The 57,671-nt window shown below is 66.9% G+C and carries 43 protein-coding genes and 1 pseudogene (1 of these 44 running past the window's edge); 35 read left to right on the top strand and 9 right to left on the bottom strand.

What is annotated here, in order from left to right; genetic code table 11:
- Positions 1-1,908 carry the 3' portion of an insulinase family protein gene (locus tag WC815_02850; protein ID MFA5907693.1) on the top strand. It extends 939 nt beyond the left edge of the window, so only the last 1,908 of its 2,847 coding nucleotides appear in the window; its start codon lies beyond the left edge, outside the window; the stop codon is at positions 1,906-1,908.
- A gap of 100 nt (positions 1,909-2,008) precedes the next feature.
- Here WC815_02850 and WC815_02845 read toward each other — a convergent pair whose 3' ends face one another.
- Positions 2,009-3,400 carry a hypothetical protein gene (locus tag WC815_02845; protein MFA5907692.1) on the bottom strand — a complete coding sequence of 464 codons (1,392 nt, stop codon included), beginning with the start codon at positions 3,398-3,400 and terminating at the stop codon, positions 2,009-2,011.
- A 190-nt stretch (positions 3,401-3,590) separates the two neighbouring features.
- On the opposite strand from WC815_02845, the gene ettA reads away from it, so the two are divergent.
- From ettA to WC815_02755, 18 genes and pseudogenes are all read left to right on the top strand, one after another.
- Positions 3,591-5,270, top strand: coding sequence for an energy-dependent translational throttle protein EttA (gene ettA, locus WC815_02840; protein MFA5907691.1), 1,680 nt, complete (start codon positions 3,591-3,593; stop codon positions 5,268-5,270).
- A 51-nt stretch (positions 5,271-5,321) separates the two neighbouring features.
- Positions 5,322-5,816, top strand: a complete 495-nt coding sequence (locus WC815_02835) for a DinB family protein (protein MFA5907690.1) — start codon at positions 5,322-5,324, stop codon at positions 5,814-5,816.
- A 1-nt stretch (position 5,817) separates the two neighbouring features.
- Positions 5,818-6,918 carry an amidohydrolase family protein gene (locus WC815_02830; protein ID MFA5907689.1) on the top strand — a complete coding sequence of 367 codons (1,101 nt, stop codon included), beginning with the start codon at positions 5,818-5,820 and terminating at the stop codon, positions 6,916-6,918.
- Positions 6,902-8,707, top strand: a complete 1,806-nt coding sequence (locus WC815_02825; GenBank protein MFA5907688.1) for a UbiD family decarboxylase — start codon at positions 6,902-6,904, stop codon at positions 8,705-8,707. The genes WC815_02830 and WC815_02825 overlap by 17 nt, the downstream gene beginning before the upstream one ends.
- Positions 8,708-8,729: 22 nt before the next feature.
- Positions 8,730-9,113 carry a Co2+/Mg2+ efflux protein ApaG gene (gene apaG / locus WC815_02820; GenBank protein MFA5907687.1) on the top strand — a complete coding sequence of 128 codons (384 nt, stop codon included), beginning with the start codon at positions 8,730-8,732 and terminating at the stop codon, positions 9,111-9,113.
- Between the two features lie 35 nt (positions 9,114-9,148).
- The gene (locus tag WC815_02815) at positions 9,149-11,080 is read left to right on the top strand and encodes an ABC transporter ATP-binding protein (protein ID MFA5907686.1); all 1,932 of its coding nucleotides are present in this window, start codon (positions 9,149-9,151) and stop codon (positions 11,078-11,080) included.
- Positions 11,081-11,167: 87 nt separating this feature from the next.
- A complete protein-coding gene (locus tag WC815_02810) occupies positions 11,168-11,863 on the top strand; it encodes a DUF533 domain-containing protein (protein ID MFA5907685.1) in 696 nt (231 codons plus the stop codon).
- A gap of 72 nt (positions 11,864-11,935) precedes the next feature.
- A pseudogene (locus WC815_02805) lies at positions 11,936-12,088 on the top strand (DUF4339 domain-containing protein).
- A 75-nt stretch (positions 12,089-12,163) separates the two neighbouring features.
- Entirely contained in the window at positions 12,164-12,988 is an 825-nt protein-coding gene (locus WC815_02800) for a TIGR00266 family protein (GenBank protein MFA5907684.1), read from the top strand.
- A gap of 136 nt (positions 12,989-13,124) precedes the next feature.
- Complete coding sequence (locus WC815_02795) at positions 13,125-13,970, top strand: MBL fold metallo-hydrolase (protein MFA5907683.1); 846 nt, start codon at positions 13,125-13,127, stop codon at positions 13,968-13,970.
- A complete protein-coding gene (locus WC815_02790; GenBank protein MFA5907682.1) occupies positions 13,970-14,395 on the top strand; it encodes a DUF6526 family protein in 426 nt (141 codons plus the stop codon). Before WC815_02795 ends, WC815_02790 begins: the two co-directional genes overlap by 1 nt.
- A 10-nt stretch (positions 14,396-14,405) precedes the next feature.
- A complete protein-coding gene (locus WC815_02785; GenBank protein ID MFA5907681.1) occupies positions 14,406-14,639 on the top strand; it encodes a hypothetical protein in 234 nt (77 codons plus the stop codon).
- A 55-nt stretch (positions 14,640-14,694) separates the two neighbouring features.
- Positions 14,695-16,569, top strand: a complete 1,875-nt coding sequence (locus WC815_02780) for a PAS domain S-box protein (protein ID MFA5907680.1) — start codon at positions 14,695-14,697, stop codon at positions 16,567-16,569.
- Entirely contained in the window at positions 16,569-17,588 is a 1,020-nt protein-coding gene (locus WC815_02775; protein MFA5907679.1) for an NAD-dependent epimerase/dehydratase family protein, read from the top strand. The genes WC815_02780 and WC815_02775 overlap by 1 nt, the downstream gene beginning before the upstream one ends.
- An 82-nt stretch (positions 17,589-17,670) precedes the next feature.
- Positions 17,671-18,900: a hypothetical protein gene (locus WC815_02770; GenBank protein ID MFA5907678.1), complete on the top strand. Its 1,230-nt coding sequence runs from the start codon at positions 17,671-17,673 to the stop codon at positions 18,898-18,900.
- 6 nt (positions 18,901-18,906) lie between these two features.
- Positions 18,907-19,890 carry an NAD(P)H-quinone oxidoreductase gene (locus WC815_02765; GenBank protein ID MFA5907677.1) on the top strand — a complete coding sequence of 328 codons (984 nt, stop codon included), beginning with the start codon at positions 18,907-18,909 and terminating at the stop codon, positions 19,888-19,890.
- Positions 19,891-19,963: 73 nt separating this feature from the next.
- Complete coding sequence (locus WC815_02760) at positions 19,964-21,097, top strand: MFS transporter (protein MFA5907676.1); 1,134 nt, start codon at positions 19,964-19,966, stop codon at positions 21,095-21,097.
- Positions 21,064-22,047: an aldo/keto reductase gene (locus WC815_02755; protein ID MFA5907675.1), complete on the top strand. Its 984-nt coding sequence runs from the start codon at positions 21,064-21,066 to the stop codon at positions 22,045-22,047. Before WC815_02760 ends, WC815_02755 begins: the two co-directional genes overlap by 34 nt.
- 52 nt (positions 22,048-22,099) lie before the next feature.
- On the opposite strand, the gene WC815_02750 is transcribed toward WC815_02755, so the two are convergent.
- The 3 genes from WC815_02750 to WC815_02740 are packed head-to-tail and all read right to left on the bottom strand — an operon-like array spanning position 22,100 to position 25,775.
- The gene (locus tag WC815_02750; GenBank protein MFA5907674.1) at positions 22,100-23,311 is read right to left on the bottom strand and encodes an ABC transporter permease; all 1,212 of its coding nucleotides are present in this window, start codon (positions 23,309-23,311) and stop codon (positions 22,100-22,102) included.
- A gap of 3 nt (positions 23,312-23,314) precedes the next feature.
- A complete protein-coding gene (locus WC815_02745) occupies positions 23,315-24,079 on the bottom strand; it encodes an ABC transporter ATP-binding protein (GenBank protein MFA5907673.1) in 765 nt (254 codons plus the stop codon).
- Between the two features lie 16 nt (positions 24,080-24,095).
- Complete coding sequence (locus WC815_02740; GenBank protein ID MFA5907672.1) at positions 24,096-25,775, bottom strand: efflux RND transporter periplasmic adaptor subunit; 1,680 nt, start codon at positions 25,773-25,775, stop codon at positions 24,096-24,098.
- A 153-nt stretch (positions 25,776-25,928) separates the two neighbouring features.
- On the opposite strand from WC815_02740, the gene WC815_02735 reads away from it, so the two are divergent.
- From WC815_02735 to WC815_02710, 6 genes are all read left to right on the top strand, one after another.
- A complete protein-coding gene (locus WC815_02735; protein ID MFA5907671.1) occupies positions 25,929-26,285 on the top strand; it encodes a PadR family transcriptional regulator in 357 nt (118 codons plus the stop codon).
- 2 nt (positions 26,286-26,287) lie between these two features.
- A complete protein-coding gene (locus WC815_02730) occupies positions 26,288-28,939 on the top strand; it encodes an ADOP family duplicated permease (GenBank protein MFA5907670.1) in 2,652 nt (883 codons plus the stop codon).
- Positions 28,936-30,846 carry a PQQ-binding-like beta-propeller repeat protein gene (locus WC815_02725; protein MFA5907669.1) on the top strand — a complete coding sequence of 637 codons (1,911 nt, stop codon included), beginning with the start codon at positions 28,936-28,938 and terminating at the stop codon, positions 30,844-30,846. The genes WC815_02730 and WC815_02725 overlap by 4 nt, the downstream gene beginning before the upstream one ends.
- A 319-nt stretch (positions 30,847-31,165) precedes the next feature.
- On the top strand, positions 31,166-31,498 hold the full coding sequence (locus WC815_02720; GenBank protein ID MFA5907668.1) for a DUF5615 family PIN-like protein: 333 nt from the start codon (positions 31,166-31,168) through the stop codon (positions 31,496-31,498).
- A gap of 337 nt (positions 31,499-31,835) precedes the next feature.
- Positions 31,836-32,171, top strand: coding sequence for a PadR family transcriptional regulator (locus WC815_02715; protein MFA5907667.1), 336 nt, complete (start codon positions 31,836-31,838; stop codon positions 32,169-32,171).
- A 7-nt stretch (positions 32,172-32,178) separates the two neighbouring features.
- Positions 32,179-34,854 carry an ADOP family duplicated permease gene (locus WC815_02710; protein MFA5907666.1) on the top strand — a complete coding sequence of 892 codons (2,676 nt, stop codon included), beginning with the start codon at positions 32,179-32,181 and terminating at the stop codon, positions 34,852-34,854.
- A gap of 74 nt (positions 34,855-34,928) precedes the next feature.
- Here the strand turns inward: WC815_02710 and metH are convergent, their stop codons facing one another.
- Positions 34,929-38,621: a methionine synthase gene (gene metH, locus WC815_02705; protein MFA5907665.1), complete on the bottom strand. Its 3,693-nt coding sequence runs from the start codon at positions 38,619-38,621 to the stop codon at positions 34,929-34,931.
- Positions 38,618-39,574, bottom strand: a complete 957-nt coding sequence (locus WC815_02700) for a metalloregulator ArsR/SmtB family transcription factor (protein MFA5907664.1) — start codon at positions 39,572-39,574, stop codon at positions 38,618-38,620. Before WC815_02700 ends, metH begins: the two co-directional genes overlap by 4 nt.
- 262 nt (positions 39,575-39,836) lie before the next feature.
- Here WC815_02700 and WC815_02695 point away from each other — a divergent pair, with 262 nt between their 5' ends.
- The 4 genes from WC815_02695 to WC815_02680 all read left to right on the top strand — a co-directional run bounded on the left by WC815_02695 (position 39,837) and on the right by WC815_02680 (position 46,051).
- The gene (locus tag WC815_02695) at positions 39,837-42,713 is read left to right on the top strand and encodes a DUF349 domain-containing protein (GenBank protein MFA5907663.1); all 2,877 of its coding nucleotides are present in this window, start codon (positions 39,837-39,839) and stop codon (positions 42,711-42,713) included.
- A gap of 77 nt (positions 42,714-42,790) precedes the next feature.
- Entirely contained in the window at positions 42,791-44,989 is a 2,199-nt protein-coding gene (locus WC815_02690) for a penicillin acylase family protein (GenBank protein ID MFA5907662.1), read from the top strand.
- A 1-nt stretch (position 44,990) separates the two neighbouring features.
- Positions 44,991-45,461 carry a DUF3224 domain-containing protein gene (locus WC815_02685; protein ID MFA5907661.1) on the top strand — a complete coding sequence of 157 codons (471 nt, stop codon included), beginning with the start codon at positions 44,991-44,993 and terminating at the stop codon, positions 45,459-45,461.
- Entirely contained in the window at positions 45,458-46,051 is a 594-nt protein-coding gene (locus tag WC815_02680) for a GNAT family N-acetyltransferase (GenBank protein ID MFA5907660.1), read from the top strand. Before WC815_02685 ends, WC815_02680 begins: the two co-directional genes overlap by 4 nt.
- A gap of 50 nt (positions 46,052-46,101) precedes the next feature.
- Here the strand turns inward: WC815_02680 and speA are convergent, their stop codons facing one another.
- On the bottom strand, positions 46,102-48,069 hold the full coding sequence (speA, locus tag WC815_02675; protein ID MFA5907659.1) for a biosynthetic arginine decarboxylase: 1,968 nt from the start codon (positions 48,067-48,069) through the stop codon (positions 46,102-46,104).
- A 120-nt stretch (positions 48,070-48,189) separates the two neighbouring features.
- Here speA and WC815_02670 point away from each other — a divergent pair, with 120 nt between their 5' ends.
- Genes WC815_02670 through thrC form a run of 3 tightly spaced genes read left to right on the top strand, consistent with a single transcriptional unit; the run spans position 48,190 to position 50,758 of the window.
- Positions 48,190-48,567, top strand: a complete 378-nt coding sequence (locus WC815_02670; protein ID MFA5907658.1) for a hotdog domain-containing protein — start codon at positions 48,190-48,192, stop codon at positions 48,565-48,567.
- Positions 48,564-49,490 (top strand): homoserine kinase, encoded by a 927-nt coding sequence (locus tag WC815_02665; protein MFA5907657.1) that lies wholly within the window; start codon positions 48,564-48,566, stop codon positions 49,488-49,490. Before WC815_02670 ends, WC815_02665 begins: the two co-directional genes overlap by 4 nt.
- Entirely contained in the window at positions 49,487-50,758 is a 1,272-nt protein-coding gene (thrC, locus tag WC815_02660) for a threonine synthase (protein MFA5907656.1), read from the top strand. The genes WC815_02665 and thrC overlap by 4 nt, the downstream gene beginning before the upstream one ends.
- Here thrC and WC815_02655 read toward each other — a convergent pair.
- Positions 50,742-51,434, bottom strand: a complete 693-nt coding sequence (locus WC815_02655) for a response regulator (GenBank protein ID MFA5907655.1) — start codon at positions 51,432-51,434, stop codon at positions 50,742-50,744. The two genes, thrC and WC815_02655, sit on opposite strands and share 17 nt — an antisense overlap.
- Positions 51,435-51,478: 44 nt before the next feature.
- On the opposite strand from WC815_02655, the gene pepF reads away from it, so the two are divergent.
- Together pepF and WC815_02645 are read left to right on the top strand one after the other, a co-directional pair.
- The gene (pepF, locus tag WC815_02650; protein ID MFA5907654.1) at positions 51,479-53,320 is read left to right on the top strand and encodes an oligoendopeptidase F; all 1,842 of its coding nucleotides are present in this window, start codon (positions 51,479-51,481) and stop codon (positions 53,318-53,320) included.
- 171 nt (positions 53,321-53,491) lie between these two features.
- Positions 53,492-55,309: a response regulator gene (locus WC815_02645; GenBank protein MFA5907653.1), complete on the top strand. Its 1,818-nt coding sequence runs from the start codon at positions 53,492-53,494 to the stop codon at positions 55,307-55,309.
- Between the two features lie 3 nt (positions 55,310-55,312).
- Here WC815_02645 and WC815_02640 read toward each other — a convergent pair whose 3' ends face one another.
- Positions 55,313-56,626: a PQQ-binding-like beta-propeller repeat protein gene (locus tag WC815_02640; protein MFA5907652.1), complete on the bottom strand. Its 1,314-nt coding sequence runs from the start codon at positions 56,624-56,626 to the stop codon at positions 55,313-55,315.
- 74 nt (positions 56,627-56,700) lie between these two features.
- On the opposite strand from WC815_02640, the gene WC815_02635 reads away from it, so the two are divergent.
- Complete coding sequence (locus tag WC815_02635) at positions 56,701-57,657, top strand: metalloregulator ArsR/SmtB family transcription factor (GenBank protein MFA5907651.1); 957 nt, start codon at positions 56,701-56,703, stop codon at positions 57,655-57,657.
- Positions 57,658-57,671: the final 14 nt, after the last annotated feature.

Genomic DNA, 57,671 nt, shown 5'->3' with positions numbered 1-57,671 from the left:
CGAGGCTACCGCAAGTCGCTGGTGGAGCAGTTGGTGTCGCAGATGCTCAACCTTCGCCTGGCTGAGATCTCGCGCCGGCCCAACGCGCCGTTCCTGGGGGCCCAGGCCGGTGGCAGCAACATCGGCCGCACGTTGGAGCTGTTCGAGATCGAAGCGGCCGTGCCTGAGGGACAGATCACCGAGGGCCTCGCGGCGCTCATGCTCGAAGCCAAGCGCCTGCAGCAATACGGCTTCTCGGACGATGAGCTGAACCGCGCCAAGGCGGCGCTGCTCGCGGGCTACGAGCGCGCCTACAAGGAACGCGGCACTTCGGAGAGCCCGGGCTACGCCAACGAGTACGTCCGGCACTTTCTCGAACAGGAACCCATTCCCGGCATCGAATTCGAGTACCAGATCGCGTCCACGTATCTGCCGACGGTGACGGCGGCGGAAGCCTCGGCGCTGGCCAAGGGGCTGATCACCGACGAGAACCGCGTCGTGCTCGGCGTCGCGCCGGAGAAGAAAGACACGCCGCCACCGACCGCCGACATGTTGAAGGCCGCCATTGCCCGCGCCAGCGCGGCGCCGGTCGAGCGGTGGGCCGACGCCACGTCGGGACGCGCGCTGGTCGAGAAGGTCCCGCCCGCCGGCAAGGTCGCCTCGCGCCGGACGGTGCCGGAAATCGGCGCCACCGTGCTGACGCTGTCAAACGGCGTCGAGGTGTGGCTCAAGCCCACCGACTTCAAGAACGATCAGATCATGTTCACGGCCTACGCGCCCGGCGGCGTCTCGCTCGCCAGCCCCGCCGACTTCAAGAGCGCCAGCCTCGCCACCGCCATGGTCGGTGTCGGTGGGCTCGGCGGCCTCAGCCCGGTTGACCTGAGCAAGATGCTGTCGGGAAAGATCGCGCAGGCCTCCCCGAGCATTTCGGAATACACGCAGGGCGTCAGCGGCTCCGCCACGCCGCGTGACCTCGAGACGGCCCTGCAGCTCAACTACCTGTCGCACACCGCGCCCAACATGACGCCCGACGTGCTGGAGCTGATCAAGCGCCGGCTCGCCGGGTCGCTGCAGAACCGCGACCAGAACCCGCGGGCGGTGTTCGGCGAAAAGGTCGAGCAGGTCAACTCGTCAAACCACTACAGCGCCGCGGCGCTGACGATGGCCGACATTCCGGCGCTCAACCTCGACACCATGAAGACGTTTTACAGCGCGCGCTTCGCCAACGCCGCCGACTTCACTTACTTCTTCGTCGGCGCGTTCACCGTGGACGAGATCACGCCGCTGCTCGAGAAGTGGGTGGCGACGCTGCCGTCGCAGGGCAAGAAGACCTCCGCGTTCCGCGACATGGGCGTCAAGTTCCCGGCCGGCGTCGTCAAGGAAGAGGTGAGGAAGGGGAAGGAGCCGGCAAGCCAGACCGTGCTGTCGTTCTTCGCCGACCCCGGCTTCGACGAGTTCGAGATGCACCGCGCCCGGGCCGCCTCGCAGGTGTTAAGCATTCGCCTCCGCGAGATCCTGCGTGAAGAGCTCGGCGGCACCTACGGCGTCTCGGTCGGCTTCAATAATTCACCGCCCCTCAAGGGCTACGGCGCCATGGTGATCCAGTTTGGCAGCTCGCCGGAGAACCTGGACAAGCTGGTGACCGCCTCGCTGAAAGAGATCGAGCGCCTCAAGGCCGAAGGTCCCTCCGTGGACGACGTGAACAAGGTGAAGGAGCTGGAGCGGCGGGACCTCGAGACCAACGCCAAGCAGAACGCCTACTGGATGGGCTCCATGCAGACGGTCCACATGTTCGGCTGGGACCCGGGCCGCATCAACAAGCGCCTCGAACGCACCGAATCGCTGACGCCGGACATCATCAAGACGATGTTCCAGAAGTACTTCCCGATGGATCGCTACACGCTGGTCACATTGAAGCCGGAGGCATGAGGCCCCGGGCCGAGGGGGACGTTCCTCCAGCAGCCCTACACGGTGGGCGAGCATCGCGCCGTGATGATCGAAGGCCCCAGCCGCGAGGCCATTCGCAAGATCAGAATGCCCAAGTACTTACCTGACCGCTCTTGTCGAGTTTACGGATCAAGTGCTCGTCCAGCAGGTACAGCGTGCCGTCGGGCGCGAAGCTCATGTCCCTGATGTAGCGGAACAGCGCCCGGTCGGCCGGGCCGTCTTTCGGCTCGGCGTCGCCTCCACCCTTGTAGCTCCCGCCGGTCACGGATGTCACCGTCGCGCCGGCTTCGTCCAGGCGCAACACCGCGACCACGCCCGGCGTGCCCATGATTCGGCTGCCGATGTGGATGCGCCCCTCGGGATCCACGGCCAGCGACCAGACGCCGTCGAGATGGTGCCTGGCCGGGCTCTTGGCGACCTTGGTGGCGTAGAGCACTCGCCTGAACTCGCCGCTGGGTTTGATCCGCCATACCGTGGTGTAGAGGTTGTGGACGGGTGTCGCTACCGAGAGCGTGTTGGAGGTGACGAGCTCGCCGTGCACGGGATCCCAGGCGAGCTTGTCCAGCCCGACGCGATCTTCGCCGGGCGTCGTCTTCGCGCAGGCCTGTTCCGGAGTAATCACGGTGGTGACCTGTCCGGCGGGCGTGATGCGTCGCAGGGAGCAGCCGCTCTGGTCGACGACCCAGATGTTGCCCTCGGGATCCGCCACGATGCCCGAGGCCTTGTTAAAGCGCGCGAGGTCGGCCGGGCCGTCGGCCTGGCCCCTGACTTGCGACGCCTGCCCGCTTTCCTCGCACGAGAAGGGCGCGCCGGCGAGGCGCCGCACGTTGCCATCGGCGCCGATCTTCACCACCGCATACTCAATCGCCTTCAGCAGGCCGCCGCCGGCGGCCGTCGCGAAATTCTCCGGATCGAGATGCGTGCGGCTGTACGGTGCCTCGCACTTGGTGGCCGGTGTCTTGCCATAGGTATTGGTGCTGCGGGTGTGCAAGGGCGTGATCGCGCCGTCGGGGGCGATGCGCCAATACCCGGTCCCGAGCGCGTGCATATCCTGGTCGAGCTCGACCCGTCCGCCGACGATCAGGCCGCCGTCTTCGGTAGCCTTCAACGCCACGGCTTGCGCGAAGAAGATCCTGTCGAGCGCCAGGTAGGGATTGGTGATGGTCAGCTGATCCCCTGGGCCCCTGGCAAACTTGCTTCCGACGACCGGCTGCAGATTGGCGCGCCGCGGACCGTCAGCCGCGCGCGTCGTCGCCTGCGCCGGCACGTAGGCCTTCTCCGCATCGCTGAACCGCTGGTTGTCTGCAACCGGAGCAGGGCTGGCGGCGCCGGGCGCGGGTGCCGGCGCGCTGGGTGGCGGCGTGCCGGGCGCCGGTGGCGTGGGCGCAGGCGGGACCGCCGACTTGATTCGGTTCTTGAGGCGGTCGGCCAGGCTCTGGCCACCCTCATCGAGCGGATCCGCCATGGCAGTCACGGCGACTGCGCACACGCACACGATCAGTAAAGCCCTGGCCGTCATGTCGCCCTCCCGGATAGCGGTTGCCGTGCCGCCATTGTCCCTCGACACCTCACCACACGGCCAGCTTCCGACCGCCGGCTCCCGCCTTCGCCACGGCCACGGCGGGCAAGCCCGGTTCCCGGGTCGTATATAGTCAGTAGTTCCGATGGCACCTCAGTTCGTTTACACGATGAAGGGGCTCGGGAAGGTCTATCCTCCCGACGCTCAAGTCCTCAAAGACATCTGGCTCTCGTTCCTGCCCGGCGCCAAGATCGGCGTGCTCGGCCTGAACGGCGCGGGAAAGTCCACGCTGCTGAAGATCATGGCCGGCGTCGAGACGAATTTTACCGGCGAGGCCTTCGTCGGGCAGGGCGTCAGCGTCGGCTACCTGGCGCAGGAGCCGGCCCTCAATCCCGACAAGACCGTCAGGGGCAACGTCGAAGAAGGCGCCGCCGAGGTCAAGGCGCTGCTCGATCGCTACGACGCCGTCAACGCCAGGCTCGGCGAAGAGATGACGCCCGAAGAGATGGACAAGGTCATGGACGAGCAGTCGAAGCTCCAGGACCGCATTGACGCCACCAACGCGTGGGACCTCGACTCGCGCCTCGACCTGGCGATGGACGCGCTGCGCCTGCCGCCCCCCGATGCCGACGTCACGACGCTGTCGGGCGGCGAGCGCCGCCGCGTCGCGCTGTGCCGCCTGCTGTTGTTGTCGCCCGACCTGCTGCTGCTCGACGAGCCGACCAACCACCTCGACGCCGAGTCGGTGGCGTGGCTCGAGCGCTTCCTGAAGGACTACCCCGGTACCGTCGTCGCGGTCACTCACGATCGTTACTTCCTCGACAACGTCGCCGGCTGGATTCTCGAGCTCGATCGCGGCAGCGGCATTCCCTACGAGGGCAACTACACCGGCTGGCTCGAGCAGAAGTCGAACCGGCTGCAGCAGGAAGAGAAGGCCGAGAGCAAGCGCCAGCGTTCGCTCCAGCGCGAGCTGGACTGGATCCGCATGTCGCCGCGCGCGCGCCAGGCCAAGGGCAAGGCCCGCCTCAACCACTACGAGCAGCTGCTCGCCGAAGACACCGCGCAGAAGGTGGACTCGGTCGAAATCTACATTCCGCCCGGCCCGCGGCTCGGCGACATCGTAGTCGAGGCGCGCGGGCTGAAGAAGGCCTACGGCGACACCGTGTTGTTCGACGACCTCACCTTCACCCTTCCGCCCGCCGGCATTGTCGGCGTGATCGGCCCGAACGGCGCCGGCAAGACCACCCTGTTCCGCCTGATCACGGGGCAGGAGCAGCCGGATGGCGGCACGCTCCGCCTCGGCCAGACGGTGCAGGTCGGCTACGTCGATCAGTCACGCGACGCGCTCGACCCCAACAAGTCGGTGTTCGACGAGGTCACCGACGGCCTCGACGAGCTGACGATGGGCAAGAAGACGGTGGCGTCGCGAGCCTACGTGTCGTGGTTCAACTTCAAGGGCGGACAACAGCAGCGCAAGGTCGGCACGCTGTCGGGCGGCGAGCGCAACCGCGTGCATCTCGCCAAGCTGCTGCGCAAGGGCAGCAACCTGCTGCTGCTCGATGAGCCGACCAACGACCTCGACGTCGACACGCTGCGCGCGCTGGAAGAAGCGCTGCTCAACTACGCCGGTTGCGCGGTGGTGATCAGCCACGACCGCTGGTTCCTCGATCGCATTGCCACGCACATCCTGGCCTTCGAGGGCGACAGCCAGACGGTGTGGTACGAAGGCAACTACCAGGACTACGAGGCCGATCGCCATCGCCGCCTCGGCGCGCAGGCCGACCAGCCGCATCGCATCAAGTACAGGAAATTGACCCGGGGTTGAACGTAGTCGTGTAGGGCCGCCCTTTAGGGCGGCCGAATAAGGAGAGCGACGATGAACGCAGATCACGCGAAATTTCTGGCCACCACGCTCGGGCAGAACCTGCAGGGCGAGTGGATGCACACCTACAAGGTGATTTCGGCCATTCCCGAAGGCAAGAAAGACTACAAGCCGGAGGCGCACTCGCGCACCGCGTGGGAGATCGCGACCCACCTGGCGACCGCCGACGTCGGCTTCCTGCACGCCGTTGCCGCCAACAACTTCAGCGTCTTTCCGCCGGCCTGTCCGGCGTCAACCGTCGCCGAGCTCGCCGACTGGTACAAGCACGAATTCCCGAAGGCCCTGGAAAAGGTCCTCACGCTCGACGGCAACCACCTCACGCAGATCGTCGAGGCCTGGGGCATGAAGCTGCCCTCGGTGACCTACATGATGTTCTGCAACAACCACATGATTCACCACCGCGGCCAGCTGAGCACCTACCTGCGGCCGATGGGCGGCAAGGTACCGGCCATCTATGGCGAGAGCTACGACGAGAAGTACTCGGGTTGAGTTGACGCGCGCGATTGTCGTGGCGTGGGCGCTGACCATCAGCGCCTGCGCCGCGCCGTCTGCTGAGACGGTGCTTCTGAACGGCAAGATCTTCACTGCCAATCCAGCACAGCCCTGGGCCACGGCGCTCGCCATTCGCGGCGAGCGGATTGTCGCCATTGGCGGCGACGCCGCGGTCGAGGCCGGGGCGGGGCCGTCCACCCATCGCCTTGACCTTGCCGGCCGAGTGGTCGTGCCCGGCTTGAACGACGCGCACCTGGCCTTGACGGATGCGACAGCCGCGAGCGTCCGCCTGCTGGGCGCCCAGGCGTTGGCCAACGGCGTGACCTCGATCCAGGTGTTTTCGGTCTCGCCGGTCGCCGGCACCGTGCGCGCCTTTCTCGAGGCCGGCCTGCCGTTGCGGGTGCGAATCCTGCGCATGCCTCAACCGGACGCGACCGGGGGCAATCGCGACAGCCGGCCGTTCTTCCCGCCGCAGCCCACGCCACGACTCGACGTGCGCGGCATGGGCTTCGCGCTTGGCGCCGAAGACGACGAACGGATGCGGCAAGCGGTGGGGTGGGCCTATGGCAGCGAGGACCCGCTGGCCATCGCCAGCCGTGACGCGCAGGCGACCGGTGCCTATGTGGACGCACTCGAACGCCACGGCGCCGCGGATGTGTGGAAGGTGAAACGGCCGCGCCTGGAGCAGTTGGTCGCGGTTGATCCTGGCCTGCTGGCGCGCCTGCCGAAACTGGGCGTGGTCGTCGTGGAGGTGCCAGGCCCGGGTGCGCCGCTTCGTTCGGTGCTCGACGCCGGCGTCCCGCTCGGGCTCGGGTCGGGAGGAGCCCTTCGCGGGTTCGACCTGCTCCGGCTCGCGACTGCGGCGGCGCTGGGCGACGAGCGATTGTCGATGGAGCAGGCCGTGACAGCCTACTCGCATGGGTCGGCCATCGGCGAGTTCGAAGACCAGGACAAGGGCCGCCTGGCGGTCGGCGCGCTGGCCGACCTGGCGGTGCTGTCGCGCGATCCCTTCGCGGCGGCCGAAGAAGAACTCCGCACGATCCGGGCAGTGTTGACTATGATCGGCGGACGGCCTGTCTACGATGTTCCCAGACCTTAGAGCCTTTCTTGATCAGCTCCGGCGTGATCGCGACCTTGTCGAGATCACCGCGCCAGTCGATCCGGTGCAGGAGGCGGCCGAGATCCATCGGCGGGTGATTGCCGCCGGCGGACCGGCGCTGCTGTTCACCAACGTCAAGGGCGCGGCGTTCCCGCTGGTCACCAACCTGTTCGGCACGCCGCGGCGGGCGGAACTCGCCTTTGGCAGGCGGCCGCTGGATTTCATCAAGCGGGTGGTGCACCTCGCCGAGACGCTGCTGCCGCCGACCCCCGCCAAGCTCTGGGGCGCCCGCGACATCGGCTTCGATCTGCTGAAGGTCGGCACGCGCCGTGTCTCGACCGGGCCGGTGCGCGAGGTCGTGACCACCGACGTCCGCCTCGATCGCCTGCCGGTGATCACCTGCTGGCCGGACGATGGCGGGCCGTTCGTGACGTTGCCGCTGGTCTACACGCAACATCCAGAGAAGCCCGGGCACAACCTCGGCATGTATCGCCTGCACGTGCACGACGCGACGTCCACGGGCATGCACTGGCAAATCGGCAAGGGCGGCGGCTTTCACTACGCGCGCGCCGAAGCCCGCAACGAGGCGCTGCCGGTGACGGTGTTTCTCGGCGGCCCGCCGGCGCTGATCCTGTCGGCCATCGCGCCGCTGCCCGAGAACGTGCCGGAGCTGATGCTCGCCTCGCTGATCGCCGGCGAGCGGCTGCCGCAGGTCACGGCTCCAAACGGGCATCCGCATCCGCTGATTGCCAACGCGGAGTTTGCGCTGATGGGGCAGGTGGCGCCCAGGGTCCGCCGGCCGGAGGGGCCGTTCGGCGATCACTACGGTTATTACTCGTTGCGGCACGACTACCCGGTGTTCGACGTCCGGCAGATCGCGCATCGCAAGGACGCCATCTATCCCGCGACCGTCGTCGGCAAGCCCCGCCAGGAAGACTTCTTCATCGGCGACCTGCTGCAGGACCTGCTGTCGCCGCTGTTCCCGCTGGTGATGCCGGCGGTGGAGCAGCTGTGGTCCTACGGCGAGACCGGCTACCACTCGCTCGCCGCCGCCGTGGTCAAGCAGCGCTACAAGCGCGAGGCCATGGCGAGCGCGTTCCGCATTCTCGGCGAAGGGCAGTTGTCGCTCACCAAGTTCATCCTGGTCACCGATCAGTTCGTGGATCTGAAGGACTTTCGGGCCACGCTGGAGCACGTGCTGGCGCGCACCGACCCGCGCACCGACCTCTACGTGTTCGCCAACCTGTCCATGGACACGCTGGACTACACCGGGCCGGTCGTCAACGAAGGCTCCAAGGGCGTGTGGCTCGGGCTGGGGGATCCGGTGCGCGACTTGCCGCGGACGTTCGCGCCGTCGACGCCGCCGCCGTCGGATGTCACCGGCGTCCGCGTCTACTGTGGCGGCTGCCTGGTGGTGGGGACCCGCGGTTACGGTGACGATCCGCAGGCCGCGGCCCGCGTCGCCGCGCACCCGGCGTTTGCCGGCTGGCCGCTGGTGGTGGTGAGCGACGAGCCGGAACGCGCCACCCGCAGCGACATGAACTTCCTGTGGACCACCTTCACGCGGTTCGAGCCGGCGGCCGACATTCACTCGGCGGCCCAGCGCGTGGTGCGCAACCACATCGCCTACGAGCCCCCGGTCGTGATCGATGCGCGGATGAAGCCGTGGTATCCCGCCGAAGTAACCTGCCATCCCGACGTGGCGTCAAAGGTCAGTGGGAGATGGACGGAGTACTTCCCGGCGGCCGGTGTCGAGATGGGCGACGCCGAACGCGGGCATTTGGACTGACTGGTCGTGGGATAATCACGTGGTGAGCGACACCACCACCAACGGCATCCGCATCCAGGTCACCACCAAGTTTCTTCCGGAGCGCAGCTCGCCCAAGGACAAGGAATACTGGTTCGCCTACTTCATCCGCATTGCCAATACCGGGTCGGAGACCGCGCAACTGCTCAGCCGTCACTGGGTGATTACCAACGCCGACGGCGAAGAGGAAGAAGTGCGGGGCGAAGGCGTGATCGGCAAGAAGCCGGTGCTGGCGCCGGGCGCCACCTACGACTACGACAGTATCTGCAACCTGAAGACGGCGGTCGGCACCATGCATGGCAGCTACACGATGGTGACGCCGTCGGGTGATACCTTCGACGCGCGCATCGCGCCGTTCACCCTCGCCGTGCCCTACGCCGTGCACTAGTAGCATCCGCTTTTAGGCGGATAGACAAGCATCTTATGGCCATCCTCAGATCCGGCGCCCCCAGCATGCGACGAGCCGAGCGGTCCGGCAGCGGCCGCGGCGCGCTCGCCGGTGGCCCCGACCCCGGGAAGAGCGCGGCCAAGAAGAAGATCGACTCGGCGGCGGCCTGGCGGGAGTTCCGCGAGCTGGTGTGGGTCCATCGCCGGCGCCTGACCATCGGCCTGACCCTGATGATGATCAGCCGCCTGTCGGGCATCGTCCTGCCGGCGCTTTCCAAGTACGTGATCGACGATGTGATCGGGAAGGGGCGGCACGACCTGCTGGTGCCGATCGCCTTGACGGCGGGAGCGGCCACCGTCGTGCAGGCGTTCACCAGCTTCGGCTTGTCGCAGACGCTCGGCGTGGCGGCGCAACGCGCCATCACCGACATGCGCAAGAAGGTGCAGGCCAAGATCATGCGCCTGCCGGTGCGCTACTTCGACTCCACCCAGACCGGCGTGCTGCTGTCGCGCATCATGAGCGACGCCGAAGGCATCCGTAACCTGGTCGGCACCGGCCTGGTGCAACTGGTGGGCGGCGTGCTCACCGCGTTCATCAGCCTCGGCGTGCTGCTCTACCTGAACTGGCGCATGACCGTGGTCACCGCGATCGTGCTGGCGCTGTTCGGCAGCGGCATGGCCTACGCCTTCAAGCGGCTGCGGCCGCTGTTCCGCGAACGCGGCAAGATCCAGGCGGAAGTGACTGGCCGCCTCACCGAGGCGTTGGGCGGCATCCGCATCGTCAAGAGCTACACCGCCGAGAAGCGTGAGGAGATTGTCTTCACCCACGGCGCCCACAAGCTGTTCCGGAACATCGCCCAGTCGATGACCGGCGTGTCGGCGACCACCTCGGGCAGCACGGTGATCATCGGCGTGGTCGGCGTGGTGATGATCTGGATGGGCGGCAACGACATCCTCGCCGGCAAGATGACGCTGGGCGATTTCGTGATGTACATCTTCTTCATCGGCCTGCTCGCGGCGCCGATGATCTCCATTGCCAGCATCGGCACCCAGATAACCGAGGCGTTCGCCGGTCTCGACCGCATCCGCGAGATCATGAACATGGAGACCGAAGACGAGGCCGACGCCGGCAAGCCCTCGCTCGGCGCGATCCAGGGCGACATCCGGTTCGACGAGGTGTGGTTCGAATACAACCCGGGCGTGCCGGTGCTGAAGAACGTCACCTTCCACGCCGCGCCCGGCACGACCACGGCGCTGGTGGGGTCGAGCGGGTCGGGCAAGAGCACCCTGATCAGCCTGGTGATGGCGTTCAATCGGCCGCTAAAGGGCGCCATCTCGGTGGACGGCAAGAACCTGATGGACATCCCGCTGCGCGATTACCGCGAGCAGCTGGCGTCGGTGCTGCAGGAGAACTTCCTGTTCGACGGCACCATCGCCGAGAACATCGGCTACGCCGAGCCGAGCGCGTCGCTCGACGAGATCAAGGCCGCGGCGCGCCTGGCGCACTGCGAGGAATTCATCATGCGCTTCCCCGAGGGCTACAGCACCGTCGTCGGCGAGCGCGGCATCAAGTTGAGCGGCGGCCAGCGCCAGCGGGTGTCGATCGCCCGCGCCATCCTGGCGTCGCCGAAGGTGCTGATCCTCGACGAAGCGACGTCGAGCCTCGACAGCGAGAGCGAAGAGATGATCCAGGACGGCCTCAAGGCCCTCCGCACCGGCCGCACCACGTTCGTGATTGCTCACCGCCTGTCCACGATCCGCAGCGCGGACCAGATCCTGGTGATGGAAGGCGGCGAGATCGTCGAGCGCGGCACCCACGACGAGCTGCTGGCGCGCGACGGACGCTACCGCCAGTTGTACGACAAGCAGTACAAGTTGGAAACCAACCGCTTCATCAACCCGGGCGAAGACTGGACGCCCGAGGCGCCGAAGCCGGTGGCCGCCAAGCCGGCCTCGACCCGGATTTAGTCGTCATTTAGACGAGGATCGTTCGTTTTTTCCACTGGAACCTTTCCAGGGCGCTACCAGTATTTTCTTCACTGAGGGACGAACGACGTGCTGACCAATCCGGCTGACATTCTCTCCATCGTGTTGCGCGGCGCCATGGGCCGCTCTGGACGCAAGCGGGCCCGGCGGGCGACCCGCTTCATCACCGGCCACGGCGGTTTTCTGACCGCCAGCACGGTGATGGCGGCGGCGGGCGTCGCGTGGGGCATCTACGACAGCATCAAGGGGCAGAACGTACCTCAGGTGCCTAATGTGCCTGGGGTGTCCGCCTCCGCGGCCGAAGGCCGCTACGGCGAGACCTCGCCGAAGCTCGCTGGCGTCACTGGTGCGAGCGTAGGCGGGCCTCCCCCCTTGCCAGCCGTCGCGCAAGCGCTGGCCGATCCGCTGCTGCAGCTCGTCAGGCTGGCGGTGTCGGCGGCGCGGGCCGACGGCGAGCTGACGCCGCAGGAGCGCGCCTTGATCCTGGCGCGGGCCAAGGAGGCCGGGCTCGACTCGGTCGTCGAGGCGGAGCTCGCGCAACCGCGGCCGCTGGCCGAAATTGTGCGCGGGGTCACCGACCCGGCGGCGAAGAGGGAATACTACGTGCTCGCGTTTACCATCGTGCGCGCCGACGAAACGGTGTCGGGCGCCGAGCGTATCTACCTGGCGCAGCTGGCGCACCAGCTGGGATTGGATCCGGCGGCGGTCGCGGCGATCGAAGTGGAGACGGCGGCGAAGATCGACGCGGAACCGGACTCGGAATAGTCCGGCTAAAGCCGGACACCACATCTCGAATGTAGAATCCGGCTTTAGCCGGATTGACAAGGAGCGATCGAAATGGACGGTTCGAATCAGTGGTACATGGCCATCGGCGGCCACCAGGTGGGACCGGTTGGGCAGAACGAGATCATCTCCAATCTGCAGAACGGCAGCATCGACGCGGAGACGCTCGTCTTCAGCGCCGGCATGACGTCGTGGCAGAAGGTGAAGGAGGTCGCCGCCTTCGCGCCGTTTGTCAAAGGACCCGCCGGCGCTTCGGCGAGCCAAGCCGCGGGAGCAGCCTTCGTGCCGCCGCCGGCGCCGGGCCGCCGTGCCCACGACATCGACTTCGAGGTCCACGGCAACGAGATGCAGTTCGTCGAGGTCGCCCTCGATCCGGGTGAGGGCGCGGTCGCCGAGGCCGGGGCGATGATGTACATGACCAGCGGCATCCAGATGGAGACGATCTTCGGCGATGGCAGCCAGAGGCAGTCCAAGGGCGTGATGGACGCGCTGCTCGGCGCCGGCAAGCGCATCCTGACGGGTGAAAGCCTGTTCATGACGGTGTTCACCAACGGGGGCCAGGGCAAGCACAAGGTCGCGTTCGGCGCGCCCTACCCGGGCAAGATCATCCCGATGGACCTGCGCGCGCTCGGCGGGCACCTGGTGTGCCAGAAAGACTCGTTCCTGTGCGCCGCCCGCGGCGTCTCGGTCGGCATCGCGTTCCAGAAGAAGCTCGGCGTCGGCCTGTTCGGCGGCGAAGGCTTCATCATGCAGAAGCTCGAAGGCGACGGCCTCTGCTTCGTGCACGCCGGCGGCACCATCCATCACTTCGAGCTGGCCGCCGGTGAAACCATGCGCGTGGACACCGGCTGCCTGGTGGCGCTGCAGTCCAGCGTCAACTACGACATCCAGTTCGTGGGCGGCATCAAGACGGCGCTCTTCGGCGGGGAAGGCATCTTCTTCGCCACGCTGCAGGGGCCCGGCCGCGTGTGGCTGCAGTCGCTCCCGCTCTCGCGCATGGCCGATCGCATCTACGCCGCCGCGCCGCAGAGCAAGGGCTGGCGCAAGGAAGAGGGCTCGATTCTCGACCGTGTCGGCGGCCTGGGCGACCTGATCGACGGACGATAACGCAGATGCCAGGGCCGCAGATGACGCAGATTACGCAGACTTAAAGGTCTTTCTGGTACCATGACGCGTCATGGGGTTGAAGAAGTTTCTAAGATCTGCGTTATCTGTGTCATCTGTGGCCGTGGTGATATGGGCGTTGTCCGCGTCATCTGCGGCCCAGGTGCGGACCGCCTACCCTGACAAGCGCGGTCTCGCCCTCTCTGCGTTCCCGCGCACCATCAAACTGGCCGACAACGTCTACGGTTACGAAGAGATCCGTAACCCCGGCTTCACCACGGTCAGCCTGTTCGTGGTCGGTGCCGATGGTGTGCTCGTGGCCGACGGCCAGGGCAGCGTCGACGCCACCCGGACCATGCTGGCCGCCATCGCGAAGGTCACGCCGAAGCCCGTGAAGTGGTACGTCGTCGGCTCCGATCACGGCGACCACACCGCCGGCAATGCCGTGCTGCCCACGGACCTCACCTACGTGGTGTCGAAGGCGTCGAAGGCGCAGCTGAAGTTGGCCGCGCCGGCGATGACGAGCGACCGCCAGGTGATCGACGTCGGCGGTATCGAGGTCCAGGCAATTTACGCGGGACGCGCCCACACCGGCGGCGACCTGCTGGTCTACCTGCCGAAGCAGAAAATCCTGTTCATGAGCGAGGTCTACCTGAATCGCGTGTTCCCGGCGATGCGGTCGGCCTATCCCACCGAGTGGGTGGGCGTGATCGACAAGGCGCTTGCGATGGACGTCGATCGCTTCATCCCGGGCCACGGCTTCATCGAGGAGGCGAAGGCGTCTCGCGAAGAGCTGGTCGAGTTCCAGAAGGCCCTCCGCGCCGTGATCGCGGAGGTGACCCGGCTGCACAAACTGGGCCTCCCGGCGGACGAGGCGGCGAAGCAGGCGAACTGGGGGCCTTACCAGGACTGGTTCCTCGCCGACCAGCAGGGGCCGATTGCCGTGCGCAAGGTCTTCGAAGAGATCGAGGGGAAGCTGAAGTAATGGCCGAGCAGAGCTACCAGAGCCACGCGCACCACCCGGTGCCGACCTATGTCGCGACACTGTTCCTGCTCGTGGCCCTGATTCTCATGGCGGGGCATCTGCACCTGGGGTGGCGCACGGACGACACGGCCTTCATGGCGCTGACCTTCGCGGTGTTCACGCTGGTGGCCATCTCGCGGCTGTATACCGTGGCGCTGCAGGACCGCATCATCATGCTCGAGATGAAAGTCCGCTGCGCGGAGCTGCTGCCGGCCGGGCAGGATGCCAACCTGGCCAGGCTCTCCGCCAAGCAGACCGCGGCGCTGCGATTTGCTTCGGATGATGAATTGGGCGCGTTGCTCGAGCGGGCCGCGCGCGAGAACCTGACCCCCAACGACATCAAGGCCTCGATCCGGACCTGGCGTCCCGATCCCTATCGGACGTAGGGTCGTTGCCGTGACCCCGGAAGAACAGCAGGAAGTCCGCCGGTTGATCGACGCGCACGAGCACACGCTGCAGGTGTGCCGCGCCTGCGCCGAGACCACGCGCGACCTGGCCTGGGAGGTCAAGCGGGGCAGCCTGCCGCCGCCCGAGGCCCTGGCCGCGACCCTCGCCGAAGTGGAGCGCGTGCTCGACGACCTCGGCAAGGTGGAGATCGCCATCGCCGAGATGAAAGCCGCGCTCTGGTAGGCGCGGCGGGTGCCGCCCCCGGCTAGAATAGACAGATGCAAGAGCGGAGCAGGCGGTGACCGGGACACCGGGTGTCGAGCAGCTCGCCGCCCTCGTCAACTTCAGTGTTGACGCGGTGGTGCTCGTGGATAGCGACGGCGCCATCCGCTGGGCGAACCCGGCGACGACCGTCGTGCTCGGCTATGCACCGGAAGAGCTGCTCGGCCTCCGGGTCCGCGACCTCGTCGAGCCCGAGGACCGCGATGCCTGGCAGGGGCTGGTCCGCGAGCTGTTCGACCATCCCGCCGTGCCGCAGGTCGGCGCCTTCCGCTGCCGCCACCGGGATGGCACCGTGCGGTGGACCGAAGGCATGGCGCGGAACCTGCTGCAGGAGCCGACGGTCGGCGCCATCGTCGTCTATTACCGCGACGTGACCGAGCGGAAGGCGACCGAAGACGCCCTGCGGGTCACCGAGGATCGCTACACCCAGCTCTTCGACGCGGCCGCCGACATCATCTTCGAGGCGGATGCCGAGGGTTACTTCCGCTTCGTCAATCCCCAGACGTTGCGGGTGTTTGGCTACACCAACGACGAGGTGATCGGGCGCCGCTTCACCGAGTTCATCCGCGCCGACTACCGGCCGGCGATCCTGCAGCACTACTACAAGCAGACCAGCGACGCGGTGCCGACCTCCTACGTCGAGTTCCCCGCGGTCAGCAAGTCGGGGCAGGAAGTGTGGCTGGGGCAGAACGCGTGGCTGGTGTTCGACGCCAATGGCCACTACACCGGCATGCAGGCGATGGCCCGCGACATCACGGAGCGGCGGCGGGTCGAAGACGCGCTGCGGGCCGCCGAAGCGAAGTACCGGGCCCTGGTGGAGCAGTCGCTGGTCGGCGTCTACATCGTCCAGCACGACCGGCTGGTCTACGCCAATCCGAAGGCCGCCGATATTCTCGGCTACACCCAGCAGGAACTGCTGGACATGCCGTGGGCCTACACGGTGGTGCACGAGCAGGATCGCGCGCTGGTCGTCGATCAGCTCTCGCGCATGGACGCCACCACCGCCGCGAACGTGCAGCTGACGATCCGTGGCCAGCGCAAGGACGGCACGGTGATGCAGGCCGAGGCGTTCTGCTCGACGACCGAGTTTGCCGGGCAGCCGGCCATCCTGGCCACCGTGATCGACATCAGCGACCGGGTCAAGCTCGAGGACCAGCTGCGCCAGGCGCAGAAGATGGAGGCGGTCGGCCGCCTCGCCGGCGGCATCGCCCACGACTTCAACAACCTGTTGACCGCCATCCGCGGCAACGCCGAGTTGATGTCGCACCGGGTGAAGAACGACCCGGCGATGGCGGCCGAGGTCGACGAGATCCTGCACGCCGCGGACCGCGCCGCGTCGCTGACGCGCCAGTTGCTGGCGTTCAGCCGCAAGCAGATCCTGCAGCCGGTGTCGCTCGACATCAACGAGATTGTCTCCAGCGTGTCGCGGATGGCGCGCCGCCTGATTGGCACCGAGGTCCGGTTGCAGCTCGATCTCGCGCAACGAGTGGCGAAGGTGCTCGCCGACCCGGCCCAGATCGAGCAGGTGCTGCTCAACCTGATCGTCAACGCGCGGGATGCGATGCCGAGCGGCGGGATGATCACGGTGCAGACGTCGAACGTGCGCCTCGAGGCCGACTCGCCGGAGATGTCGCAGGCCGGGCTGGCGCCTGGGCAGTTCGTGCTGCTGGCCGTCAGCGACAACGGCATCGGCATGGATCAGGCCACGCAGGCGCGAATCTTCGAACCCTTCTTCACCACGAAAGAGACCGGCCGCGGGACCGGCCTGGGGCTGGCCACCGTGTACGGAATCATCCGTCAGACCGGCGGCGCCATCTCGGTGGTCAGCGAACGCGGCCGCGGCGCCAGTTTTCGCGTGTTCTTGCCAGCCGTGACGGGAGAGTCGTCTTGATGCGTAAGCCGGTGGTGTTGATTACGGGCGCGGGTGGCGAGATTGGCCATGGGCTGATCGCGCACCTGGCCGGGGCCGGCGCGCAGCCGGTGGTGACGCTCGACGTCAATCCCCTGGAGCCGTCGCTCGCGCGTCAGGTGCAGCGCGAGTTCACCGGCTCGATCATGGACAAGTCGCTGCTCGAGCGGGTGCTGTCGGAGTTCGAGGTCGAGACCGTGTATCACCTGGCGGCGCTGCTCTCGACGCGCTCCGAGTTCACGCCGGTCACGGCCCACCAGATCAACGTCGAAGGCACGCTCAACCTGCTCGAGTTTTCCCAGCGCGAAGCGGAATCGCACGGCCGGCCGGTGACGTTCCTCTACCCGTCGTCGATTGCCGCGTACGGCCTGCCGGACCTGGACACCAAGCGCCAGGCCGGGCGCGTGAAAGAAGACGACTTCAACACGCCGTCCACCATGTATGGCTGCAACAAGCTGTACTGCGAGCAGCTCGGGCGCTACTACGCGAGGTTCTACAAGCAGTTGGCCGCCGAGCCGCAGTCGGGCCGCGTCGACTTCCGCTGCGTGCGGTTCCCCGGGCTCATTTCCGCGCTCACCGTGCCGTCGGGCGGCACCTCCGACTACGCCCCCGAGATGATTCACGCCGCGGCGAAGGGTGAGGCGTATGCGTGCTTCGTCCGCCCCGACACCCGCATCCCGTTCATGGCCATGCCCGACGGCGTCGAAGCGCTGCTGCGGCTGGCGGCGGCGCCCAAGGCGGCGCTGACCCGGACCGCCTACAACCTGGCCGCGTTCAACCCGTCGGCCGACGAAGTGCGGCAGGAAGTGGTGCGGGCATTTCCGGACGCCAGCATCACCTGGCAGATCGACACCAAGCGGCAGGGCATCGTCGATTCCTGGCCCGAAGACGTGGATGACAGCGCCGCCCGCAAGGACTGGGGCTTCGCCCCGGCCTACGACTTCACCCGCGCCTTTCGCGATTACCTGATTCCGACGATTGGCTCCCGCTATGGCAAATGAACGGGTTCTCCATGTGCTCGCGGTCTGCGCACTGCTGGGGGTTCCAGCCATGCTGACCGGTCAGGCGCCTCCGTCAGACCCCATGAAGACTGTCGCGGAGCGCTACGTCAAGCTGGTGCTCGCGGTCGGCCAGCACGACGCCGATTACGTGGATGCGTTCTACGGCCCGCCCGAATGGCGCAAGGCGGCGGAAGCGGAGAAGCTGACGCTGGCCGCCATCGACCAGCAGGCCGGGGCGCTCGAGAACGACTTGGCGGCGGTGCCGGCGGCCTCGCCCGTGGCCGGTGACGCCGAACTGTGGGCGCTGCGCCGGCACTACCTGACCCGGCAGATGTCGGCGTTGCGCGCGCGCGTGTCGATGCTGCAGGGCAAGCGCCTGACCTTCGATGAAGAGTCGCAGGCGCTCTACGATGCCGTGGCGCCCACCCGGACCGAAGCGGAGTTTGAAGCCGTGCTCAAGCAACTCGAGGCCCGCCTCCCCGGCGACGGTTCGCTGATCGATCGCTACGACCGCTTCAAGCAGGCGTTCGTCATTCCGGCCGCCCGGGTCGATCGGGTGTTTCGCGAAGCCATCCGCGCCTGCCGCGACCGGACCCAGGCGCACGTTGAGCTGCCGGCGACGGAGCGCTTCACGGTCGAGTACGTCACCGGCAAGTCGTGGAGCGGGTATAACTGGTACCAGGGCGGCTACAAGAGCCTGATCCAGGTGAACACCGACCTGCCGATCTACATCGATCGCGCGGTCGACCTGGCGTGCCACGAGGGCTACCCGGGGCATCACGTCTACAACGTGCTCCTGGAGAAGAACCTGGTTCGCGACCGCGGCTGGATTGAATTCACGGTGTATCCGCTGTTCTCGTCGCAGTCGCTGATTGCCGAGGGCACGGCGAATTTCGGCATCGAAGTGGCGTTCTCGCCGGCGGACCGCGTGGCCTTCGAGCGCGACGTGCTGTTTCCCCTGGCCGGCCTCGACGCCAAGCGGGTGCAGGAGTACTACGACGTGCTGGCGCTGGTGGATCGCCTGTCGTATGCCGGCAACGAGGCGGCACGCCGCTACCTCGACGGCAGCATCGACCGCGCCGGCGCGGCCGCCTGGCTCGAGAAGTACGCGATGTACACGAAGCCGCGCGCCGAGCAGCGCGTCAAGTTCATCGACCAGTACCGCAGCTACGTGATCAACTACAACCTGGGCAAGGACCTGATCCGCGACTACATCGCGAAGAAGTCCGGGCGCCAGCCGACGGCGGCCAGGCAGTGGCGTGAGTTCGCGGCGCTGCTGTCGTCACCCCGGCTGCCATCGGGGCTGAAGTAGGCCGCGATGCGCGCCGTTGAGATCACGAGCTTCGGGCCGCCGGATGTCCTGAGGCTCGGTCAGCGGCCGGACCCGTCGGCCGGGCCGGGTGACGTGCTCATCGACGTGGCGGCGGCCGGTGTCAATCGCCCCGACATCATCCAGCGGCTCGGCAAATACCCGCCTCCACCTGGCGCCTCCGATATTCCGGGCCTCGAAGTGGCCGGCACCGTCATCGCCCTTGGCACCGGCGTCACCGGCTTCGCGATTGGCGACGACGTGTGCGCGCTGGTCGCCGGCGGCGGCTACGCCGAACTGGCGGCCGTGCCGTACGAACAGGTGTTGCCGATGCCGAAGGGCCTGAGCTTCATCGAAGCGGCGGCCATTCCGGAGACCTACTTCACGGTCTGGACCAACGTGTTCCAGCGCGGGCGGCTGCACGAGAGCGAGTCGATCCTGATTCATGGCGGCACCAGCGGCATCGGCACCACCGCGATCCAGTTGTCGCGGGAATTCGCGGCGTGGGTGTTTGCCACCGCCGGCAGCGACGAGAAGTGCGCGGCGTGCCGCGACCTCGGCGCCGACATCGCGATCAACTATCGCACCACCGACTGGGTGGCGGCGCTGAAGGAGGCCACCGGCGACCGCGGCGTGGATCTCATCCTCGACATGGTCGGCGGCGACTACCTGGCCCGCAACGTGGACCTGCTGGCCACCGAGGGCCGCCTGGTCCAGATTGCGTTTCTCAGGAGCCCGAAGGCCGAGGTGGATTTCTCGGTGCTGATGCGCAAGCGCGCGTGGATTACCGGGTCGACCCTGCGTCCACGCTCGCCGGAGGAAAAGGGCGCCATCGCGGCCGAACTGCGGCGGCAGGTGTGGCCGCTGCTCGAGTCGCGCGCGGTGCGGCCGATCATTCACCAGGTGTTTCCGCTGGCACAGGCCGCGGACGCCCACCGGCTCATGGAGGCCGGCACGCACATTGGCAAGCTCGTCCTCGACGTCACAGCCTGAACCGTCCGCCTCCGCTCCTCTCGAACCCCAGGAGCTACGGCGGGACGAGCTCTTCACACCGCGCTTCTTCCTGATGTGCAGCTACAGTTTCACGGTCTTCATGTCCGCGTTCCAGTTGCTGCCGACGGCGCCGTTTCACATCCTCTCGCTCGGCGGGACGGGGAGTGAAGCCGGGCTCTTTCTCGGCTTTCTGACCTACGCCTCCGCGGTGTCGGCGCCGATCACGGGGGCCATCGGCGATCGCTTCGGCAAGCGGCGGGTGCTGATCGTGGCCAGCCTCGCCATCACCGCTTTCTCGCTGCTCTACGCGGTGGCACCGTCCTACCAGGTCATCCTGTCGCTGGTCCTCGTCCACGGCGTGTTCTGGTCGGGGTTGCTGTCGTCCTCCAGCGCCTACGTCATCGACATCGTTCCCCAGTCGCGCCGGGCCGAAGGACTGGGCTATGCCGGTTTCGCCAGCATCCTGGCGGTGGCGATCGCGCCGTGGCTCGGCCTGTGGGTCTTCGACCGCGGCGGATGGACGCTGCTGTGCCTCGAATCGGCGGCGTTGAACCTGATCATGGCCGTTATCGCCTGGCGGCTGCCGCCGGACCGGCGGCGGGAGATGCCGCCGCTGTCGCTGAAGCCATCGGACCTGGTGGAGTGGCGCGTGATCGTCGGCGCCGTCACCCTGTTTCTCTACTCGTTCAGCTACGGCGGCATCACCAGCTTCGTCGCCGTCTATGCCGATACCGTCGGCGTGACTCCCCGGGCGCTGTTCTTCACGATCTTCGCGCTGTCGATCGTGGCCACGCGCCCGTTCATCGGCCGCTATGCCGACCGGGTTGGTCACGCCCGGGTGATCGTGCCGTGCCTCGCGATGATGGTGTTCGGCGTCGTCGTGCTCGCGTTCGCCTCGACCCGGATGACCTTCGCCTTGTCGGCGGTCCTGTTCGGCGTGGGCTTCGGCTCGGCCTATCCGATCTTCGTGGCCCACTTGATGCATCACGTGCCCGACCATCGCCGGGGCGCCACCTTCGGTGCCTTGATTGGCGCCTTCGACACTGGGATCGGCACCGGTTCGATCTCCATGGGCTGGCTGAGCGAGCACTATGGCTTCAGCCGGGCCTTCATGGTGGCGGCCGTGCTCGCGCTGCTCTCGATTCCGTACTTCCTCTTCATGGAGAAACGACAGTGGACTACGTCCGCCTTGGCACCACCGGCCTGAAAGTCTCGCGACTGTGTCTCGGCACCATGACCTACGGCACGCCCACGTGGCGGCCGTGGGTGCTGGACGAGGCGGCCAGCCGCCCGTTTATCAAGCGGGCGCTCGAACTCGGCATCAACTTCTTCGACACCGCCGACATGTACTCGCGCGGCGTGAGCGAGGAGGTGGTGGGCCGCGCCCTCAAGGACTTCGCCCGCCGCGAGGAAGTGGTGCTGGCGACCAAGGTGTTCTATCCCGTGGTCGATCACCAGAACGGCCGCGGCCTGTCGCGCAAGCACATCATGGCGGCCATCGACGGGTCGCTCAAGCGCCTCGGCATGGACTACGTCGATCTCTACCAGATTCATCGCTACGACACCAACACGCCGATCGAAGAAACGCTGGAAGCGCTCCACGACGTCGTCAAAGCGGGGAAGGCCCTCTATATCGGCGCGTCGAGCATGTATGCGTGGCAGTTCGCGAACATGCTGGCCACCCAGCGCCTGCACGGCTGGACGCGGTTCGTGTCGATGCAGAACCACTACAACCTGGTGTATCGCGAGGAAGAGCGCGAGATGTTGCCGCTGTGCCAGGCCGAGGGCATTGGCGTAATTCCGTGGAGCCCGCTGGCGCGTGGCTTTCTGGCCGGCAACCGCAAGCGGGGGACCAGGGATGCGTCGCTGCGCGAACAGCACGACGGTTACGGCCATGGCCTGTACTATGCCGACAGTGACTACGACGTCGCCGAGCGCGTCGTCGAAGTGGCGAAGCGGAAGGGCGTCCTGCCGATCCAGGTGGCGCTCGCCTGGGTGGCGAACCGCCCGGGCGTGACGGCACCGATCATCAGCGCGACCAAGCTCGAGCAGCTTGATCAACTGATCGCCGGACTGCACGTGACCCTGACAGCGGATGAACAGAAGGCCGTGGAAGAGGTCTACACCCCGCACCCGGTGCTCGGCACCGAGCCGTGATCGGGCCCTGGTTCACGATTGAGATCGACATGCCGTCGATCCTGGCGCATCGTTACTCGAAGCGTAGCGCATCGATCGGGTCGAGCGCGGCAGCCTTGCGAGCGGGGTAGAAGCCGAAGAACACCCCGGTGACGGCGGCGAAGACAAACGCGACCGCGACCGCTTCTGGCGACACCTTGGTCGGCCATGACATCCACAGCGTCACGCCCCGCGACAGCCCCAGGCCAAGCCCGATGCCGATGACACCTCCCACCAGGCTGAGCACGATCGCCTCGACCAGGAACTGCATCAGCACATCCCGCCCGCGTGCGCCGATCGCCAGGCGCAGGCCGATCTCACGCGTGCGCTCGGTCACCGACACCAGCATGATGTTCATGATGCCGATGCCGCCGACCAGCAGCGAGACGCCGGCAATGCTCGCCAGCAGCGCCGTCATCGTTTCGGTGGCCTGCACGCGGACGCTGGCCATCTCCTCCATGGTGCGGACCATGAAGTCGTCTTCGTCGACGATCTGGTGGCGCGCGCGCAGCAGCGAGGCAATGCGGTCCGCGGTGGGCGCGGTGTCGGCAGCCGAGGCGGCCGAGACGGTGATGTTCTGCACGTAGGTGATGCCGCGCAGTTTTTTCATCACCGTCGTGTACGGTACATACACCACATCGTCCTGGTCCTGGCCCATGCCCGACTGGCCCTTGCTGGCCATGACGCCGGACACGGTGAACGGCTGGTTGTTGATGCGGATGACCTGGCCGACCGGATCGACGTCGGCGCCAAACAACTGCTCGTGAACGACGGCGCCGAGCACCGCGACCTTGGCGGCCGAGGCCACGTCGGCCGGGCTGAAGAACGCACCGCGGGCCGTGGGCCACGAGCGGATTAGCGGCAGGTCGACGTCGGTGCCCTGGATCTGCGTGCCCCAATTCAGGTTGCCGGCCACGACCTGGCCGCGCGTGTTGACCCCGGGCGCGATGTATTGCACGCCGGTGACCTCGGCAATGGCCTGCGCATCTTCCGGCGTCAGCGTGCTGGCGCTGCCCTGGCCGGTGCGGACGCCTGCTGACATGAAGTTGCCGGCGCTCACCATGATCATGTTGGTGCCCGCCGCCTGGATCTGCGTTTCGATCGACGACTGGGCGCCGCTGCCGAGGGCCACCATGGTGATGACGGCGCCGACGCCGATGATCATGCCCAGCATGGTCAACGCGGTGCGCAGCTTGTTGCGAGCGAGTGCCTTGAGGGCGACGCGGAAGACCATCAGGATGCTCATGGCTTATACCGCCTGCGCTTCGGCCGGGAGGTTGGCGAGTTCGTCGGCGGCCATCCGGCGCGTGGTGACCGCGCGATCGGTCACGACCAGACCGTCGCGGAACGACACGATGCGCGTGCCGTACTCGGCGATGTCGTGTTCGTGCGTGATCAGCACGATCGTGATGCCGCGCTCGATGTTCAGCCGCTGGAACAGCCCCATGACTTCGATGCTGGTCCGCGTATCCAGGTTGCCGGTCGGCTCGTCGGCCAGAACAATCGACGGTTCGTTGACCAGGGCGCGCGCGATGGCGACGCGCTGTTGCTGGCCGCCCGAGAGCTGGTTGGGATGGTGGCTGGCGCGGTCGCCGAGCCCGACGGCCGCCAGCATGTCCTTGGCCCGGCGATGGCGCTCCGACGTCTTGAGCGACGACCTGCCATAGAGCAGCGGCAGTTCGACATTGTCCAGCGCGGACGTCCGCGACAGCAGGTTGAATCCCTGGAACACGAATCCAATGTTCGTGTTGCGCACGGCCGCGAGCTCGTTCTTCGACATCTGTGAGACGTCCTGGCCATCGAGGAAGTACTGACCCGACGTGGGCCTGGCGAGGCAGCCCACAATGTGCATGAAAGTCGACTTGCCGGAGCCGGAGGGGCCCGTGACGGAGAGGAACTCGCCGCGTGGCACGTCCAGGTTGACGCCACGCAGGGCCTTCACCTGGTGCTCTCCGACCACGTAGGTCTTGACCAGGCTTTTCGTGGCGATGATGTTCGTGGTGTTCTCCGGCACGCGGACTCCTTTGGATCTACCTGCCGCCGCCACGACCGCCGGCCCCGCCGGGCGGGCGGCCGCCACGTCCAGCTGGCATCAGTGGATTCGCGGCGCCACCTTGCGTGGGCGTGGCCCTCGTTGCGGTCTGGCCGGTGACACCGGTCACCACTTCCGTGCCCTCGGGCAGGTCTTGCGTCAACAGCTCGGTATTGGTGCCATCGCTGATCCCAAGTCGCAGGTTGACCAGCGTCAACTGTCCCGCGGTGAAGAGCCAGGCGCGGCCTCGCGACTCCACCAGTGGCAGCGGCGCAAACAACGCGTCGATGGTTTGCGCCTGCTGCTTCGGCGCGCTCCCCGGCGCCTTGCTCCGCGGCATCATCGCTTCAAAGGCGGCCGTATCGGTGCCGCGCTCTTTCATCCGGGCCAGAAACTGCGTCCGCTCCCCGGCCGACATCGTCTTGAAGCGTTCGAGCATGCGGCCCTGGACATCTCCGCCGCCACCGCTTCGTCCACCCCGACCGCCAGATCCTTCAGCGGCAGGTGAGTCGGGTGCAGCCGGTACCGCCGGTGGAACACGTGCCGCAGTCGCGCCGGGGCGGCTGGCTTCGGTTGCGGCTGCTGGTGCTTGTGGGCCCTCGCCGCCGGGCATGGGGCGCCCGCCACGGCCGGCGCCGGCGGCCAGCTCCGGCGGCGCCGTCTGGTTCAGCGCCGCAAAGATCTCGGTCGTCGGACGGAAGCGCAGCGCGGCATTGCTGATGCGCAACGCGTTGGTGCGCTTGTTGATCTCGATCTTCACGTTCGCCGTCATACCCGGCTTGAGCTTGAGCTCCTGGTTGGGCACGGTGATGACCGTGCCGTAGGTGGTGACGTTCTGGACCACCACCGGCTGGAGGCGGACCTGCGTAACGGCGCCCTGAAAGTTGTCAGTGGGGTAGGCATCCACGCGGAAGGTCACGTGCTGGCCCGGACGAATGCGGCCGACGTCGGCTTCGTCAATGTTGGCATTGACCTGCATCTCGGTCAGGTCCGCGGCGATCACGAACAGCGTCGGCGCCGACATGCTGGCGGCCACGGTCTGGCCGACATCCACACTCCGCTGGGTGACGATGCCGTCGATGGGCGCCTTGATGACCGTGTGGTCGCGATTCACCTGGGACTGATTCACGGACGCTTCCGCCTGCGTCACCGCCGCGCGCGACTGGGTGACCGACGCTTCCTGGGACGCGACGCCGGCGGTCGCTGAGTCGACCGCGATCTTGGCCGCGTCCAGGTCGCTCTGGGCGATCAGGCTCTTGCTCGCCAACTCGATCGCGCGCGCGTGCTTCTGCCGCGCGTCGGTCAACTGCACCTTGGTGCGATCCAGTTCGCTGTTGGCCCGGGTGAGGTTGGCGCGGGCCTGGCTCAGGTTGGCCTGCACCTGCCGGAGCTGGGCGTCGAACAGCGACGGATCGAGCCTCGCCACGACCTGCCCCTTCTTGACGATGGAATTGAAGTCGGCGCCGAGCCACTCGATGTTGCCCGAGACCTGGCTGCCCACCTGCACCGTCGTGACCGCCTGCACGGTGCCGGTCGCGCCGACGGTGTCGATGATGTCGCCGCGGGTCACGGGCACGGTGTTGACCGCCACCTCGACGCGCGCGCGGGTGAAATACCAGGCTCCGGCTCCGGCTGCAATCACCGCCAGGACCACGAGGACGATGATCGCTCGCTTCATGCCTTGGTTACTCTCGGGGCAGCGCGCCTGTTTACGCCCCAGAGAGCAGAATCCCGGCCAGGAATACTCCTGATCTCGCCAACCTCCTGAACTCCTCATCCCCGGAACAAGCCGTAGACGTCCTACGTCTAAGGCTGTAGAGCGTCTACAGCTATGGCTAAATCCCGCGACGACCAGCGCCTGGAACTGCTCCAGGGCACCCTCGACATGCTGATCCTGCGCACATTGCAGTGGGGCCCCCAGCACGGCCACGGCATTGGCCAGGCCATCCGGGCCCAGTCCGACGACCTGCTCAAGGTCGAAACCGGCTCGCTCTATCCCGCGATGCACCGCCTCGAGAAACGCGGGTGGCTCAAATCGGAATGGGGCGTCAGTGAGGCGAACCAGCGGGCCAAGTACTACCAGTTGACGGCGGCCGGCAAGGCCCAGCTGTCGCGCGAGCGCGACCGCTGGTCGCAGCTGGTGGGCGCGATTGGCCGGATCATGAACCCGGCGGCAGGCAACGAGTAGCCATGCGTCCCAACGATCGCGATCTGGACGACGAGATTCGCGGCCACCTGGCCATCAGCGTGAAGGAGCGGATCGAACGCGGGGAGAATCCGGAGGCCGCGCGTGTCGCAGCGCTCCGCGAATTTGGCTACGTCGCCGCCACCCGCGACTCGATGCGCCGGGTCTGGTACAGCCGCTGGTTCAACATGGCCGAGGCGCTCGCGCAAGATCTGCGGGTGGGGTTGCGCTCGCTGCTGCGCGCCAAGGGCCTGGCCGCCACCGTGGTGGTGACGCTCGCGCTCGGCATCGGCGCCAACGCCGCGATCTTCAGCGTCGTCCGCGGCGTGCTGCTTCGCCCCCTCGCCAATCGCGACGAGGCCCGCCTGGTCTACATCCGCCAGAGCGCGCCCGGTCTCGGCGCCATCAACCTGACGTTCTCGGTGCCGGAGATCGCGGACTTCAAGTCGCGGGTGACGACGATCAGCGCCTTCGGTGACTTTTCCACGATTGCCTTCACGATGATCGGCTTCGGCGAGCCCCGGGTGGTGCAGGCGGGTGTGGTCAGCGGCTCGTTCTTCGAGGTGATGGGCCTGCGGCCCGTGCTCGGCCGGCTGCTCAACTCGGGAGACGATGGCCTCAACGCGGCGGGCGCGGCGGTGCTGACGCACCGCTTCTGGACCAACGCCCTCAACAGCGACCCGGCGGTGATCGGCACGACCATCAGCCTCGGTCCGCGCACCGCCACGGTGGTCGGCGTGCTCGAGCCGTCCGTCCCGTATCCAGCGGATACCGAGATCATCGCCAACGTCGTCACCAGCCCGCATCACCTCGGCGCGACGATGATCACCGGGCGCACGCATCGCATGACGGAACTCTTCGGCCGCCTGGCGCCCGGTGCCACGCTCGAAGCCGCGCGCGCCGAACTGGCGTCGGTGCACGCCGCCATGATCGGCGCGCACCCGGATGCGTATTCGGCGAAGGCCGACATGCGGCTGGGCGTGACGCCGCTCCGCGAGCAGGTCACCGCGCCGGCGCGGACCATCCTGCTTCTGCTGCTGGCCACCTCGGCGGTGGTGTTCGTGATCGCCTGCTCGAACGTCGCCAACCTGATCCTGGCGCGCTCGGTGCGTCGCGAAGGGGAACTGGCCGTGCGCGCCGCGCTCGGCGCCAGCCGCGGGGCGCTGCGACGGACCCTGCTGGCGGAGAGCCTGGTGCTCTGTGGCGCCGGCGCCGTCCTCGGCGTCCTGCTGGCCCGTCCGCTCGTCGCCGTGGTCGCCGGCTACGCCGCGCGCTTCTCGGTGCGCGCGCTCGACGTCACCGTGGATGCCAGCGTGCTCTGGGTCGGTGTCGGTCTGGCGATGGCCGCCGCCGTCGCCCTCGCCTACGTTCCCCGGTTGCCGTCGACCCACGCCGCGACCGGACTGGGGTGGTCCAGCGGCGGCGTGCGAATCACCCCGGCCACGAGCCGCCGCCTGCGGGTGTTCGCGACCGTCCAAATCGCGCTCTCGTTCGTGCTGCTGGCCGGCGCCGGCATGCTGGTGGCCACGCTGATCGCGCTGCAGACGTCGAGCACCGGCATCGACACACGACGCGTGCTCGCGCTTGACGTCCCCGTGGCGGTCGGCGACTTCAGCGCGAAGTCGATCGACTTCTACCAGGAGGTCACGCGCCGCATCGGCGAACTGCCCGGCGTGGAAGGCGTCGCGGTGGGGAGTTTCGTGCCATGGCGGGATGCCGGTAGCTTCGGCCCCGGCATCGCCTTTGCCGTCGAAGGCTACACGCCCGCCGACGGCGAAGAGAACCCGCGGGCGCGATTGCGGATCGTCTCGCCCGGCTTCTTCCCGGTGCTGGGCGTGCCGATGGTGGCCGGCCGCAACTTCACCGAAGCCGATCGCCGCGGCAGCGAGCTCGTCGTGGTGGTCAGCCAAAGCGTCGCCCAGCGCCTGTTTGCGGACGGCAACGCGCTGAATCGGCACATGTGGTGGACCGATCCGTACTTTGGCCCCAAGCCCCAGCCACGACGCATCGTTGGGGTGGTCGCCGACGTCGACGACGAGAACGTCGTGCGGGGGCCGGCGCTGACGATTTATCACCCGTTTCAGCAGATGGGCGTGGCCGGCCGGGTGTTCGTGCACACCTCGGGCGATCCGTACGCCCTGGTGCCGGCGGTGAAGAGGGTGGTGCGCGAGCTGTCGCCGAACCAGCCGGTGGAGCGTGCGGCGACGCTCGAAGACGCGCGGGCGGAAGTGCTGGCGCCGGATCGCCTGAACGCGTTCGTGGTCTCCGGGTTTGCGGCAATGGCGCTGTTGATTGCGGTGGTGGGCGTGGCCGGCGTACTGGCGTTCTCGGTCAGCGCGCGCGTGCGCGAGTTCGGTGTCCGCTTGGCGATTGGCTCGACACCGCGAAGCCTGCTGGTGGCGGTGCTCTCTGAAGGGGCGGTGATCGTCGCGATTGGCATTGCCGCCGGTGCCGCGTGCGCCTATGCATTGGCCGGCGTGGCGGTCGGGTATCGGGCGAGCTTCGAACTGCCGGGGGCGCTGCCCATGCTTGGGGCAGCCGCCGTTCTGGCCGGTGCGGCCATCCTGGCGTCGCTCATGCCCGCGGCGCGCGCGTCGCGGGTGGACGTGTTGCAGGCGCTGCGGTCGGAATATGAAATAGAGGAAGTGTTGAGATGAGCAAACAGATCCCCGACCCCTTTTCTTTCCGGCTCTGGCCCGGCGTCACGCTGGCGGCCCTTGCGCTGCTGTTCCGATTCGGATTGCCGATTGGCATACCTGACACGCCGATCTTCGGCATGGAGTCGGGTGTGGCCGGCCTGCTCGGCTCAGTGATCGCGACGCTGGGAATCATCCTGTGGTGGCTGTTCTTCAGCCGGGCGCCATGGTCTGAGCGATTAGGCGCGCTGGCGGTGATGATCGTCGCGGTCGTCGCCACACGGGCCGTCGCGCACGACTCGATCACCGGCGCCGGCCAGGGCTATCTGCTCTACGTGATGGGGATTCAGGTGATGGCCCTGGCGTTGGTGCTGTGGGCGGTTGCCAGTCGCGGCCTGTCAGCCGGCGCGCGGCGCGTCTCGATGGCCGCGACGATTCTCATCGCGTGCGGACTGTTCGCGATCATCCGGACCGACGGCGTCAGCAGCAACCTCCTGGGCTCCGATTACCGCTGGCGATGGACGCCGACGGCCGAGGAGCTGCTGCTTGCGAAGGCCGCGACTGAGCCCGAACGCGTCGTGCCTCCGCCGGCGGCGATCGAGAGTCCGCAGGAAGCGCCTGCGCCGGTACCAGTTGAAGTGCCGGCCGCGCCTGCCGGTGCGAAGCCCGAAGCCGCTGCGGTGCCATCGAGCGAGGCGGTTGCGACAGGGCCGGCCATGAGCGAGGGAGGCGCCGCGCGTGAGCGCGACGCCTCCCGAGTCGAATGGCCGGGCTTCCGCGGATCCGCGCGCGACAGCGTCATCCGCGGCGTCCGCATCAACGCCGACTGGTCTGCCTCGCCGCCGGTACAGGTCTGGCGGCGACCGGTCGGCCCCGGCTGGTCATCCTTCGCGGTGCACGGCGACCTGATCTACACGCAAGAGCAGCGCGGCAGCGACGAGATGGTCGCGGCCTACCGGCTGTCGACCGGCGAGCCGGTGTGGCGGCACAGCGACCCGGTTCGGTTCTATGAATCCAATGGCGGCGCCGGCCCGCGCGCGACGCCGACCATCGACCACGGTCGAGTCTTTACCCATGGCGCGACCGGCATCGTGAATGCGTTCGACGCCCGCACCGGCAAGGGGCTGTGGTCACACGACTCATCTGCCGACAGCGGCGTGCCGGTTCCCGGGTGGGGCTTTTCGAGTTCGCCGCTGGTGATCGACGACAAGGTCATCGTCGCGGCTTCGGGTGCGTTGATCGCGTACGACGCCGCCACGGGCGAACGGCGCTGGTTGATGACGTCGCGCGGTGGCAGCTACAGCTCGCCGCACCTGCTGACGATCGACGGGGTCGACCAGGTCGTGCTGATGGGCGGCCAGGGCACCACCAGTGTTGCCGTCGCCGATGGCACGGTGCTGTGGGCCAACGCCTGGGCCGGCGCGCCGATGGTGCAGCCGGCGCTGTTGGCGGGCGGCGACCTCGTGATCACCAGTGCTGACGCGATGGGCGGGCTTGGCGTCCGCCGCCTCGGGCTGGTGCACGCCGCCAGTGGCTGGACCGTGACCGAGCGTTGGACGTCGCGCGGGCTGAAGCCGTACTTCAACGACTACGTCGTTCACAAGGGACACGCCTACGGCTTCGACGGCAACATCCTCTCGTCGGTCAACCTCGAGAACGGCGAACGAGCCTGGAAGGGGGGACGCTACGGCAACGGCCAGATGCTTCTGCTGGCCGACCAGGACCTGCTACTAATCACCTCGGAAGAGGGTGAGCTGGTGCTGGTTTCGGCGGCGCCGGACAAGTTCACCGAGGTCGCGCGGGTCCCGGCGCTGAACGCCAAGACCTGGAACCACCCGGTGCTGGTCGGTGATGTCCTGCTGGTGCGCAACGGCGAAGAGATGGTGGCGTTCCGCCTGTCGTTGGTGAAGAACGCCACCGAATACTAGCCACAGAGAGCTCGGAGGACACAGGGACGTTCAACTAGAAATACGATGGTCGCCCAATTTCGTTGAACTTAGTCCGGCGGTATACTCGGCAGCAGGAGCTGCCGGATGTCAAACACGCCATCGCGCGCCGTCATTCACAGTCATCCAGATATCCTGAGCGGGACCCCTGTGTTTGTCGGAACCAGAGTTCCTGCCCAGTCGCTCTTCGACTATCTGGAGGCAGGCGACACGTTAGACGAGTTCCTTCGGCAGTTCCCGTCAGTTAGCCGCGAACAGGCCGTCGCCGCGCTGGAACTCGCAAGGGAAAGCGTCCTAACCAGTGCGCGTCCTGCTTGATGAGAATCTTCCGCACGACCTGATCGCCACTCTGGTCGGTCACGAAGTCATGACCGTTCAGGGGCTCGGCTGGGCGGGCACGTTGAATGGTGAGTTGCTGAAGCGTGCCGCCGGGGTTGCGGACGCCTTCGTGACGATGGATCGAAAGCTCGAGCGGCAGCACGATCTGACTAATCTCACATTCGGGATTGTGATCATTGCGGCTCGTTCAAACAAGATGCAGGACCTGCTGCCCCTTGTTGATGCCCTTCAGGGGGCCTTGGCAACCATCAAACCGGGTGTCGTCGCGAGGATTGGCGAGCAGCTCCGTTCCTAGAGAACGCCCGAGCAACGAATCCGGGGCTAGCCCGGCCTAACGAAGTAGCCCACAACGCGCCAGCCGCGATCGCCGTCCAGCATCAGGGTCACCGTTTCCACTGCCGGACTCTTCTCGAAGGCGGTTGTGAAGCGAACAACAACATATTGCGCCGGCTGGCGCACCGGGCAGCTGGTCTGTTGCTTCTTTGGATGCAAGCGTGCGGGAGGCGACGCTACCGAAGGGACGCCCGACTGTCTCTGCAGAAAGACGCAACTAACCCTCAGTCCCTGATGGGAGTTGCTTTCGATCCCGGCCCGGGCTTAGACTCCCATCGCTGACTGATGGGAGAAAAGTCGTGGGACTGACCAACACACCCGATCTGCTGCCGGGCACGCTCGACTTGCTGATCCTGCGGGCGATTGCCCATGGCCCTCACCATGGCTACGGTATTGCCGACCGGATTCGCGTGGCTTCCGACGACGTCCTTCTGGTTGGTGAGAGCGCGCTCTATCCGGCATTGCAGCGGCTGCTCGCCGGCGGCTACGCCAAGGCGGAGTGGGGCAGTTCCGACAATAACCGGCGGGCGCGGTTCTATACCATCACTCCGGCCGGCCGGAAGCGGCTGCTGGCCGAGCGCACAGCCTACGACCGGATGGCGGCGGCGATCACGCGCGTCATGCAGATGACCTGAGGATGCGATGAGATTCCTCCGCCACATCGCTCGATGGTTTGCCCTCGGCCGCTTGGATGCGGAGCTCGCCGAAGAGCTCGAGCACCATCGCGCCTTGACCAAGGCCCGGTTCGAAGCGGACGGCATGGCGGCCGCCGAAGCCGAGCATGCGAGCCAGCGTGCAATGGGCAACGTCACGCTGGCGCGCGAGGACGCGCGTGATGTCTGGGTGGTCCGCTGGGCCGACCAGCTGTGGCGCGATGTTACCTGTGGCGCGCGCGGGCTGCGTCACGAGCCCGTACTCGCATTCGCCGCAATCCTGACGCTCGCCATCGGCATCGCCACCACCACCACAGCTTTCAGCGTCGCCGACGCCGAGCTGTGGCGGCCGCTGCCGTTTCCCGACTCGGAAAACCTGACGTCCATCACCTGGCGCCCATCAGGCACACGGCAGTCGGTGGCCGGTATCTCCGGCCCGGATCTGATCGACTGGCGTGGCGCCGCCGACGGATTGGCGGAGATCGCCAGGGGCGGCAGCCAGTTGCGGCAGGTGCTGCAACTGAAGACGGCCGAGTCGGTGGCAGTCTTACCGGTCACGGCAAACTTCTTCACCACGTTGAGGCGCGGGGCAATCGAGGGGCGCACCTTCAACAGCGACGACCCGGCGGGCGAGCAATTGGCGGTAGTCACCGATCGCGCCCTGGCGCGTTTGTTCGGTGGGGATCTGGCAACGATCGGCCGAACGGTAATGGTGGATGACGTTGCGACGACCATCATCGGTGTGGTGGCCGCCGACGCTGCCCTCGGTCAGGATCCCGACCTGTACGTCCCGCTCGATGAACGCTCTGCCCCTTTTCTCGACCGCACGCAGCCGCTTGGCTACACGGCGATCGCGCGGCTGGCACCTGGTGTCAGCCGCGATCAACTGCGAGCGGCCCTCCAAACGCTCGCCGACCGCACGGCCGAGACACCCATTCCTGGCCGCGACGGGCTGCGGATCGAGATCACCGATCTGCGCGACGAATTCAGTGGCCACAACTGGCGTCCGCTCTACTTCTTCGCCGGCGCTTCGCTGATCGTGCTGTTGCTGTGCGCGGCGAATGTCGCCGCGCTGCTGGTGTCTCGGGCCATGCGGCGGAGCCGCGAGTTTGCCCTGCGAGGAGCGCTGGGCGGAGGAACAGGGGCACTGACCCGTCAGCTGCTGGTCGAAGGCGCATTGCTGGCCGTGCCTGGCGGTCTGCTTGGCGTACTCCTGACCTTCTGGTTGCTTCGCTTGCTGCTACCCTTGCTACCGTCGGATTCGTTCGGGCGGATCCATGAGATTCCCGTCGATCTTCGCGTCTGCGTCTTCTCGATTGCTGCCACGGCAGTGTCGACCTTGATCTTTGCCCTTGTGCCTCTGCCGCTCGCGCGACGCGTGGCGGCGGCCGCGGCCCTCAGAGAAGGCGGGCGCTCCGGCGCTTCTCGTGCCGACGGGCTGGTGCGCAACGTGCTGCTGACGCTGCAGATTAGCCTCACCGTTGTCTTGCTGGCCGGGGCGGCAATTTTCCTCAAGAGCTTCGTCGCGCTAACCCGAATGCCGCTTGGCTTCGAACCCACCAACGTGGCGGTGCTGCGCGTCACGCTCAGCGGGCCGCGATACGAGTCGACCGATGCGTGGCGGGGATTTGCCGATCGGATCGAGCAGCAGGTGCGGCAGGTGCCTGGCGTGAGGTCGGTGGCGCTGGCGACCAGTTCGCCGCTCGCGAGCGGGGCCGTGGCATATGTCGCGCACAGCGACCGCCCCGCGCCCCCGCCCGGAGAAGACACGCGAGTCATTTTCCGCGCCGTCACTCCTCAGTACTTCAGTGCCCTTGGCATTGGCATCAGGCGCGGCCGCGCATTTTCCGCTGCCGACGCGCCAGGCGCGCACCGTGTGGCGATTGTCGACGAAACCTTGGCGGTCGGATTGTTTGGGGAAGGGGTAGATCCCGTCGGCAAGGTGCTCGATCTGCTGCCGCGCGGACGCTCAACCTGGGTCACGCCCCCCGGTCCGCTGCAGATCGTTGGGTTGATCGACGACCCGAAGGAAGTGGGATTCAACGAGGTGCCCTTCGCGGGTCTCTACGTGCCGCTGGCACAGATGCCGGCCTCGCGCCTCGAGGTGATCGTGCGAATGGACATGGCGCCGGCAACCGCGCTTTCGGCGCTACGGGCCAGTGCCGCCGAGACGGACCCGGCCATTCCGATCACCAGCGCATCGACGTTGGAGACAAGGGTCGATCGGGCCTTGCAGGGCGATCGATTCAATTTATTGCTGGTTGCGAGTTTCGCGATCATCGCGCTGGTGCTGGCGGCGATCGGTGTCTACGCCACCACCGCCTACAACATCCAGACTCGCACGCGCGAGTTCGGGATCAGGCTCGCGTTAGGGGCCCTGCCCAGCTCGTTGGTCAAGGCCGCAATCTGGAGCAGCGGACGGCTGGCGCTGGTCGGCGCCCTCGCCGGCCTTGTCGCTACCCTCGCGCTCGCGCGCGTGCTGGGCACCGCCCTTTACCTTGTGCCAGGCGAACATAACGGGCTGCTCTACGGCGTCACCACGACGGACCCGGCAATGCTTGCCGCGGCACTCGTCGGCGTACTAATCACTACGCTCGTCGCTGCGGCCATCCCGACGCGCCAACTCGCGCGCGTTGATCCGGTATCGGCGCTTAGAGCCGAGTGAGTTAGAGCTCCGGGTGATGACGAAACATCGCCCGGCCTGCGCCGCATTCTCGGTGTCCTCTATGTCCTCGGTGGCTAGGCACTTACGAGTGACGGATCATAGGCGAGTACTGGCCGCAGCCAGCGCTCGGCCTCGCTGACCTCCATGCCTTTGCGCTTCGCGTAGTCGGCGACCTGATCCGCGCCAATCCGCTGGATGGCGAAGTACTTCGACTGCGGATGCGAGAAGTACAGGCCGCTGACCGATGCGGCTGGGGTCATGGCAAACGACTCGGTGAGATCGAGGCCGACGGCACGGGCGCCGAGCAGGTCGAACAGCCGCGCCTTCTCGCTGTGGTCCGGGCAGGCGGGATAGCCGAACGCCGGACGAATGCCGCGGAAGTTCTCCTCGATCAGGTCGTCGTTCGACAGCTGATCGACGATGCCCCATTCCCGGCGCGCCTGCGCGTGCAGGTATTCCGCGAACGCCTCGGCCAGCCGATCCGCCAGCGCCTTCACCAGGATGGCGGAGTAGTCATCGTGCCCGGCTTCGAACTTCTTGACGAGCTCGTCCACGCCGAGTCCCGCGGTGACCGCGAACGCACCGACGTAGTCGGTGACGCCGCCCCCGAACGGCGCGACGAAATCCGCCAGCGAACGGTTCGGCTTGTCGTCGGCGATCACTTCCTGCTGCCGCAGCATCGGGAAGCGGACGCCGTTCTCGAGCACGATCGTGTCGCCGTCACTGTTGGCCTTCCAGAAGCCGTAGACGCCGCGGGCGCGAATCAGCTTGCCGTCCACGATCTGCTTCAGCAGCGCCTGGCCGTGGCCGTAGAGCTCCGTCGCGGCCTGGCCGATGGTGGCATCGGCCAGAATGGCGGGGAAGCGGCCCTTCAGTTCCCACGCCGCAAAGAAGAACTGCCAGTCGATGAATGGCACCAGGTCCGCCAGCGCCACGTCCACCTTCTTGAGGCCGGTGAACGACGGTGCGGCGACGTCGCTGAAGTCGAGGCGCAGGCGATTGGCGCGCGCCTTCTCGAGCGACAGCGTCGGCCGGTCGCGCCGGCCGGCGTGCTGGTCGCGCAGCTTCGCCTGGTGCGCGCGGTTCGACTGGTCGAACGCCGCCTTCTGATCCGGGCTGATCAGGCTGGCCACCACGTCCACCACGCGTGACGCATCCGGCACGTGCACCGTCGGCTGCGAGTATTCCGGTGCGACTTTCACTGCCGTGTGCTGCGGGCTGGTGGTGGCGCCGCCGATCAGCAGGGGCAGCGTCATCTGCCGCCGCTGCATCTCCGACGCCACGAACACCATCTCGTCGAGCGACGGCGTGATCAGGCCGCTGAGGCCGATGATGTCCACCTTGCGGTCGAGCGCCTCCTGCAGGATCCGGTCGCACGACACCATCACGCCGAGGTCGATCACCTCGTAGTTGTTGCAGCCGAGCACCACCCCGACGATGTTCTTGCCGATGTCGTGGACGTCGCCCTTGACCGTGGCGGTGAGGATGCGGCCGGCGTTGCTGCGCTCGGTGGCGCCGCCGGCGGCCAGACGCTCCGCCTTCTCGGCGGCCATGAACGGCTCGAGGTAGGCGACGGCGCGCTTCATGGCGCGGGCGCTCTTCACCACTTGCGGCAGGAACATCTTGCCGGCGCCGAACAGCTCGCCGACCACCTTCATGCCGTCCATCAGCGGCCCTTCGATGACCAGCAGCGGGCGGCCGTATTTCGCGCGGGCCTCCTCGGCGTCGACCTCGATGAAGTCAACGTTGCCGTGCACCAGGGCATACGACAGGCGCGACTCGACCGGGCCTTCGCGCCACTTCAAGTCGTTCTCACGCTTGGTGCCGGAACCCTTCACCTGCTCGGCAAACGTGACCATGCGCTCGGTGGCATCGGGCCGCCGGTTGAAAATGATGTCTTCGACGTGCTCGAGCAGGTCCTTCGGGATGTCTTCGTAGACGATCAGCTGCCCGGCGTTGACGATGCCCATGTCCATGCCGGCCTTGATGGCGTGGAACAGGAAGGCCGAGTGGATGGCCTCGCGCACCACCCCGTTGCCGCGGAACGAGAACGACAGGTTACTGACGCCGCCGCTGATCTTCACGCCCGGGCAGGCCTGCTTGATCAGGCGCGTCGCCTCGATGAAGTACTTGCCGTAGTCGTTGTGTTCCTCGAGGCCGGTGGCAATGGCCAGGATGTTCGGGTCGAAGATGATGTCGGACGGATCGACGCCGGCCTGCTCGGTGAGGAGCTGGTAGGCGCGGGTGCAGATCGCCAACTTGCGCTCGACGGTGTCGGCCTGGCCCTTCTCGTCGAAGGCCATCACGATCATCGCCGCGCCGTAGCGGCGCACCATTCGGGCTTTCTTCAGGAAGTCGGCTTCGCCTTCCTTGAGGCTGATCGAATTGACGATGGCCTTGCCCTGCACGCACTTGAGGCCGGCCTCGATCACCGACCACTTCGAGCTGTCGATCATGATCGGCAGCCGCGCGATCTCCGGCTCGGTGCCGATGTAGTTGAGGAACTCAGTCATGCACGCTTCCGAATCGAGCATGCCCTCGTCCATGTTGACGTCGATGATGTTGGCGCCGCCGCGGACCTGATCGAGGGCGACCGTCGCCGCGCCGGCCCAGTCGCGCGCCTTCACCAGCCGCTCGAACTTCTTGGAGCCGGTGACGTTGGTGCGCTCGCCGATCATCTGGAAGTTGCTGTCGGGCCGGATGACCAGCGGCTCCAATCCCGACAGGGTCGTGTAGTGCTGGGGTGCTGGGGTGCTGGGGTGCTGAAGTGCGGCAGAGCGGGGTGCCACGCCCTTAACCGCTCGCGCGATGGCGCGAATGTGGTCGGGGGTGGTGCCGCAGCAGCCGCCGATGATGTTGACGAAGCCGCTGTCGGCGAAGTCCTTGACCAGCGCCGCGGTCTCGTCCGGCGTCTCGTCGTAGTGCCCGAAGGCATTCGGCAGCCCGGCGTTGGGGTAACAGCTGACGTGGCCCGGGACCGTGCGCGCGAGGTCGGCCAGGTACGGGCGCATCTGCCGCGCGCCGAGGGCGCAGTTGAGGCCGACGCTGAACGGCTTGGCGTGTTCCACCGAGACGTAGAACGCGTCGAGCGTCTGGCCGGAGAGCGTGCGTCCGCTCAGGTCGGTCAGCGTCGCCGAGATCATGAGCGGCAGCCGCGTGCCGCTTTCCTCGAACGCCTCTGCCACCGCGACCAGCGCGGCCTTGGCGTTGAGCGTGTCGATCTGCGTTTCCACCAGCAGCAGGTGGCTGCCGCCGTCGATCAGGCCGCGCGCCTGCTCCTTGAACGCGTCCTTCATCGCGTCGAAGGTGATGGCGCGGAAGGCTGCGTTGTTGACGTCGGGGGAGATCGACAGCGTCTTGGTGGTGGGGCCGATCGAGCCGGCCACGAACCGCGGCTGGTCCGGCGTCTTCGCCGTCCACTCGTCGGTCACGCGCCGCGCCAGCCGCGCCGCTTCGAGGTTCAGCTCGTACGAGATCGCCTCCAGGCCGTAGTCGGCCTGCGACACGGCCTGCGCGCTGAAGGTGTTGGTCTCGATGATGTCGGCGCCCGCCGCCAGGTATTCGGCGTGGATCTCGGCGACGACGTCGGGCCGGGTCAGCACCAGCACGTCGTTGTTGCCCTTGAGGTCATGCGAGTGCGACGCGAAGCGCTGGCCGCGGAAGTCGGCTTCGGTCAGCTTGCGCCGCTGGACCATGGTGCCCATCGCGCCGTCGAGCACGAGGATGCGTTCCGACAGCAGGCGTTCGAGGGTCTCGAGTGTTGTCATGTCTTCTTCCGGGTCTTCGCTGGCTTGGTGCCAATCGCCAGGAGCACTGCAAAGGGATCGTTAGTGCGCCGCGCGCCGAGCGCGACGCGAATGTCGGTGAAGCCGGCCCGGGTGAGCAGGCCGCTGAGGTGGTCGTCGCTGAACCCGAACCACTGGTCGCCGAGCTTCTCGCGCACCCAGGTCTCGTCGTGCGGGCGCAGGTCGAGGATCACGAGCCGCCCCCCGGGCTTGAGGATGCGCGCCGCTTCGGCCAGCGCCGCGGCGGGCTCGCCGGCGTGGTGCAGCGCCTGCGACAACAGCGCCACGTCCATCGTCCCGTCGTCGATCGGGAGCTTCTCGAGCTCGCCCTTCTTCCAGGTGATGTTGGTCAGGCGCTTGCGCGCGGCCAGTGCCTTGGCGCGGTCGAGCACGCCGGTCGAACGGTCCACGGCCACCACGCGCCGCGCCCACCGCGCGGTTTCCACGGTCAGGTAGCCTTCGCCGCAGCCGAGGTCGGCGACGTCGAGCGGCGGGAGCAGCAGGCCCATGGCCCGCGACCATGCCGCCCAGCTCCGGCCCGGCACCAGTTGGCGGCCGTCGCGCGTGTCGGGGCTGACGTGCTCGAAGTTCTCGCGCCGCAGCCGCAACACTTCCTGCAGCCGCGCTTCGTCGGCCTTGAGCAGCGCGGAGCCGGCGGCGTCGCGAAACTGCGCTTGCAGCACCGGCCACAGCGCCCCTTTCTTCTCGTCGCGCACGGCAGGGGCAAGCCGGTAGAAGGTGTAGGAGCCGTCCCGCTCCTCGGCGACCAGGCCCGCCTCTTTCAGCAGGCCAAGGTGCCGCGAGACGCCGGATTGGGCGAGCCCGAGAATGCCGGTCAGTTCCTTCACGTTGAAACGGTCCTGGTCCAGCACGCGCAGCAGCCGCAGCCGGGCCTCGTCCCCCAGCAGGCGATAGAGCGCGGACGCCTGTTGCATATCCACTAATGTAGATGAATGGATTGATTGGTGCAACTGGTCGGCGTGGGGCCTGGGGCTCGAGGCTTGAACCCGGGCTCTCGGCCCCCCTTCCGGCCCAAGCCCCAGGTCTCAAGCCCCAAGCCCCTGCCGTGAGATAATGCCCCTCTTATTTCGAGCGACGCGCGCCCTGAATGAGTCATGGGCGCCTGACGTAAGACACCAGCAAAAGGAAGAGGCACCGGCCGGCTCACGCCGAGCCGCCGGGGTCTGAAACACCCAAATGGGAATTCTCGACAAGCTCCGGCCGCAGTCCAAGTCCACCCACCCCGATCCCAACATCAGAATTGAAGCGGTGCACGAGATCGAGGCGGGCGACCTCGCGTCCCTCAGTGCCTTTGCCAAGGACGATGGCGATGCGCGCGTGAGGCGGGCGGCGGTGTCGCGCATCACGGATGCGGCGGTACTGGCCGACATCGCGCGCAACGAATCGGAGGGCGGCGTCCGCGATCACGCGGTGGGCCAGCTCGTCGAGCAGGCCTCCAAGCACGATGCCGAGGTCGCCTCACCCGCGGTGGCGGCGCTGGCGTCGCTTGGCCGCGAGCGCGAGCTGGCGACGGTGGCGAAGGCGTCTGGCCCCGAGGCCGTGCGCCGCGCCGCCATTGCCGCGGTCCGCGATCAGAAATCCCTGGGTAGCATCGCCCGTCACGCCGCCGAGTCGGGAGCCCGGCTGCTGGCCGTCGAGCGGCTCACTGACCCCGCCGAGATTGAAGGCGTGGCCATGCGCGGCGAGCACGCCGACGCGGCGGTGGCCGCCGTCGATCGGCTGGTGGAGCCGTCGGCCGAGACGCTGACCAACATCAGCCAGAAGGCGCGCGCCAAGGCGGCGCAGAAGAAGGCGCGCACGCTGCTCAAGGCCAGCGAGCCCGCGCCGGTCGCCGCGCCCGAGTCGGGCCCGGCGTTCAAGGAAGCCGAGCAGCAGACGGCCCGCGACCTGGTGACGCAGATGACGGCGCTGTCGTCGGTCAACGACTTCACGCAGTTGCGGGAGGCCTACGCCGCCGGACGCGTGGCGTGGGTGGAACTGCTCGCCGATGCCGACATCCAGGACAACATCCAGGCCGACTTCGAGAACGCCTCGGAAGTCGTGCGCCAGCGGCTGGCGGCAGACGAGGCGGCGCGCGCCGACGCCGAACGCCAGCGGCGCGCCCTCGAGCAGGAACAGGCCGATCGCATCGCGGCGTGCGCGCACGTCGAAAGCCTCAGTGGCGCCGACCTCGCCGACCAGCTCGCCGGGGCGCGCGCGGCGTGGGAGGGCATGCCCGTCATGCCGGAGGCGTGGGCCGCGGAACTCGATCGCCGGTTCGCCGAAGCCTGCCGCGCGGCCGAGAAGCGGCACGAACGGCGCCTCCAGGCCCAGCAGTCGGCGGAGCGGCTGCCGACCCTGGTGCCGGAGGTCGAGGCCCTGGCCGCGAACCCGTCCTACGCGGACGTCCGCAGCCAGTGGTACGCGCTGCGCAAGCAGTGGCAGGCCATCGCCCGCGACGTCGAGATCGACGTCGAGTTGAAGGCCCGTTACGACGCGGCCGCGCAGGCGCTCGAAGCGCAGGAACAGGCCTACCGCGACAGCAAGGGTCAACAGCAGACCCAGAACCTGCAGCGCCTCCAGGCCGTCGTCCAGAAGTTCGAGACCCGGGCCTCGGCCGAGAGCCTCACGCTCAAGCAGACCGATCAGCTCCTGAAGGACGTCAAGCTCGCCGTCGGCACCATGGGTCCGCTGCCCACCAAGCAGGATCGCGAAGACCTGATGGTCCGCCTGCAGGCCGTGCGCACCTCGCTGACGCCGCGCATCCAGGAACTGCGCGAGGCTGAAGAGTGGAAGCGGTGGGCGAACGTCCAGGTGCAGGAAGAGCTGTGCGCCAAGATGGAAGCGCTCATCCCGCTCGCCGAAACCGATCCCGAAAAGGCGTCCAACGAGATGCGGACGCTGCAGGAACGGTGGAAGCCGGTGGCCGCGGCGCCGCGCTCGCAGGCCGAGACGCTGTGGACGCGCTTCAAGGCCGCCCAGGAGCAGGTCTACGACAAGTGCAAGGACTTCTTCGCCACCCAGGCGACCGAGCGCGTCGAGAACCTCAAGCAGAAGGAAGCGCTGTGCGTGCGCGCCGAGTCGATGGCCGACTCCACCGATTGGGTGAAGACCGCCGACGCCATGAAGACGCTGCAGGCCGACTGGAAGGCCATTGGCCCGGTCACGCGTGGCAACGAGAAGGCGGTGTGGGAACGCTTCCGCGCCGCGTGCGACAAGTTCTTCACGCGCCGGCAGGAAGACCTCAAGCAGCGCAAGCAGGACTGGACCGAGAACCTCAAGCGCAAGGAGGCGCTGGTCGCCGAAGCCGAGCAGCTGTCGCAGTCCACCGAATGGGAGCAGGCCGCGTCGCGCATCAAGCGCATCCAGGTCGAGTGGAAGACGATTGGCCCGGTCAAGAAGAGCAAGTCGGACGCGATCTGGAACCAGTTCCGCGCCGCCTGCGACCTGTTCTTCGAGCGCTTCAAGAATCGTGACTCGGTCGCGCTGACCGGCAAGCTGGTCGATCGCGAAGCCGCGGTCACCGAACTCGAAGGCCTGCTGCCGGCGGCGGATGCCGGCGAGGCGCCGCAACCGGACGACCTCTACGCGAAAGTGCAGGCTGCTCGCGCCCGCTGGGTCCAGGGCCCCGAATTGCCGCGCCACACGCTGGCCCCGCTCTCCGAACGTGTCAACGCCGCGCTGTTCACGCTGGTCACGCGGTGGCCCGACGCCTTCAAGGGCACCGACATCGACCCCGAACTGACCAAGGGCAAGATGGAGAAGCTGGTGGCCAAGGTCGAGAAGCTGTTGCCGACCGAAGCGGCCGAACCGGCGAAGAACCTGTCGCCGGCCGAGTTGCTCGCGCGCCAGTGGCGCGAGGCCCTCGCCGCCAACACCATGGGCGCCGGCGCCGCGCGCCAGGCCGAGGATGCGCGCCAGCGCGCGTCCGAGCAGGAAGTGCGCAGCGCGCAGGCCGCCTGGGCGCGCCTGGGCCCGATGTCGCCTGAGGAGCGCAAGCCGCTGCAGGATCGCTTCGACCGCGCCGTGCGCAAGTTCTCGGAGTTGCGGCGACGGAGTGCGGCGCGGGCCTGAGGTCTTAACAGGAGGCGAAGGAGATCAGGAGAAGCTTTTCTCTTGATCTCCTTATCTCCTGTTAGAATTTCGGGGCCATGAAGAACCTTGCTCTCATTCTTGTCATCGCGCTGGCCTCCTGTTCCTCCCAGCCGGTCGCGCCTCCGGTCAGCCCCGAAGTGGCCGCGTGGCAAACGCGCGCGCAGGGCGTGACCATCATTCGCGACGATTGGGGCATCCCGCACATCTACGGCAAGACCGACGCCGACGTCGTGTTCGGGTTGATGTACGCGCAGGCGGAAGACGACTTTAACCGGGTCGAAACCAACTTCATCAACTCACAGGGCCGCCTGGCCGAAGCGGAAGGCGAAGCCGAGATCTACCGCGACCTCCGGATGAAGCTCTTTATCGCCCCGGAGAACCTGAAGGCCGACTACGCCAAGGCGGAACCGTGGCTCAAGGCGCTGATGGACGGCTGGGCCGACGGCCTGAACTTTTACCTCCACACGCATCCCAACGTGAAGCCGCGCGTGATTACGAAGTTCGAACCGTGGATGGCGCTCAGCTTCAGCGAGGGCAGCATCGGCGGTGACATCGAGCGCGTGAACATCGGCCAGCTCGAGGCCTTCTATGGTGCCGCCGCGCCGCCGGTCAGCACCGCCCGCTTCGACTCGACCGACTTCCTCGCGCCGCCCGCTGAACCGACCGGGTCCAACGGCATGGCCATCGCCGGCGCCAACACGGCGTCGGGCAAAGCGCAGTTGTTGATCAACCCGCACACCTCGTTCTTCTTCCGCGAAGAAGCGCAGATGGTGAGCGAAGAGGGGTTGAACGCCTACGGCGCGCTGACCTGGGGACAGTTCTTCATCTACCAGGGCTTCAACGACAAGGCCGGCTGGATGCACACCTCGAGCAGCGTTGACAACATCGACGAGTACCTCGAGACCGTCACCAAGAAGGCGGACGGCAGCTATACCTATCGCGTCGGCACCGAGGAGCGTCCGCTTGTGGCGTCGACGATCACGGTGCCGTACAAGTCCGCCAGCGGCATGGCCAAGAAAGAATTCACCGTCTACAAGACGCACCGCGGTCCCATCGTCCGCTCCGTTGACGGCAAGTGGGTGAGCGTCCGGCTGATGAACGAACCGCTCAAGGCGCTCAACCAGTCGTACTCGCGCACCAAGGCGCGCGGCCTGGAAGAGTACAAGAAGGTGATGGCGCTCCACACCAACTCGTCGAACAACACGCTGTACGCGGACGCCGACGGCAACATCGCCTACTTCCACTCGAACTTCATCCCCAAGCGCGACACCAAGTTCGATTGGACCAAGCCGGTGGACGGCACCAACCCCGCGACGGAATGGAACGGCCTGCTGTCGTTCGACGAATCGCCCAACTCCGTCAACCCGCCGAACGGCTGGGTCTACAACACCAACAACTACCCGTTCTCGGCGGCTGGTGCGAACAGCCCCAAGCAGAAAGACTACCCGGCCTACGTGGACTCGGGCAGCGAGAACCCCCGTGGCGTGCATGCCATCCGCGTGCTCGACGGCAAGAAGGGCTTTACGCTCGAATCGCTGATCGGCGCCGCCTACGACAGCTACCTGCCCGAGTTCGACATCCAGATTCCGCTGTTGCTCAAGGCCCATGCCCAGGCGCCGGCGTCGAACCCCCTCAAGGCCAAGGTCGCGGATCAGATTGCCGTGCTCAAGGACTGGGACTATCGCTGGTCGGTGACGTCGGTTCCGACCTCCGTGGCGATCTTCTACGGCGAGGACCTGTGGCAGCGGGTGAGCCCCGAAGCCCGCAAGGCCGGCATGAACGTCTACGCCTACATGCGCACCAAGGCCACGCCACAACAGCGGCTCGAGTCGTTGGCGGCGGCCGCGGACAAACTGCAGGCGGATTTCGGCAAGTGGCAGACCCCGTGGGGCGACATCAACCGCTTCCAGCGCAACAGCGCCGACATCGTCCAGGTGTTCGACGATGCGAAGCCGAGCACGCCGGTGATGTTCGCGTCGGCGCGCTGGGGTTCGCTGGCATCGTTCGGCGCCCGCGCCTACCCTGGCACCAAGAAGTGGTACGGCACCAGCGGCAACAGCTTCGTCGCCGTGATCGAGTTTGGCGATCAGGTGAAGGCCAGGGCGGTGACCGCCGGCGGCGTCAACAGCGTGCCGGGCTCGAAGCACTTCAACGACCAGGCGGACCGCTACGCGACCGGCAACCTGCGCGACGTCTACTTCTACCGTCCGCAGCTGGACGGCCACACCGAGCGGACCTACAAGCCGGGTGAATAGGATGAAGGCGCTGATCGCCGCCGGAGCCGTGGCCTTGTGCCTGGCTCCCGTCTTTGCGGAACAGAAGGCAGTGATGACACCAGCAACCGGGACGTTCGACGTGAAGCTGGCGCCGGCCGGCAACGACAGCACGCCCGAGGGGCCCAACCTTGGCCGCATGTCCATCGACAAGCAGTTCAAGGGCGACCTTGACGGCGTGAGCAAGGGCGAGATGATCACTGCGGCGGGCATCACCGTGAAGGAGTCGGCCGCCTATTCGGCGGTCGAGCGCGTCACGGGCACCCTGCACGGCAAGAAGGGCAGCTTCGCGCTGCAGCACACGGGCATCATGGACCGCGGCAAGCCGTCGCTGACCATCACCGTCGTGCCTGACTCAGGCACCGGCGAACTGGTGGGCCTGACCGGCAGGATGGACATCATCATCGAAGGCGGCAAGCACTCCTACGTCTTCGAATACGCCCTGCCGAAATGACCGCGCCCACCCCCGTCACCCTCGAACGCCGCGGCGTCCGCCTGGAACCGCTCACGCCGGACCACCATGACGGGCTAGTGGCGGCCGCCGCCGACGGGGAGTTGTGGAACCTCTGGTTCACGTCGGTGCCGGATGCGGCGGGTGCCCGCCAGTACATCGCCGATGCGCTCAAGGGCCAGCAGGACGGCCACATGCTGCCCTGGGCCGTTCGCGACCTCGCCACCGGCGCCCTCGTCGGCAGCACGCGTTACCACGACATCGTGCCGGCGATCGATCGCGTCGAGATTGGCTATACCTGGTACGCCGCGCGCTGCCAGAAGAGCCACGTCAACACCTCCTGCAAGCTGCTGCTGCTCGCGCACGCGTTCGACACGCTCGGTTGCCGCGTGGTGGGCCTCCGGACCGACAACTTTAACTTCGCGTCGCAGAAGGCGATTGAGGGGATCGGGGCGAAGAAGGACGGCGTGTTGCGCCATCACCAGGCGCGGCGGGACGGCACCGTGCGTGACAGCGTGATGTACAGCATCCTGGCCGGTGAATGGCCGGACGTGCGGCGACATTTGGAGTTGCGTTTGGCTCGCCGGGCATAGTCCGGCTAAAGCCGGACACCACATCGATGTAGCGTCCGCCTTTAGGCGGACTAGTCCGCGTTAGGATCTTCGAGGTAGGTGTAGCCCTGCAGGGCGTCTTCGTAGAACTTCAGCAGGCGTCCCGCCTGCGGGTCTTCCATGCGGCCGGCGTTCACCGACGCTTCGACGTCGCGCCGCAGCTTGCCCATCAGCATTTCCGGATCGAACTCGACGTACTTCAACACCTCGCGGACGGTGTCGCCCTTGATGATGTGCTCGACGCGCGCGCCTTCGGTGTGGTCGATGCCGTTGTCCCCGAGCGAGATGTGCACGGCGTGGGTGTCACCGAACAGGTTGTGGAGGTCGCCCAGGATTTCCTGGTAGGCGCCCACCAGGAACACGCCCAGGTAATACGGCTCGCCGTCGAACCGGTGCAGCAGGATGGTCTTCTTGACGTCGCGCCGGTCGATGAACTGGTCGATCTTGCCATCGGAGTCGCAGGTGATGTCGCTCAGCACGGCGTGTTCGGTCGGTCGCTCGTTGAGGCGATGGATCGGCATCACCGGGAAGAGCTGCTTGATGGCCCAGCTGTCGGGGATCGACTGGAACAGCGAGAAGTTGCAGAAGTAGGTGTCGGAGAGCAGCTCCTCCAGCGACTTCAGCTCTTCCGGGATGTCGGCCATCTCTTTGCAGAGCTTGTTGATCTTCTCGCAGATGGCCCAGTAGAGATTTTCGGCGTGCGAGCGTTGCTCGAGCGACAAGTAGCCGCCGCTGAACAGGTTCATGGCCATGTCGAGCGCCTGCTGCGCGTCGTGGTAGGTCTCGGTGGCGTTGCGCTGCGTCACGCCGTGATAGGCCTCGATCAGGTCCACCAGCGGCTGTTCGAACTCCTCCTTGACCTCGGTCGGGATCTTCTCCTCGCCGAAGTTGAGCGTGCCCAGCACGTTGAAGATCAACATGCTGTGGTAGGCCGAGATCGCCCGCCCGCTCTCCGAGATGATCGTCGGGTGCTTCACGCTCGCTTCGTCGCACACCGTCTGGATGTGATAGACGACGTCGTTGGCGTATTCCTGCAGGGTGTAGTTCATCGACGACTCGAAGTTGGTCTGCGAGCCGTCGTAGTCCACGCCCAGGCCGCCGCCGACGTCCAGGTATTCGAGGCCGGCGCCCTGCTTGGCCAGCTCGCAGTAGACGCGGGCCGCCTCGTTGAGCGCGCCCTTGATGATGCGGATGTGCGTGATCTGGCTGCCCAGGTGGAAATGGAGCAGCTTCAGGCAGTCTTCCATGCCGCGCTTCTTTAATTCCTCGAAGCCGCGCAGGATTTCGGTGACCGTGAGCCCGAACTTCGAGCGGAAGCCGCCCGACGACTGCCAGCGGCCCGAGCCGCGGGCGGCCAGCTTGACGCGCATGCCGATGTTGGGGCGGACGCCGACTTTCTCCGCATACTCGAGCACCAGCTCGAGTTCGGTGAATTTCTCGACTACTGGGATGATCTGGCGGCCCATCTTCTGGGCCAGCATCGCCATCTCGATGAATTCGTAGTCCTTGAAGCCGTTGCAGATGATCGGCGTGTCGTTGTTGGCCATGGCCGACACCGCCAGCAGTTCCGGCTTGCTGCCGGCCTCCAGGCCGAACCCGTACTGCGCGCCAAAGTTCAGCACCTCTTCGACCACCTGGCGCTGCTGGTTTACCTTGATCGGGTAGACACAGATGTACTTGCCCTGGTACTGGTTCTGGGCCATCGCGCTCTGGAAGGCGCCGTGGATCTCGCCGAGCCGGTGCTTGAGGATGTCGGTGAAGCGGAGGAGGATCGGGACCGCGAGGCCGCGCAGCTGCAAGCGATCGATGAGCCGCTTGAGGTCCACGCCGCGGAGCGGATCCTTGTTCGGGTGGACTTGCAGGTGCCCTTGCTCGCCAACCGAGAAATAACCCTGCCCCCAACGGGGGACGTCGTATAACTCGGCGGCTTCGGTGGCCGACCAAGGGGTGCTCCCGGGGCTGGTGCCCGCGCTCAGGCGTCCGCCTGCGACTGTACTCATCTTCTGGATAAACAGAATAAACGAAGCTGGTTCATTTTTTTCGCTCGCCAGAAAAAAACTGTGGCCTCCGGCTCCAGATGTAGCCTCCGGCTTTAGCCGGAGAGGCGTTAAGCTTCTGGCATGTCTGACCGGGTTCCCGCCATCAAGGTGCTCTTGCTGCCAAAAGACACCAACGCGCTTGGCACCATCTTCGGCGGTGTCATCCTCTCCCACGTTGACTTGGCGTCGGCGGTCGAGGCGCGAAAGACCGCGAGCCACCGCTACGTGACCAAGGCCATGAACGCCGTGGAATTTCACGCGCCCGTCTTCGTAGGCGATTTGGTGAATTTCTTCACCGAAACGACGCGGATCGGCCGCACCTCGATCACCGTCAAGGTGCTCGTCGAGGCCGAACGGTGGGGCGCCGGGCAGGGCGAGCGCGTCAAGGTGACCGAGGCGGAGGTGGTGCTGGTGGCGGTTGGTGCCGACGGCATGCCCATTCCGGTTCGCGCCGAATGATTGCCGCCTACGCGCCCGGGTCGGTGTCGAACGTCGCCTGCGGCTTCGACGTGCTCGGCTTTGCCCTCGACCAACCAGGCGACGTGGTCGAGGCGGCCCCGCAGGACGGCCCCGGCGTGACCATCCTGGCGATCGACGGCGATTCCGGCCGGTTGCCGCGGGATCCGGCGAGAAACACCGCCGGCGCGGCGGTGATGGCGCTGCTCCAGCGCCTGGAGACGACTCGGGGCGTGGCGCTGACCATCCACAAAGGCCTGCCGCTGGCCAGCGGCATCGGCAGCAGCGGCGCCAGCGCGGTCGCGGCGGTGGTGGCTGCCAACGAACTACTGGGCCGGCCGGCGCCGCTCGACGTGTTGCTGGCGTGCGCCATGGCCGGCGAGATGGCGGGTTGCGGGGCGTCGCATCCCGACAACGTGGCGCCGTCACTGTACGGCGGGTTCATCCTCGCCCGCAGCGCGCATCCGCCCGATATCGTTCGCTTGCCGGTGCCCGACGGCCTGGCGTGCGCCGTCCTGCATCCCCATGTCGAGGTGCAGACGGGGACCGCGCGGGCGTTGCTCGGCGACCAGGTGCCGCTCCGGGATGCGGTCCGCCAGTGGGGGAACGTGGGCGCGCTCGTCGCCGCCCTGTTCAACGGCGATCGCGCGCTGCTGTCGCGGTCGCTTGAAGACGTGATTGCGGAGCCCAAGCGCGCGCCGCTCGTGCCAGGGTTCTTCGCGGTCAAGGCGGCCGCGCTGGCCGCCGGCGCCCTCGGGTGCAGCTTGTCGGGTTCAGGCCCGTCGGTGTTCGCGCTCGCCAGCTCCCTGGAGGTGGCGAAGAAAGCAGGTGAGGCCATGCAGCGGGCTTTCGACGCGGAGAGCGCGGTCGGCGCCGATTTGTGGGTGTCTCTGGTCGGCCGCCAGGGCGCGCGGGTGATTTCATGATCTGCATCAGCACGCGCGGGCAGGCGCCCGCCGTTCCCTTCTGCGAAGCCGTGGCGGCCGGACTCGCGCCCGACGGCGGGTTGTACGTGCCGGCGACGCTCGAACGGCGGCCCGGCGGCTGGTGGCAGTTGCTGCGCGGCGCCTCGTTCCAGGACGTCGCGGTGACGATGGCGCAGGCGTTGATCGGCGATGAGTTCGACGCCGACGAGTTGGCCGTGCTGATCGCCGAGGCCCTCAACTTTCCCGTCCCGATCGTTCGCCTCACCGACACGCTGCAGGTCGTCGAGTTGTTTCACGGGCCGACGTTCGCGTTCAAGGACGTCGGCGCGCGCACGCTCGCGCGCTTCCTGTCACACCTCCAAGGTGAAGGCGAGCCCTTGACGGTGCTGGTCGCCACGTCTGGAGACACCGGCGGCGCCGTGGCGCAGGCGTTCTGGGGCCTGCCGCAGATGCGCGTGGTCGTGCTCTACCCGGAGGGCCAGGTGAGCCAGGTGCAGGAGGCGCAGTTCACGACCTTGGGCGGCAACGTCACCGCCGTGGCGGTGGCAGGGACCTTCGACGACTGCCAGCGGCTGGTGAAGGAGGCGTTTGCGGACCAGGCCCTCCGGCGGCGCGTGCGCCTGACCTCGGCCAACTCGATCAGCCTGGGCCGCCTCGTGCCCCAGATGTTCTATTACGCCTACGCCACGTTGCAGGCGCCGGAGGGATCGCGCGTCGTGATGTCGGTGCCGAGCGGCAATTTCGGCAACCTGGCGGCCGGCGTGATGGCGTGGCGCATGGGTGTCCCCATTGCCGGGTTCGTCGCCGCCACCAACGTCAACGACACCGTGCCGCGCTATCTGGAATCCGGCGTCTACGAGCCGCGGCCGTCGGTGGCGACCATTGCCAACGCCATGGACGTCGGCGCCCCGAGCAACTTCGAGCGGCTGCTGTGGCTGTTTGGCAACGACCGCTCGAAGATGCGCGAGATGATTACCGGCACCGTGCACACCGACGACGAAGTCAGGAGCGCGATCGAGGAACTGCACCGCCGCTATCACTACGTTGCCGACCCGCACACGGCGATCGCGTATCTCGGCGCCGTGCGCGGCGCGGCCACGCACCTGCTGAGTACCGCGCATCCGGCGAAGTTCGCGGAAGTCGTCGAGCCGGTGATTGGCGAGGCCGTGCCGATGCCGGCGCCGCTGGCCCAGGCCCTCGCCCGCACGCGGTTCGTCGAGCGCATCGGTCCGTTGCTTGGGGAACTGGGCGCTATTCTCGAGGAGTGAGCGAGTCGAACTGGACGAGCCGGGCCGCTTCCACCAGGCCGCGCGCCGTGAACGGCTTCTCGAGAAAGGCCGAGCGATCGCCGAGGTCCGGCCGCTCATCGAACAGCATGTCGCTGAAGCCAGTTTGATACAGCACCGGCAAGCCGGGGAACGCGACGCGGATCCGTTCCGCCAGTTGCGGCCCATTCATTTCTGGCATCGAGACGTCGGTGATCAAGAGGTCGAGTGAGGTCCGGGTCGTCATGAGTTCCAACGCCTCGGCGCCGGACGTGGCCTTGAGCAGCTGGTAGTTTTCCTTCTGCAGGATCCGTTCGATCACCTGCAGCATGATCGCGTCATCGTCCACGACCAGCACCGTGCGCCGGCGCTTCAGCGGCGCCAGGGGCGCGCGCGGGTGTTCCGGGGCCGGCACCGCCACGGTGCTGGCGACCTGCGCCGTCGCCGCGCGGTCGTCCATCGCGAAGGCCTGCGGGGGGGTGCCCTGGCCGGCGATCACCCACAAGCGGTTCAGCAGGGGCCGTGGCAGGCCGAGTTCGGCCGCCACGACGTAGATGTCCCGGCACAACGCCTCCATTTCGCGGAGACGATGGGCCATTTGGTCGTAGGTTAGCGGGCCGCGGACGTCCTGCGGTCTTGCACTCGGGTTGTGCCAGCCGGACTGGGGCGTCTCTGCCATGCGCGCATCATACGCGAGCCGCGTCCTGCCATATGATCGCAAAAATGGTTTCCCCGGTATCGCCCTCAGCCCCGACCGTCGTCCCCGAACGCCAGGCCCTGGATCCGAAATACACCTGGGATCTCACCTCGATCTTTCCCGACTGGCCGGCGTGGGAAACGGCGTTTGCCCATCTGGATGCCGGTATCGAGGCCTACAAGAAGTACGAGGGCACCCTCGGGCAGGGGCCGGAGCAACTGCTGCGCGCCCTGGAGGACCGCGATGCGCTCGGCCAATTGAGCTTTCGCGTCTGGTACTACCCGTCGCTGCAGTACGACGAGGATCAGCGGAACAACACCATCAATGCGCGCCGTCAGCGTGTGCAGTTGCTGATCGCCAGGTGGCAGCAGGCCACCTCGTGGTTCCAGCCCGAGCTGTTGAAGCTGCCGCTCGAAACCGTCCGCCAGTGGCTGGCCGCGTCCGAGGCGCTCGCCGTGTATCGCTTCGCGATTGAGGAAGTGTTCCGCCTGCAGGCCCACGTCCTCAACGAACAAGGCGAGAAGCTGCTGTCGCTGTCGGATCGCCTGGGCAGTGTGCCCCGGGACTCGTACGCCGCGCTGTCCACCGCCGATGCGCGCTTCCCGACCATCACGCTGTCAACCGGCGAGTCCACCCAGGTCAGCTACGGCCAGTACCGCAAGTTGCTCACGGTCTGCCGCGCGCAGGGCGACCGCCGGCTCGCCTACGAGGCGCTCTACGACACCTACGCCGCGAACCTCAACACCTACGCCGCCATCTACAACGGCGTCATGCAGGGCGACTGGTTCGAGGCGCGGGCGCGCGGCTACAAGTCCACGCTCGACTCCGCCTTGTTCGGCAATGCCATCCCGACCAGCGTGGTGGAGAACCTGATCGGCGAGGCCAAGCGCGGCGTCGCCCCGTTCCGGCGCTACCACCAGCTGCGCAAGCGCGTGCTCGGAGTGTCCGACTACTACGTCTACGACGCCTTCGCGCCGCTGGTCGAGTTCGACGAGCACTACAAGTACGACGACGTGCTGGATTGGATCGTGGCGGCGGTGGCGCCGCTCGGCCCGGCATACCAGGCGCGCGTGCGCAAGGCGTTCGCCGATCGGTGGATCGACGTCTACGAGAACCAGGGGAAGCGCAGCGGCGCCTATTCCGCGCCGGTCTACGGGGCCAACCCGTACATGCTGATGAACTACAACGACACCCTCGACGCGGTGTTCACGCTGGCGCACGAGCTGGGCCACTCCATGCACACGCTGCTCTCGCAGGAGTCGCAGCCGTTCGTCTACTCGGGCTACACGATCTTCGTGGCGGAGGTGCCGTCCACGCTGAACGAGGCGTTGCTGCTCGAATTCATGCTGGCGCGGGCGAAGAGCCGAGACGAGCGCATCGTGCTGTTGCAGCACGCCATCGACGGCATTGTCGGCACCTTCTACAACCAGGTGCTGTTCGCCGACTTCGAGCTCGAGGCGCACCGGCTGGTGGAGCAGGATCAACCCATCACCGCCGACGTGCTCGACGGGATCTACGCGGCGCGGCTGGCTGAATTCTGGGGTGACGCGCTGTCGCCGGATACGCGGGCGCAGCACACCTGGGCCCGCATCCCGCATTTCTTCCAGTCGCCGTACTACGTCTATCAGTACGCGACGTGCTTTGCGTCCACCGCGAAGTTGATGGAAGAGATCAGCGGCACGAGCGACGCTGCGGCGCGGTCCGCCGCGGTCGCTCGCTACCTCGACCTGCTCCGGGCGGGCGGCTCGGATCACCCGATGACCTTGCTCAGGCGCGCCGGCATCGACCTGGCCCAGCCCGATACCGTGCGGGCGGTCACCAAGCAGCTCGACGACCTGGTCACGCGGCTCGAGGCCGAGCTAGGGTAATTGAACCTGCGTCATTCTTGCCGCTTACCTAGGTTCCTTTTATTGCGGATTGCAGGCGGCGGCGTGCGCTTCGAACTGCTGCCTTGAGGCGGGAGTTTCCCGCTCGACGACCGCCTGTCTGGTGAGTATCCTTCTCAGCCTATGGCCCCTCCCCTCAGGCTGGCTCTGACCGTGGCGCTCTCGATCTTCACGATCGAGATGGTCATCATGAGTCTGATTCCGTCCCTCCGTCTCGAGTCCCCTTGGCTCGAGACGCTGGTCGACGCTGGCCTGCTCGTGTTGGCTCTCGTCCCGATCTTGTACGCCTTCATCCTCAGGCCGATGCAGTTGGAGATGTCGGCGCGCGAGGCGGCGGATGACCGGCTTCGCGAGGCCAACACCGAACTGGAGGCGCGCGTCGAAGAGCGCACGCGCGAACTGGGGGTCGCGCTCGAGGCAGCCGAGGCGGCCGCCGTCGCGAAGGGCCAGTTTCTCGCCTGCATGAGCCACGAGCTCCGGACTCCGCTCAACGCTGTGATCGGGATGACCCAGCTCCTCCTCGATACACCCTTGTCCGCCCAGCAGGCGGAGTTCGCCAAGATGAGCAACATTGGGGGCGAGACCCTTTTGACGCTCATCAACAACGTCCTTGATTACTCCAAGCTTGAGGCCGGCAAGATGGACCTGGAGTCGTCGGGGTTCGACTTGCTGCGGACCGTGGAGGATTGCGGCAGGCTCGTGGCCGTCCAAGCGCACGAGAAGGGACTGGAGGTCGTCGTGGCCATCGAGTCCGACACGCCCAATGCCCTGCGCGGTGACGACGGGCGCCTGCGCCAGGTGCTCAGCAACCTCCTCAACAACGCGATCAAGTTCACGCCGAGCGGTGAGGTCGTGCTCAGCGCGCGCCAGACGGCGGCGACGGAGAGAACCGTCACCATCCGATTCGAAGTCAGGGATTCCGGCGTCGGCATCCCTCCCGAAGCCCAGTCACGCCTCTTCCAGGCGTTCTCGCAGGCCGACGCCTCAACGACGCGCCGCTATGGCGGGACCGGGCTGGGACTGGCCATCTCGCGTTGGATTGTCGAGCAAATGGGGGGCCGCATCGGGGTCGAAAGCGTGGAGGGGCAAGGGGCGACATTCTGGTTCGAGGTCCCCTTCGAATTGGGCGACGGCGGGGATGCAGACAGGCTGGCAGGCGCCGACCTCGCTACCCTCAGAGTCCTGGTGGTCGACGACAACGGCACCAACCGGGAGATCCTGAAGCGCCGCCTCGAAGCCTGGGGCATGCGCGGATCCTCACAAGCGGATGGGGTCGGGGCTTTGGCGGAACTTGAGCGCGCCGCGGCCGCTGGCCACGCGTACGGTCTTGCCCTCATCGACCTGCAGATGCCGGGGATGGACGGCCTCGAACTGGCACACGCCATTCACGCGCAACCGGCCATGTCGGGCGTGCCGATCATCATGATGACTTCGGTCGACCGCAAGGGGCTGTCGCAGGAAGCCCGCCATGAGGGAGTGGAGTCGTGCTTGACCAAACCGGTGCGCCAATCCTCATTGTTCGACGCGATCGTGAACGCGGTCTCGAAGCACGCCCCCGGCTCGGCCGTGGGCGTGGCGTCCCGCGTGGCCCCGGCCGCCGCGAAGGACGGCAGAATCCTCATCGTCGAGGACAATCGCGTTAATCAGCGCGTGGCCACCTTGATCGTCGAGAAGCTTGGCTATGCATCGGATGCCGTCGACAACGGGGTCGAGGCGCTGCGGTCGCTGGAATCCAAGACATACGCCCTTATCCTCATGGATTCGCACATGCCAGAAATGGACGGATTCGCGGCAACCGCCGCTATTCGTGGAATGGGCGGACGGTTCAAGGACATCCCCATCATCGCCCTGACGGCTGATGCCATGACCGGGGATCGTGAGAAATGCATCCAGGCCGGGATGAGCGACTACCTATCCAAGCCCCTGTCCCTCGACGCGGCCGAGCGAGTTCTCTCGCACTGGCTGCCCTGACGGTTAGGGGGCGCTGATCCGGTAAAGGTAGCGGAAGCCCCGTAGATAGATTTCGCCGCCAACGAGTGCCGGCGAGGCATCGAAGCCGTCGTCGAGGACGTTTTCCGCCAGCACCTCGTAGGCCGGCCCGTGCTTGAGGACCGTCGTGGTGCCGTCGCGGCTCGCGATGTAGACGCGACCATCCGCGCCAACGGGCGACGCGAAGACCTCCGGCGCCTTTGCGATGCGTTGGACCTGATAATGGGGCTTGCCCGACACCGCGTCGAACGCCGACAGCAGCCCGTTGTTGGTCTTCAGGAAGTAGAGGATGTTGTCGTAGAGCAACGGCGACGGCACGTAGGGCGTGTCGCGATCGAGCTGCCAGGCGATGGCCCCGGTCGTGCTGATGTCGCCCTTGGCGTCAGCCAGCTTGATGGCCTTCAGGTTGTTGCCGCGGAAGCCGCTCATGATGAATACCATGCCGTGCCCGAACACCGGCGACGGGATCACGTTCATGGTGGTGCCCGGCCCCTCCCACACAATCTTGCCGGTCTCGAGGTCGTAACTGCGCACGCGGTTCATCGCGTTGACGATCACCTGCTGGCGGCCCTCGTGCTCGACGACCAGCGGGGTCGCCCAGGTGTCCATCTCGTCACGAGTGGCCCGCCACAGTTCCTTGCCGGTGCGTTTGTCGAGCGTGATCACGAACGACGGACCCTCGATGTGGTCCCACACCACGACCAGGTAGTTGCCGTGCAGCGCCGGCGTCGAGCCCTCGCCGAACTGGTTGCGCATCTTCTTGTCGCCGAAATCGGTCTGCCACACCGGCGTGCCCTGCATGTCGTAGGCATAGAGGCCGCGCGATTCGAAGTAGGCAAACAAATGCGTACCGTCGGTGACCGCCGAACTCGACGCCCAGGTCCCGTTGTCCTGATGTGACGCCTCGTGCGGCTCTTCCTCGCGCGCGACGCGCTCCCAGGCGGTCTTGCCGGTTTGCCGGTCGATGGCCAGCACTTTGTACTGATGGACGCCGCGCTTCGGCAGCGCACCGCGGGGCTCATGCTGGGCCGGGCCGCTCACGCCGGCGGGCACCGCGGTCAGCAGGAAGATGCGGTCGCCCCACACGACCGGTGACGCCGACCCGCGGCCGGGGATCTCGACCTTCCACTTGACGTTCTTGGTCTCGCTCCATTCAACCGGCGGCTTGGCGGTCCGCGAGACGCCCGTCATGGATGGTCCGCGCCACTGCGCCCAGTAGCGTTCGTCGGTCACCGAGGCTTGTACGGCGATGACGGAGAGGCTCAGGAGGATGCCGAGGAGGGCCAGCCGGGTTCGCATGGCCTCGATACTGCCATGGCTTGACGGCCGCTTACCGCCGGGTTATTATTGCTTCCATCCGGATTGACGGATTAATGTCCACGCAGATCCTCGACCATATGGCCGCGCTGGCCGACCCGATCCGCTGCCGGATGCTCCTGCCCCTCGAGCGGCACGAGCTGACCGTCAGCGAGATCTGCTCGGTGCTCCAGCTGCCCCAGTCCACCGTGAGCCGGCACCTCAAGACGCTGGCCGACGACGGCTGGGTGGCGTCCCGCCGGGATGGCACCAGCCGCTTCTACGGCATGACGCTGGAAGACCTGGACCCCGGCGCGCAGCAGCTGTGGCCGCTCATTCGCGAGCAGGTGTCGTCCACCAACGGCGCCGAGCAGGACGAGCGCCGGCTGAAAGGCGTGCTGTCGCGCCGCCGCTCGAAGTCCCAGGCCTTCTTCGCGACGGCGTCGGGGCAGTGGGATCACCTGCGGGCCGAACTGTTCGGCGATCGCTTTCACCTGCACGCCTTGCTCGCCCTGCTCGATCCCACGCTCACCGTCGGCGACCTCGGGTGCGGCACCGGGCAGGTCAGCGAGCTGCTCGCGCCTCACGTCGCCAGCGTGATTGCCGTCGACGGCTCCACCGACATGGTCCAGGCGGCGCGCAGGCGATTGAAGGGCGCCCACCAAGTGGACGTCCGCCGCGGCGACATGGAAGCGCTGCCGATCGACGATGGCCAGCTGGACGTGGCGATCCTGGCGCTGGTGCTGCACCACGTGCCCGAGCCGGCGCGGGCGCTAGCGGAGGTGAGCCGCGTGCTGAAGCCGGGCGGCCGTGTCCTGATCGTCGACATGCTCCCGCACGACCACGAGGAATACCAGCAGCAGATGGGGCATGTCTGGCTCGGCTTCTCCGACAAGACCATGAAGAAGCACCTCGAGGCCGCCGGCTTCGAGAAATCCGTGATGACACCGCTGCCGACCGAAGCGGACGTGAAGGGGCCAAGTTTGTTTGTCGCCTCCGCGAAGAAGACCCAAGACCCAAGACCTAAGACCTAAGACCTAAGACCTAA

This window comes from Vicinamibacterales bacterium, assembly GCA_041659285.1.
Lineage (GTDB): Bacteria > Acidobacteriota > Vicinamibacteria > Vicinamibacterales > UBA2999 > 12-FULL-67-14b.
Note: the sequence above shows the minus strand (reverse complement) of the source record. Positions and strands in the feature narration are given on the sequence as shown.

Excerpts from the sequence above, each read along its gene's own strand:
- ettA (MFA5907691.1), top strand. The coding sequence starts at position 3,591 with ATGGCACCTCAGTTCGTTTACACGATGAAGGGGCTCGGGAAGGTCTAT.
- WC815_02835 (MFA5907690.1), top strand. The coding sequence starts at position 5,322 with ATGAACGCAGATCACGCGAAATTTCTGGCCACCACGCTCGGGCAGAAC.
- WC815_02825 (MFA5907688.1), top strand. The coding sequence starts at position 6,902 with ATGTTCCCAGACCTTAGAGCCTTTCTTGATCAGCTCCGGCGTGATCGC.
- WC815_02815 (MFA5907686.1), top strand. The coding sequence starts at position 9,149 with ATGGCCATCCTCAGATCCGGCGCCCCCAGCATGCGACGAGCCGAGCGG.
- WC815_02790 (MFA5907682.1), top strand. The coding sequence starts at position 13,970 with ATGGCCGAGCAGAGCTACCAGAGCCACGCGCACCACCCGGTGCCGACC.
- WC815_02775 (MFA5907679.1), top strand. The coding sequence starts at position 16,569 with ATGCGTAAGCCGGTGGTGTTGATTACGGGCGCGGGTGGCGAGATTGGC.
- WC815_02770 (MFA5907678.1), top strand. The coding sequence starts at position 17,671 with ATGAAGACTGTCGCGGAGCGCTACGTCAAGCTGGTGCTCGCGGTCGGC.
- WC815_02765 (MFA5907677.1), top strand. The coding sequence starts at position 18,907 with ATGCGCGCCGTTGAGATCACGAGCTTCGGGCCGCCGGATGTCCTGAGG.
- WC815_02760 (MFA5907676.1), top strand. The coding sequence starts at position 19,964 with ATGTGCAGCTACAGTTTCACGGTCTTCATGTCCGCGTTCCAGTTGCTG.
- WC815_02750 (MFA5907674.1), bottom strand. The coding sequence starts at position 23,311 with ATGAGCATCCTGATGGTCTTCCGCGTCGCCCTCAAGGCACTCGCTCGC.
- WC815_02740 (MFA5907672.1), bottom strand. The coding sequence starts at position 25,775 with ATGAAGCGAGCGATCATCGTCCTCGTGGTCCTGGCGGTGATTGCAGCC.
- WC815_02735 (MFA5907671.1), top strand. The coding sequence starts at position 25,929 with ATGGCTAAATCCCGCGACGACCAGCGCCTGGAACTGCTCCAGGGCACC.
- WC815_02730 (MFA5907670.1), top strand. The coding sequence starts at position 26,288 with ATGCGTCCCAACGATCGCGATCTGGACGACGAGATTCGCGGCCACCTG.
- WC815_02725 (MFA5907669.1), top strand. The coding sequence starts at position 28,936 with ATGAGCAAACAGATCCCCGACCCCTTTTCTTTCCGGCTCTGGCCCGGC.
- WC815_02710 (MFA5907666.1), top strand. The coding sequence starts at position 32,179 with ATGAGATTCCTCCGCCACATCGCTCGATGGTTTGCCCTCGGCCGCTTG.
- metH (MFA5907665.1), bottom strand. The coding sequence starts at position 38,621 with ATGACAACACTCGAGACCCTCGAACGCCTGCTGTCGGAACGCATCCTC.
- WC815_02700 (MFA5907664.1), bottom strand. The coding sequence starts at position 39,574 with ATGCAACAGGCGTCCGCGCTCTATCGCCTGCTGGGGGACGAGGCCCGG.
- WC815_02695 (MFA5907663.1), top strand. The coding sequence starts at position 39,837 with ATGGGAATTCTCGACAAGCTCCGGCCGCAGTCCAAGTCCACCCACCCC.
- WC815_02690 (MFA5907662.1), top strand. The coding sequence starts at position 42,791 with ATGAAGAACCTTGCTCTCATTCTTGTCATCGCGCTGGCCTCCTGTTCC.
- WC815_02685 (MFA5907661.1), top strand. The coding sequence starts at position 44,991 with ATGAAGGCGCTGATCGCCGCCGGAGCCGTGGCCTTGTGCCTGGCTCCC.
- WC815_02680 (MFA5907660.1), top strand. The coding sequence starts at position 45,458 with ATGACCGCGCCCACCCCCGTCACCCTCGAACGCCGCGGCGTCCGCCTG.
- speA (MFA5907659.1), bottom strand. The coding sequence starts at position 48,069 with ATGAGTACAGTCGCAGGCGGACGCCTGAGCGCGGGCACCAGCCCCGGG.
- WC815_02670 (MFA5907658.1), top strand. The coding sequence starts at position 48,190 with ATGTCTGACCGGGTTCCCGCCATCAAGGTGCTCTTGCTGCCAAAAGAC.
- WC815_02665 (MFA5907657.1), top strand. The coding sequence starts at position 48,564 with ATGATTGCCGCCTACGCGCCCGGGTCGGTGTCGAACGTCGCCTGCGGC.
- thrC (MFA5907656.1), top strand. The coding sequence starts at position 49,487 with ATGATCTGCATCAGCACGCGCGGGCAGGCGCCCGCCGTTCCCTTCTGC.
- WC815_02655 (MFA5907655.1), bottom strand. The coding sequence starts at position 51,434 with ATGGCAGAGACGCCCCAGTCCGGCTGGCACAACCCGAGTGCAAGACCG.
- pepF (MFA5907654.1), top strand. The coding sequence starts at position 51,479 with ATGGTTTCCCCGGTATCGCCCTCAGCCCCGACCGTCGTCCCCGAACGC.
- WC815_02640 (MFA5907652.1), bottom strand. The coding sequence starts at position 56,626 with ATGCGAACCCGGCTGGCCCTCCTCGGCATCCTCCTGAGCCTCTCCGTC.
- WC815_02635 (MFA5907651.1), top strand. The coding sequence starts at position 56,701 with ATGTCCACGCAGATCCTCGACCATATGGCCGCGCTGGCCGACCCGATC.